General features: G+C 72.3%; 47 protein-coding genes, 1 tRNA gene and 1 pseudogene (1 of these 49 running past the window's edge). 22 read left to right on the forward strand and 27 right to left on the reverse strand.

Going from position 1 to position 57141, the window contains the following annotated elements:
- Positions 1-595 precede the first annotated feature (595 nt).
- Positions 596-2116, forward strand: a complete 1521-nt coding sequence (locus tag ACWCXH_RS02980) for a sensor histidine kinase (protein WP_449799549.1) — start codon at positions 596-598, stop codon at positions 2114-2116.
- Between the two features lie 405 nt (positions 2117-2521).
- Here ACWCXH_RS02980 and ACWCXH_RS02985 read toward each other — a convergent pair whose 3' ends face one another.
- Together ACWCXH_RS02985 and ACWCXH_RS02990 are read right to left on the reverse strand one after the other, a co-directional pair.
- Positions 2522-2773, reverse strand: a complete 252-nt coding sequence (locus ACWCXH_RS02985; RefSeq protein WP_014138019.1) for a WhiB family transcriptional regulator — start codon at positions 2771-2773, stop codon at positions 2522-2524.
- 370 nt (positions 2774-3143) lie between these two features.
- Entirely contained in the window at positions 3144-4115 is a 972-nt protein-coding gene (locus ACWCXH_RS02990) for a diacylglycerol/lipid kinase family protein (protein ID WP_449799550.1), read from the reverse strand.
- Between the two features lie 50 nt (positions 4116-4165).
- Between ACWCXH_RS02990 and ACWCXH_RS02995 the strand changes: the two genes are divergently transcribed.
- Positions 4166-4609 (forward strand): hypothetical protein, encoded by a 444-nt coding sequence (locus ACWCXH_RS02995; RefSeq protein ID WP_449799551.1) that lies wholly within the window; start codon positions 4166-4168, stop codon positions 4607-4609.
- Positions 4610-4658: 49 nt separating this feature from the next.
- Here ACWCXH_RS02995 and ACWCXH_RS03000 read toward each other — a convergent pair whose 3' ends face one another.
- The 6 genes and pseudogenes from ACWCXH_RS03000 to sodN form a co-directional block, all read right to left on the reverse strand.
- A complete protein-coding gene (locus tag ACWCXH_RS03000; protein ID WP_449799552.1) occupies positions 4659-5660 on the reverse strand; it encodes a SigB/SigF/SigG family RNA polymerase sigma factor in 1002 nt (333 codons plus the stop codon).
- Between the two features lie 172 nt (positions 5661-5832).
- Positions 5833-6243 carry an ATP-binding protein gene (locus ACWCXH_RS03005; RefSeq protein ID WP_270144190.1) on the reverse strand — a complete coding sequence of 137 codons (411 nt, stop codon included), beginning with the start codon at positions 6241-6243 and terminating at the stop codon, positions 5833-5835.
- Positions 6244-6435: 192 nt separating this feature from the next.
- Positions 6436-6912 carry an N-acetyltransferase family protein gene (locus ACWCXH_RS03010; protein WP_449799553.1) on the reverse strand — a complete coding sequence of 159 codons (477 nt, stop codon included), beginning with the start codon at positions 6910-6912 and terminating at the stop codon, positions 6436-6438.
- A 10-nt stretch (positions 6913-6922) separates the two neighbouring features.
- Positions 6923-7306, reverse strand: a complete 384-nt coding sequence (locus tag ACWCXH_RS03015) for a nuclear transport factor 2 family protein (RefSeq protein ID WP_449799554.1) — start codon at positions 7304-7306, stop codon at positions 6923-6925.
- 93 nt (positions 7307-7399) lie between these two features.
- Positions 7400-7609: pseudogene (locus ACWCXH_RS03020) on the reverse strand (ABC transporter substrate-binding protein); the annotation flags it as partial.
- A 241-nt stretch (positions 7610-7850) separates the two neighbouring features.
- On the reverse strand, positions 7851-8246 hold the full coding sequence (gene sodN / locus ACWCXH_RS03025; RefSeq protein ID WP_449799555.1) for a superoxide dismutase, Ni: 396 nt from the start codon (positions 8244-8246) through the stop codon (positions 7851-7853).
- Between the two features lie 186 nt (positions 8247-8432).
- On the opposite strand from sodN, the gene sodX reads away from it, so the two are divergent.
- Complete coding sequence (sodX, locus tag ACWCXH_RS03030; protein ID WP_449799556.1) at positions 8433-8870, forward strand: nickel-type superoxide dismutase maturation protease; 438 nt, start codon at positions 8433-8435, stop codon at positions 8868-8870.
- Positions 8871-8885: 15 nt separating this feature from the next.
- Here the strand turns inward: sodX and ACWCXH_RS03035 are convergent, their stop codons facing one another.
- The 5 genes from ACWCXH_RS03035 to ACWCXH_RS03055 form a co-directional block, all read right to left on the reverse strand.
- The gene (locus ACWCXH_RS03035) at positions 8886-9470 is read right to left on the reverse strand and encodes a CGNR zinc finger domain-containing protein (RefSeq protein ID WP_449799557.1); all 585 of its coding nucleotides are present in this window, start codon (positions 9468-9470) and stop codon (positions 8886-8888) included.
- A 124-nt stretch (positions 9471-9594) separates the two neighbouring features.
- Complete coding sequence (locus ACWCXH_RS03040; RefSeq protein ID WP_449799558.1) at positions 9595-10389, reverse strand: amino acid ABC transporter ATP-binding protein; 795 nt, start codon at positions 10387-10389, stop codon at positions 9595-9597.
- Complete coding sequence (locus ACWCXH_RS03045; RefSeq protein WP_449799559.1) at positions 10386-11360, reverse strand: amino acid ABC transporter permease; 975 nt, start codon at positions 11358-11360, stop codon at positions 10386-10388. Before ACWCXH_RS03045 ends, ACWCXH_RS03040 begins: the two co-directional genes overlap by 4 nt.
- A 36-nt stretch (positions 11361-11396) precedes the next feature.
- Positions 11397-12317 (reverse strand): transporter substrate-binding domain-containing protein, encoded by a 921-nt coding sequence (locus ACWCXH_RS03050; RefSeq protein ID WP_449799560.1) that lies wholly within the window; start codon positions 12315-12317, stop codon positions 11397-11399.
- A 412-nt stretch (positions 12318-12729) separates the two neighbouring features.
- On the reverse strand, positions 12730-13656 hold the full coding sequence (locus ACWCXH_RS03055) for an ABC transporter substrate-binding protein (protein ID WP_449799561.1): 927 nt from the start codon (positions 13654-13656) through the stop codon (positions 12730-12732).
- Positions 13657-14257: 601 nt separating this feature from the next.
- Between ACWCXH_RS03055 and ACWCXH_RS03060 the strand changes: the two genes are divergently transcribed.
- Positions 14258-15439, forward strand: coding sequence for an NAD(P)-dependent malic enzyme (locus ACWCXH_RS03060; protein ID WP_449799663.1), 1182 nt, complete (start codon positions 14258-14260; stop codon positions 15437-15439).
- A gap of 124 nt (positions 15440-15563) precedes the next feature.
- Positions 15564-16526 carry a zinc-binding dehydrogenase gene (locus ACWCXH_RS03065; RefSeq protein WP_449799562.1) on the forward strand — a complete coding sequence of 321 codons (963 nt, stop codon included), beginning with the start codon at positions 15564-15566 and terminating at the stop codon, positions 16524-16526.
- 83 nt (positions 16527-16609) lie between these two features.
- On the opposite strand, the gene ACWCXH_RS03070 is transcribed toward ACWCXH_RS03065, so the two are convergent.
- The 7 genes from ACWCXH_RS03070 to ACWCXH_RS03100 all read right to left on the reverse strand — a co-directional run bounded on the left by ACWCXH_RS03070 (position 16610) and on the right by ACWCXH_RS03100 (position 27272).
- Complete coding sequence (locus ACWCXH_RS03070; protein ID WP_449799563.1) at positions 16610-17644, reverse strand: helix-turn-helix transcriptional regulator; 1035 nt, start codon at positions 17642-17644, stop codon at positions 16610-16612.
- A gap of 1 nt (position 17645) precedes the next feature.
- On the reverse strand, positions 17646-18569 hold the full coding sequence (locus tag ACWCXH_RS03075) for a DUF4097 family beta strand repeat-containing protein (RefSeq protein WP_449799564.1): 924 nt from the start codon (positions 18567-18569) through the stop codon (positions 17646-17648).
- A 192-nt stretch (positions 18570-18761) separates the two neighbouring features.
- Positions 18762-18941 (reverse strand): DUF6104 family protein, encoded by a 180-nt coding sequence (locus ACWCXH_RS03080; RefSeq protein ID WP_030235677.1) that lies wholly within the window; start codon positions 18939-18941, stop codon positions 18762-18764.
- Between the two features lie 32 nt (positions 18942-18973).
- Positions 18974-20992 carry a protein kinase domain-containing protein gene (locus tag ACWCXH_RS03085; RefSeq protein WP_449799565.1) on the reverse strand — a complete coding sequence of 673 codons (2019 nt, stop codon included), beginning with the start codon at positions 20990-20992 and terminating at the stop codon, positions 18974-18976.
- 259 nt (positions 20993-21251) lie between these two features.
- Positions 21252-24992 (reverse strand): multifunctional oxoglutarate decarboxylase/oxoglutarate dehydrogenase thiamine pyrophosphate-binding subunit/dihydrolipoyllysine-residue succinyltransferase subunit, encoded by a 3741-nt coding sequence (locus tag ACWCXH_RS03090; RefSeq protein WP_449799566.1) that lies wholly within the window; start codon positions 24990-24992, stop codon positions 21252-21254.
- Between the two features lie 333 nt (positions 24993-25325).
- The gene (locus ACWCXH_RS03095) at positions 25326-26456 is read right to left on the reverse strand and encodes a sensor histidine kinase (RefSeq protein WP_449799567.1); all 1131 of its coding nucleotides are present in this window, start codon (positions 26454-26456) and stop codon (positions 25326-25328) included.
- A 78-nt stretch (positions 26457-26534) separates the two neighbouring features.
- Positions 26535-27272, reverse strand: a complete 738-nt coding sequence (locus ACWCXH_RS03100; protein WP_363653520.1) for a response regulator transcription factor — start codon at positions 27270-27272, stop codon at positions 26535-26537.
- A gap of 576 nt (positions 27273-27848) precedes the next feature.
- On the opposite strand from ACWCXH_RS03100, the gene ACWCXH_RS03105 reads away from it, so the two are divergent.
- From ACWCXH_RS03105 to ACWCXH_RS03120, 4 genes are all read left to right on the forward strand, one after another.
- The gene (locus ACWCXH_RS03105) at positions 27849-28658 is read left to right on the forward strand and encodes a rhomboid-like protein (protein ID WP_449799568.1); all 810 of its coding nucleotides are present in this window, start codon (positions 27849-27851) and stop codon (positions 28656-28658) included.
- A gap of 145 nt (positions 28659-28803) precedes the next feature.
- Positions 28804-31197 (forward strand): endopeptidase La, encoded by a 2394-nt coding sequence (lon, locus tag ACWCXH_RS03110; protein ID WP_449799569.1) that lies wholly within the window; start codon positions 28804-28806, stop codon positions 31195-31197.
- A 235-nt stretch (positions 31198-31432) separates the two neighbouring features.
- A complete protein-coding gene (locus ACWCXH_RS03115; RefSeq protein WP_449799570.1) occupies positions 31433-31996 on the forward strand; it encodes a GtrA family protein in 564 nt (187 codons plus the stop codon).
- A 15-nt stretch (positions 31997-32011) separates the two neighbouring features.
- Positions 32012-33229: an ROK family protein gene (locus ACWCXH_RS03120; protein ID WP_449799664.1), complete on the forward strand. Its 1218-nt coding sequence runs from the start codon at positions 32012-32014 to the stop codon at positions 33227-33229.
- 70 nt (positions 33230-33299) lie between these two features.
- Here ACWCXH_RS03120 and ACWCXH_RS03125 read toward each other — a convergent pair whose 3' ends face one another.
- On the reverse strand, positions 33300-34337 hold the full coding sequence (locus ACWCXH_RS03125) for an ABC transporter permease (protein ID WP_449799571.1): 1038 nt from the start codon (positions 34335-34337) through the stop codon (positions 33300-33302).
- A 165-nt stretch (positions 34338-34502) separates the two neighbouring features.
- Between ACWCXH_RS03125 and ACWCXH_RS03130 the strand changes: the two genes are divergently transcribed.
- Complete coding sequence (locus ACWCXH_RS03130; RefSeq protein WP_449799572.1) at positions 34503-34991, forward strand: MarR family winged helix-turn-helix transcriptional regulator; 489 nt, start codon at positions 34503-34505, stop codon at positions 34989-34991.
- Positions 34992-35091: 100 nt separating this feature from the next.
- Entirely contained in the window at positions 35092-36642 is a 1551-nt protein-coding gene (locus ACWCXH_RS03135) for an MDR family MFS transporter (RefSeq protein ID WP_449799573.1), read from the forward strand.
- A gap of 74 nt (positions 36643-36716) precedes the next feature.
- Here the strand turns inward: ACWCXH_RS03135 and ACWCXH_RS03140 are convergent, their stop codons facing one another.
- Both ACWCXH_RS03140 and ACWCXH_RS03145 read right to left on the reverse strand, forming a co-directional pair.
- Positions 36717-36962, reverse strand: coding sequence for a hypothetical protein (locus tag ACWCXH_RS03140; RefSeq protein WP_449799574.1), 246 nt, complete (start codon positions 36960-36962; stop codon positions 36717-36719).
- 26 nt (positions 36963-36988) lie between these two features.
- Positions 36989-38164, reverse strand: coding sequence for an anion permease (locus tag ACWCXH_RS03145; protein ID WP_449799575.1), 1176 nt, complete (start codon positions 38162-38164; stop codon positions 36989-36991).
- 347 nt (positions 38165-38511) lie between these two features.
- On the opposite strand from ACWCXH_RS03145, the gene ACWCXH_RS03150 reads away from it, so the two are divergent.
- Entirely contained in the window at positions 38512-40068 is a 1557-nt protein-coding gene (locus tag ACWCXH_RS03150; protein WP_449799576.1) for an NlpC/P60 family protein, read from the forward strand.
- 90 nt (positions 40069-40158) lie between these two features.
- On the opposite strand, the gene ACWCXH_RS03155 is transcribed toward ACWCXH_RS03150, so the two are convergent.
- Positions 40159-42444 carry an FdhF/YdeP family oxidoreductase gene (locus ACWCXH_RS03155; protein WP_449799577.1) on the reverse strand — a complete coding sequence of 762 codons (2286 nt, stop codon included), beginning with the start codon at positions 42442-42444 and terminating at the stop codon, positions 40159-40161.
- A gap of 313 nt (positions 42445-42757) precedes the next feature.
- Between ACWCXH_RS03155 and ACWCXH_RS03160 the strand changes: the two genes are divergently transcribed.
- Complete coding sequence (locus tag ACWCXH_RS03160) at positions 42758-43996, forward strand: protein kinase domain-containing protein (protein ID WP_449799578.1); 1239 nt, start codon at positions 42758-42760, stop codon at positions 43994-43996.
- Here ACWCXH_RS03160 and ACWCXH_RS03165 read toward each other — a convergent pair.
- Positions 43952-44650, reverse strand: a complete 699-nt coding sequence (locus ACWCXH_RS03165; RefSeq protein ID WP_449799579.1) for an MBL fold metallo-hydrolase — start codon at positions 44648-44650, stop codon at positions 43952-43954. The genes ACWCXH_RS03160 and ACWCXH_RS03165 overlap by 45 nt on opposite strands.
- 234 nt (positions 44651-44884) lie before the next feature.
- Positions 44885-45643, reverse strand: a complete 759-nt coding sequence (locus ACWCXH_RS03170) for a TetR/AcrR family transcriptional regulator (RefSeq protein WP_449799665.1) — start codon at positions 45641-45643, stop codon at positions 44885-44887.
- 192 nt (positions 45644-45835) lie between these two features.
- Between ACWCXH_RS03170 and ACWCXH_RS03175 the strand changes: the two genes are divergently transcribed.
- The 3 genes from ACWCXH_RS03175 (at position 45836) to ACWCXH_RS03185 (ending at position 49734) form a co-directional block, all read left to right on the forward strand.
- Positions 45836-47542 (forward strand): DUF885 domain-containing protein, encoded by a 1707-nt coding sequence (locus ACWCXH_RS03175; RefSeq protein ID WP_449799580.1) that lies wholly within the window; start codon positions 45836-45838, stop codon positions 47540-47542.
- A 189-nt stretch (positions 47543-47731) separates the two neighbouring features.
- A complete protein-coding gene (locus ACWCXH_RS03180) occupies positions 47732-48631 on the forward strand; it encodes a carbohydrate kinase family protein (protein WP_449799666.1) in 900 nt (299 codons plus the stop codon).
- 104 nt (positions 48632-48735) lie between these two features.
- A complete protein-coding gene (locus ACWCXH_RS03185) occupies positions 48736-49734 on the forward strand; it encodes a trypsin-like peptidase domain-containing protein (protein ID WP_449799581.1) in 999 nt (332 codons plus the stop codon).
- 132 nt (positions 49735-49866) lie between these two features.
- Here the strand turns inward: ACWCXH_RS03185 and ACWCXH_RS03190 are convergent.
- Positions 49867-49938, reverse strand: a tRNA-Arg gene (locus ACWCXH_RS03190).
- 158 nt (positions 49939-50096) lie between these two features.
- Between ACWCXH_RS03190 and ACWCXH_RS03195 the strand changes: the two genes are divergently transcribed.
- From ACWCXH_RS03195 to thrB, 6 genes are all read left to right on the forward strand, one after another.
- The gene (locus tag ACWCXH_RS03195) at positions 50097-50525 is read left to right on the forward strand and encodes a response regulator (RefSeq protein WP_449799582.1); all 429 of its coding nucleotides are present in this window, start codon (positions 50097-50099) and stop codon (positions 50523-50525) included.
- Between the two features lie 83 nt (positions 50526-50608).
- Positions 50609-52270, forward strand: a complete 1662-nt coding sequence (gene argS, locus ACWCXH_RS03200) for an arginine--tRNA ligase (protein ID WP_449799583.1) — start codon at positions 50609-50611, stop codon at positions 52268-52270.
- Between the two features lie 89 nt (positions 52271-52359).
- Complete coding sequence (gene lysA, locus ACWCXH_RS03205; RefSeq protein WP_449799584.1) at positions 52360-53751, forward strand: diaminopimelate decarboxylase; 1392 nt, start codon at positions 52360-52362, stop codon at positions 53749-53751.
- Between the two features lie 137 nt (positions 53752-53888).
- Positions 53889-55181, forward strand: coding sequence for a homoserine dehydrogenase (locus ACWCXH_RS03210; protein ID WP_449799585.1), 1293 nt, complete (start codon positions 53889-53891; stop codon positions 55179-55181).
- Positions 55182-55191: 10 nt separating this feature from the next.
- Positions 55192-56289, forward strand: coding sequence for a threonine synthase (gene thrC / locus ACWCXH_RS03215; protein ID WP_449799586.1), 1098 nt, complete (start codon positions 55192-55194; stop codon positions 56287-56289).
- 410 nt (positions 56290-56699) lie between these two features.
- Positions 56700-57141: the beginning of a homoserine kinase gene (gene thrB, locus ACWCXH_RS03220; protein ID WP_449799587.1), read on the forward strand. Its footprint extends 497 nt past the window's final position; only the first 442 of its 939 coding nucleotides appear in the window; it begins with the start codon at positions 56700-56702; the stop codon falls past the right edge of the window.

The following is a 57141-nucleotide window of genomic DNA, read 5'->3' on the forward strand; positions in this document are numbered from 1 at the left end:
AGCACTACGGGCCACGGCGCCGACACGGGACCCTCGACCCTCCCTCCTTGCCCGCCGGCGGGCAGGAGGGGCCCATGGCACCGCAGCCCGGAGCTGTCGTCGGGCCGCCTCCGTTTGCAGCGCACCTCGCCGGAGGCGGAAAGCACTACGGGCCACGGCGCCGACACGGGACCCTCGACCCTCCCTCCTTGCCCGCCGGCGGGCAGGAGGGGCCCATGGCACCGCAGCCCGGAGCTGCCGTCGGGCCGCCTCCGTTTGCAGCGCACCTCGCCGGAGGCGGAAAGCACTACGGGCCACGGCGCCGACACGGGACCCTCGACCCGTGCGGCACCGCAGCCCGGAGCTGTCGTCGGGCGCCGGGACCGACCGAGAACTGTGCGGGGTCCTCGCTCGGCGGCGTCCGACCGAGGAGCGGCCGCGCGCGGTCAGGGCGGTTGCGCGGTGGGCCTCTCCTGGGTGCCCTTCCATTGTGGACTAGACCAATCTTGGTTGTCCAGGCTGCTCGGCGAATTGGTCTAAACAACTTCGGGCGGCCGGCCCGTCCGCTCCGCGGTCCGCCGCGCCCCCGCCCGACCGGCGGCGATACCCTCGCCATGTGCCCTCGTTGAACGAACTCGTCCGCCGCCACACCACCCTGACCGGGGCCGACGTGGAATGGCTCCACAACCTGGTCTCGGAGTGGCAGCTGCTGTCCGACCTCTCCTTCGCCGACCTCGTGCTGTGGATCCCCACCTGGGACGGCATCCGGTACGTCTCGGTGGCCCAGATGCGGCCCAACACCGGTCCGACCTCGTACCAGGACGACATGGTCGGCCACCTCGTGCCGCGCGGCCGCCGCCCGCTGCTGGACGCCGCCTTCGACGAGGGCCGGATCGTGCGCGAGGGCGACCCGGAGTGGCGCGAGGAGGTGCCCGTCCGGGTCGAGTCCATCCCGGTGCGGCGCGAGGGCAAGGTCCTCGGCGTGATCGCCCGCAACACCAACCTGCTGACCGTCCGCACCCCCAGCCGGCTGGAGCTCACCTACCTGCAGAGCGCCTCCGACCTGGCCCAGATGATCGCCGCCGGCAGCTTCCCGTACCCGGGCGTCGAGCAGGTCGACATGGACGCCGCCCCCCGCGTCGGCGACGGCCTGATCCGCCTCGACGCGGACGGCATCGTCACCTACGCGAGTCCCAACGCACTCTCCGCCTACCACCGCCTCGGCCTCACCACCGACCTGGTCGGCAGCCACCTCGGCCGTGCCACCGCCGAGCTCGTGCCGCCCTCGCGCGCGGCCGTGCACGAGGCGCTGGTGAAGCTGGCGAGCGGCTGGGCGCCCCGGCAGACCGAGGTCGAGGCGCAGGGGGGAGTGGTGACCCTGCGGGCGATCCCGCTCAAGCCCAAGGGCACGCTGACCGGTTCGCTCGTGCTCTGCCGGGACGTCACCGAACTGCGGCGCCGCGACCGCGAGCTGATGACCAAGGACGCCACCATCCGGGAGATCCACCACCGGGTGAAGAACAACCTGCAGACCGTCGCGGCCCTGCTGCGGCTGCAGTCCCGCCGGATGGAGTCGGAGGCCGGCCGGGCCGCGCTGGACGAGGCGGTGCGCCGGGTCGGCTCGATCGCGATCGTGCACGAGACGCTCTCCCAGGCGCTCGACGAGCAGGTGGCGTTCGACGAGATCGCCGACCGGGTGCTCGCGATGGTGATGGAGCTGTCCCAGGACGGCCGGGTGGAGACCCGCCGCAGCGGCAGCTTCGGCATCCTGTCCGCCGAGGTGGCCACCCCGCTGTCGATGGTGCTGACCGAACTGCTGCAGAACGCGCTGGAGCACGCCTTCGGCCCGACCGCCTCCGGCCACCTGGAGGTCAGCGCGCTGCGCGGACGCGCGCCGGCCACCGGCAAGGGCTGGTCGGACAGCTGGAACGGCGGTGCCCGGCCGGAGGAGTACCTGCTGATCACGGTGCAGGACGACGGCCGCGGCATGCCGGAGGGCTTCGACCCGCAGACGGCCGGCAACCTCGGCCTGCAGATCGTGCGCACCCTGGCCACCGGCGAGCTGGGCGGCACCTTCGACATGGTGGCCGGGCCGAACGGCGGCACCAAGGTGGTCCTGGAGATCCCGGTGCGCTGAGTTCCCGGTGCATTGGGGTGTGCGGCGGGGCGCGCGTCCGGCGAAAGCGCCGGGTGCGCGTCCTGCGCGCCCTCGTCGGCAACCGGGCGCGGAAACAGAAACGAGGCCCTGTCGACCGGGGGGGGTGGGTCGACAGGGCCTCTCAACCCGTTCCGGCCGTCGGGGGGAGTCGGCCGGAACGGGGGCTCTGGATAGTGCGACACCGCGGCGTGCGTTGCACACGGTGAGCGCCTCAGCTCCACAGTATTGCTCTAAGTGAACAGTATCAAGTGGCTGGACGGGCCGGTGTCGCGGAACCTCGCCGGGCAAGGTCCTTTGTGCGGAAGGCTTCACCAGGAACTGCAGGGAAGCCTTTGATCATGTGTTGATCGGTACTGCGGTCACTACTGGTACTACGGCGTGTGATCAGGCGGTGCGGGCGCGGTTGCGGGCGGCACGGCGCTTCATCGCGCGACGCTCGTCCTCGCTCATGCCGCCCCAGACGCCGGCGTCCTGGCCGGTCTCAAGAGCCCACTGCAGGCACTGCTCCATGACCGGACAGCGGCGGCACACGGCCTTGGCTTCCTCGATCTGCAGCAGAGCAGGACCGGTGTTCCCGATCGGGAAGAACAGCTCCGGGTCCTCTTCGCGGCAGACAGCGCGGTGGCGCCAGTCCATGGTCGTCCAACTCCTCCTGCCGACGGGGGTGGCCCTGATCGGCATAATCGATGGCTTGTGAATGTGAACGCTTTCACGAATCCCGCAACAGCAAAAGAGACCAAAGGCCCGCCGGGCCCGGGTGGTCTGTGCTGGGGAGGGATTCGGCGATTCGAGGGACGCCCCGCGGTCGGCCTCCGTCAGGTGCTGAGGTTGCCGTCGCTGCGATGTGTCCCGATCGCCATGTAGAGGTTCGCAAACCTCGGGCTCGGATACAACCCCCTTCGGGGAGGAATTTTTGATTCTTCGGTGTCGCCTAGCTCACAGCCAGTACTTCTATGGAGTGAAGGGGGCTTGTGCGTTCGAGAAGAAGGGTGAACCCCACTTCCGGTCACACAATCACACGCAGTGCCCGCCGTACGCCTGTGAAACTGACGCGACTCCTGTCTCCAAGATGGTCCCCGTCGACCTGGAACGGCACGGGTTCCTGCGAAACCAAGGTGAAGTGCCTGACGTCGTGATAGGAGACGACGTGTTTCCCGGCCGGGCCGGCCGCTGGGGCGCCGCCGCTCGAAGGGGCGTACGACCGCAGGATCTGACGGACCGTTCGAGCGGTGCCGAACGCCGTCATCCGGGTGATGCCGAAGACGTCGAGATCAGTGTCGAAGGAGGCGAGCGGGGAGGGGTACACCGGGCGGTTGCCCAGGAAGGTCCACGGCGAGGTGTTGCTGACTATCGCCAGCACCAGGCCCGGGACGGCCTCGTGGCCCGGCAGGCGAAGGGCCACCGGGCCGGAGCGGCGCTGCTCACGCTGGGTGATGTAGTGCCGGATCGCCTGCCCGACGTAGAGAGCGTGGGTGGACTTGCGCCCGGCGCGGCGCTGCTCCTCGACCCGGCCGACCACGCCGGCGTCGAAGCCGAGGCCGGCGGTGAAGGTGAACCAGCGGTCCGGCAGCCCGTCGGTCATCGCCTTGCCCAGGCCGATCGGCCGCTCGCGCCCGTGTTCCAGCGCGTTCAGCAGCGCCCCGGTGGCCTCCACCGGATCGTTGGGCAGGCCCAGCGCGCGGGCGAACACGTTGGTCGAACCGCCCGGCACCACGGCCAGTCGCGGGACCTTCTCGCCCGGGCCGTGCGACAGCAGCCCGTTCACCACCTCGTTGACGGTGCCGTCGCCGCCCAGTGCCACCACCAGGTCGACCGTGCCGTCCTCCGCGGCCTCGCGGGCCAGGTCGCGCGCGTGGCCGCGGTAGCCGGTCTCGGCCACCTCCAGCTTGAGGTCGCTGCGCAGGGCGTGGATCAGCACGTCCCTGGTGCGGCCACTGGTGGTGGTGGCCTTGTGGTTCACGACCAGGAGAGCGCGCATGGGGAAAGCCTACGGGTCGGTACGGACCGACCGGCGGCTACCCTGCTGGAGTGACCGCAGAATCCTCCGCACCCGTACCCCCGGCGCCCGCGCCCGCGGCCGGCCGCGCCCGCCCGGTCGCCCTGACCGCCGGCGCCGCCATCACCGCCCTGGAGGGCGCCGCACTGGCCGTCGTCGGCGTCTCGGACATGGTGTCCGCGCTGTCCGGCCAGGCCAAGCAGCTCGCCCTGAACGAGTTCGGCGGCGCGGTCATCGTGCTGCTCGGCGTGCTGCCGGTGCTGGCCGCCCGGGCGCTGCTCAAGGGACGCCGCTGGGGTCGCAGCCCGGCGGTGCTGACCAACTCGATCTGCCTGCCGGTCGCCTACTACATGCTGAAGAGCGGCGGTGCGATGATCGGCGTCGGCGCGCTGGTCGGCCTGCTCGGGCTGGTGGGCATCGGTGCCCTGCTGAGCCCGAAGTCGACGGCGGTCCTGTACGCCGAGCACGAGGGCTGAGCGCGCAGGACCGCCGACCGGTGGGCCGCTCACTGAGCGGCCGTCAGTCCTACTCCTCCACCAGGAGCTTCTCCCGCAGCTGGGCCAGCGTCCGGGCCAGCAGCCGGGACACGTGCATCTGCGAGATCCCCACCTCGGCGGCGATCTGCGACTGGGTCATGTTCCGGAAGAACCGCAGCACCAGGATCTTCTGCTCCCGGGGCGGCAGTTGGGCGAGCAGCGGCTTGAGCGACTCGCGGTACTCGACGCCCTCCAGCGCCTCGTCGGTGGCGCCCAGGGTGTCCGCCACGGCCGGCGACTCGTCGTCGCTGTCCGGGACGTCCAGGGACAGCGTGGAGTACGCGTTGGCGGACTCCAGGCCCTCCAGGACGTCCTCCTCCGAGATGCCCAGGTGCTCGGCCAGCTCGTGCACCGTGGGGGAGCGGCCGTGCCGCTGGGAGAGCTCGCTGGTCGCCGTGGTGAGCGACAGCCGCAGCTCCTGGAGCCGCCGCGGCACCCGGACCGCCCAGCCCTTGTCGCGGAAGTGCCGCTTGATCTCGCCGACGATGGTCGGCGTCGCGTAGGTCGAGAACTCGACCCCGCGCTCGTGGTCGAAGCGGTCCACCGACTTGATCAGCCCGATGGTGGCGACCTGGGTCAGGTCGTCCAGCGGCTCGCCGCGGTTGCGGAAGCGCCTGGCCAGGTGCTCGACCAGCGGGATGTGCATGCGCACCAGCTGGTTGCGCAGCTCGACGCGCTCCGAGGAGCCCTCGGGCAGCGCGGCCAGCCGCACGAACAGGGCCCGGGCGGCCTCCCGGTCGGGCGCGCCGGAGCGGTGCGAGCTTTGGGCGGGCACGGCGCCGTGCAGGTCCGCGGCCTCGCCCGACGGGGCCGCCAGTTCCGGCAGGGGCGGGGAGGCGGGCGTCGGCTCAGACGTCGGCTCGGTCGGCTGGCTCATCCGGTGGGCGTCCTTCGGGTGCGCTTCGTCGTTGGCGGCGAGGCCGGGGACGCTCGCCTGATTCGGTACGGCAGGGCCCGCCGTCGCGAGGCCGGTACGGTCCAGATCACTCACGGCCATTCCCCCGTTCCGTTCCGGGAGCACCGGGGCCCTCGGCCCCGGATTCGTCTCTGTGGTCGTACCGCGTGGTGGGCGGTACCGGGCGCCGCCGGGCCGGCCCCGGGTCGGGGTGCCGGCCGGACGGCCCTTTGCGCGGTGCTGCCAGCGGCGCTGCCGGCGGGGCCGGCTAGTGCGCGGCCGATCCACCGCGCTTCTTGTGCAGGCTGATCGAGACGGTGTTGTCCTCACCCACCGAGGAGTCCACCTCTCCGGCCAGGGCGGAGAGCACCGTCCAGGCGAAGGTGTCCCGTTCGGGCGCCTTGCCGTCGGTGGTCGGCGCGGCGACGGTCACCTTCAACGAGTCGCCGACCAGGCGGAACTCGCAGGACAGAACGGAACCGGGCACCGCCTGCTGGAGCAGGATGGCGCAGGCCTCGTCCACCGCGATCCGCAGGTCCTCGATCTCGTCCAGGGTGAAGTCCAGCCGGGCGGCCAGCCCGGCCGTCGCGGTGCGCAACACGGAGAGGTAGGCCCCCGCCGCGGGCAGCCGGACCTCCACGAAGTCCTGAACTCCGAGATCGCTGTCGATCTGGGACACCCTTGCCTCCTGGGTGACGCGCTGTGCTTGCTTGGTACCTCTGGTGGTACCCCTGTACCCCTGTTCGCACCCCGTTTGCACCCCTCAGGGGAGCCTGCCGCGTAGCCGGTGCGGGAGTTACTCATGGTAAGGCATCGCGACGCAGGGTGGCAGGGGTTCGGGGCAGCTGATCAGCGCATTCTCAGCACTTTCTCAGCGGCTTCCGGCGGCCTTGAGGGCGTCGTCGGTGAGCCGGTAGACGGTCCAGCCGGCCATGGGCACGGCGCCGAGCGACTCGTAGAAGTCGATCGACGGCCGGTTCCAGTCGAGCACCGACCACTCCATCCGTGAGTAGCCGCGATCCACCGCGACCCGCGCCAGCTCCAGGAGCAGCGCCTTGCCGTGGCCGCCGCCGCGGGCCTGAGGGCGGACGTACAGGTCCTCCAGGTATATCCCGTGGGTGCCGCGCCAGGTGGAGAAGTTGAGGAACCAGACCGCGAAGCCGACCGGCTCGCCGGTGGTGTCGTCCTCGGCGATCAGGCCGAACAGCGCCGGGTCGGCGCCGAACAGCGCGTCGTGCAGCTGCTCCTCGGTGGCCACCGCCTCGTGCGGGGCCTTCTCGTACTCCGCGAGCTCGCGGATCATGGCGCGGATGACGGGGACGTCGGTGGCGACGGCGGTGCGGATCATGCGGTCGAGCCTACTGGCCGGGCCCGGTGTCGTCCCAGGCCTGGATCGAGGTCTGGTCGACGATCCGCCCGTCCCGCAGGTCGGCCATGGAGGTCATCAGCACCCGCACGCCGTCGGGGTAGCGGCAGGACTCCATGAAGGCGACGTGGTCGCCCTGGACGACCACCTGTTCCAGCTTGTGGGTCATCTCGCGGCCGTAGACGTCGCTCAGCATGGCGCCGATCTCGTCCCGCCCGTGCATCACCAGGGGATGGCTGGGCTGGGTCCGGTGGTCGACGACGCGCAGTTCCGCGTCCTCCGCGTACAGCGCGAGCAGGGTCCCGGCGTCGCTGCGCTCGATGCCCTCGCGCAGCGCGCGGGCGTCGAAGGCGGTCGGCGTCGCCATGGCGGTCATGATGTCGCTCCTCCGGTCGGGTTCCGTCGGTACCTCTGAGCGTACGCCCGGCCGCAGGAGCGCCGTCTTGACCGGTCGACGCTGCTGCGCGCGTCAGCCGCTCTGCCCGCCGCGCAGGTACGCGGCGAGCGCGGTGATCGCGGCCGGGTCGCGCGGGCTCTCCACGAGGTCGGCGCGGTCCAGGACGAGGATCCGGTCGTTCCTGATCGCGCAGACCCCGGCCGGCGGCGGGAAGGACGTCGGGAACGCCCGCTCGGCCTCGGCGCCGGTGTCGCCGTAGTCGTTGATGACGATCACCTCCGGCAGCACCCGGCGGGGCCCGGCGCCGACCGGCACCCGCGCCAGGTGCCGCACCATCAGTCCGACGAAGCCGATCGCCCGTCGGATCCGCACCGGACTTCCCCTCGGACGCCTTCGCGGCACATCAGCTGACAGGCCGTTGCGGTCCTGACGGGCATGTGTGCGGAGATGAACGGGCGTGAACGCGCGGCCGCCCCCGTCCGGCGGTCCGGACGGGGGCGGCCGGCGTGACGGCGCGTCAGGCTCAGGCCTGCTTGGTCTCCCAGAAGATCTTGTCGACCTCGGCGATCAGGTCCAGCAGGGCCTGGCCGGTGGCCGGGTCGGTGGACGCCTTGGCGGCCGAGGCGGCCTTCAGGGTGTCGTTGATCAGCTTGTGCAGCTGCGGGTACTTCTCGAAGTGCGGGGCCTTGAAGTAGTCGCTCCACAGCACCGAGATGTGGTGCTTGACGGTCTCGGCGCGCTGCTCCTTGATGATGATGGCGCGGGCGCGGAAGTGCGGGTCCTCGTTGGCCTGGTACTTCTCCTGGGTGGCCTTGACCGACTCGGCCTCGATCCGGGCCTGCGCCGGGTCGTACACGCCGCACGGCAGGTCGCAGTGGGCGTGAGCGGTGGCACGCGGTGCAAACAGACGAGAGAACATGGGAGTCCTTCCTTAGATCGTCTTCCCGCGCCCGAGACTACCCTTCCGGCCTCCCGGTTTCGCGATCGGGCGGTGGGCCTAGGGCAAAAGGCCGATCCGGAACCGGGGTAATCCGGACATCGGACAGGTGACGCTCTGTACGGCACACTGGGACGCGGAGGGCCGGGAGGAGGAGTCGTGGCGCGGATGACGCAACCGGGGGACGGCACACGGGCGGGCACGGTGCCGTTCGGGCTGATCGACGTGGCGGGGCCGTCGATGGTCCCGACCCTGCGCGAGGGCGACCAACTGCTGGTCCGGTACGGCGCGCGGATCCGCCCGGGTGCGGTGGTGCTCTTCCGGCACCCCTTCCAGCAGGACCTGCTGGTCGTCAAACGGGCCGCCGAGCGCCGGTCGAAGGGCTGGTGGCTGCTCTCGGACAACCGGCCGATCGACAGCGACAGCCGCAGCTACGGCCCCGTCCCGGACGACCTCGTGCTCGGCCGGGTGCTGCTGCGGCTGCGCCCGCGCCCGGCCTGGCTGGCGCCCGGCCGCCGGCTGGAGCGGCTGCTGCTGACCACCCGGCTGGCCCGGGTGCCCGGTCTGGCCCGCCGACTCGGCGTCTGGGTGGACGCCGAGCACTAGCGGGCACCGGGCGTCTCAACCCTGCGCGGCCGCCTCCTGGGCCTCCTGACGCTTGCGGGCCCGGTACGCCGCGACGTTGGCGCGCGTGGCGCAGCGGTCCGAGCAGTAGCGCCGGGAGCGGTTGGTCGAGGTGTCCAGGTAGGCGTTGCGGCAGGGCGCGGCCTGGCAGATGCCGAGCCGGTCGGCGCCGAGCTCGGTGAGGTGGACGGCCAGGCCCATGCACGCGACGGCGCTGAAATGTGCCGTGGCGGTGGGTGAGTTGTCGGCCAGGTGCAGGTGCCAGCGTGGCCGGCCGGCGTCGTCGGGGTAGTCGTGGCCGGAGACCAGCGGGCTGACGGGGTACTCCATGAGCAGGCTGTTCAGCAGGTCGACGCCGCGTACCTCGTCGCCCTCGGCGGCGGCCTCGAAGACCCCGCGCAGCCTGGTCCGCACCGCCCGCAGCCGGGGCAGGTCGGACTCGTCGGCCAGGGCGGCGGCGCGCGAGGACTCGGAGAACAGGGCGCGTAGTGCGTCAACCGAGGTCAGCGTGTCGGTGCCGCGCTCGGGTTCCTCGGTGTTCACCAGCCGAACGGCGAGATCGGCGTAGGAGGCGAGCTCCACGGAGGTCCTTCCAGTGATTCGGTAACGGGCTGACTGCTTCCAGCCTATTACCCGGGAGGGGAAAACGGCGGCGCCCGGCAGGACCGGCCTGCCGGGCGCCAAGGGTTCCGTGCTCAGCGCACGCTCAGAGGACCTTCGAGAGGAAGGACCGGGTGCGCTCGTGCTGCGGGTTGGAGAGGACGTCGCGGGGGTTGCCGGACTCGACGACCACGCCGCCGTCCATGAACACCAGCGCGTCGCCGACCTCGCGGGCGAAGCCCATCTCGTGGGTGACGACGATCATCGTCATCCCCTCCTCGGCGAGGCCGCGCATGACGTCCAGCACCTCGCCGACCAGCTCGGGGTCGAGCGCCGAGGTGGGCTCGTCGAAGAGCATCAGCTTGGGCTTCATGGCCAGCGCGCGGGCGATCGCGACGCGCTGCTGCTGGCCGCCGGAGAGCTGCGACGGGTAGTTCCTCGCCTTGTCGGCGAGGCCGACCCGCTCCAGCAGGGCCATGCCGCGCTCGCGGGCGGAGGCCTTGCTCTCGCCCTTGACCTGGACCGGGGCCTCGATGACGTTCTCGATCGCGGTCATGTGCGGGAACAGGTTGAAGTGCTGGAACACCATGCCGATGTCCCGGCGCTTCTGCGCGACCTCACGGTCCTTCAGCTCGTGGAGCCGGTCGCCCTTCATCCGGTAGCCGACCAGTTCGCCGTCGACCGAGAGGAAGCCGCCGTTGATCTTCTCCAGGTGGTTGATGCACCGCAGGAAGGTCGACTTGCCGGACCCGGAGGGGCCGACCAGGACGAACACCTCGCCCTTCCTGACCTCCAGGTCGATGCCCTTGAGCACCTCCACGAGGCCGTAGGACTTACGCACGCCCTGCGCCTCGACCATCGGCACGGGCCGGGAGTCCGTGGGCTTGGTCAGATCGGTCATACGTGACCGCCTCCCTCGAGGCCCGGGACCACGTCGCTCTTGGCCGACGGAACGGGCTCGCCGGCGAACAGCCGGCGCAGCCTCTGCAGCGGCGTCGGCGGGAGTGTCCGGCTGGCGCCGCGGGCGTAGTAGCGCTCGATGTAGTACTGGCCCACGGTGAGGATCGAGGTCATCAGCAGGTACCAGATGCTGACGACGATCAGCAGCGGAATGGTCTGGAAGGTGCGCGAGTAGATGTTCTGGCCAGCCCGGAGCAGTTCCTCCAGGGAGATCGCCGAGACCAGCGAGGTGGTCTTCAGCATCGAGATGGTCTCGTTGCCGGTCGGCGGGATGATCACGCGCATGGCCTGCGGCAGGATGATCCGCCGCATGGTGTTGAACTGGCTCATGCCGAGCGCGTGCGCGGCCTCGGTCTGGCCGATCGGCACGGACTGGATGCCGCCGCGGACGATCTCGGCCATGTACGCGGCCTCGTTGAGGCCGAGGCCCAGCAGCGCCGCGACGAACAGCGGGATCGCCTGGGTGGTCGGCTCGGACCAGAAGGCCGGGCCGAAGGGGATGCCGATCGAGATGTTGGGCCAGAGCGAGCCCAGGAAGTTCCAGAACAGCAGTTGGACCAGCACCGGGGTGCCGCGGAAGACCCAGATGTAGAACCAGGCCGTGCTGGAGAGCACCGGGTTCGGCGACAGCCGCATGATCGCCAGCGTGATACCGCCGGCGATGCCGATCGCCATCGACAGGAAGGTCAGTTCGAGGGTGACGCCGAGGCCGTGCACGATCGAGGAGTCGAAGAGGTACTTGCCGACGACGTCCCACTGGAACTGGCTGTTGGTGATGAGGGCGTGGATCAGCATCGCCGCGAGGACGGCGACGACGGCTGCTCCCACCCAGCGTCCGGGGTGGCGGACCGGGACGGCCTTGATGCTCTCAGGCCGTCCCGGGTGCACCGACCCCTGGTCGGAAGGGTTCACTGTGTGGCCTCAGGGGTTGTTTTCGCGGGAGCGGGTTCAGCTGGTGGCACCGTTGACGACAGGCTTGTCGATCGCGCCCGCCTGGACGCCCCACTTCTCCAGGATGCTCTTGTACGTGCCGTCGGCCATCAGGGACTGGACGGCGCCCTCGACGGCCTTGGTCAGGTCGGAGCCCTTGGCGAGCACGACGCCGTACGGGGCGGTGTCGGTGACGTCGCCGATCTTCTCCAGCTGCCCGTTGGTCTGCTTGACCGCGTAGTCGACGACCGGCGAGTCGGCCAGCATGACCTGGTCGCGGCCGGAGACCAGCGCCTGGGTGACGTCGGTCTGCAGGTCGAACTTGTCGCCGTCGTTCGGGATGGTCGGCTTGCCGGCCTTGGCGCACGCGGGGTTGATCGTGTCCTTGATCGAGGAGGCCTGGACGGTGCCGGTCTGGACGGCGACCTTCTTGCCGCAGAGGTCCTTGGGGTCGACCTTGTCCGGGTTGCCCTTCTTGACCGCGGTGCCCGTACCGGCGTTGAAGTAGGTGACCATGTCGACGCTGGCCTCGCGCTCCTTCGTGTCGGTGAAGGAGCTCATGCTGAGCGTGTACTTCTTGCTCGTGATGCCCGGGATGATCGAGTCGAACGTGGCGTTCTGGACATCGGCGGTCAGACCCAGCTTCTTGGCGATGGCGTCGGCCAGGTCGACGTCCATGCCGACGATGTCGCCCTTGTCGTCCTTGAACTCGTTTGGCGCGTAGGACGCGTCCGTCGCGACGACGATCTTGCCGGCGGACTTCACGTCGGCCGGCACCAGGGCGGCCAGCGACGGATCGGCGGACACGGCCGGGACCGAGGCGCTCGCGTTGGCGCCGGTCGAGGAGCCGCTGCTGCCGCAGGCGGTCAGACCGAGGGTCAGGGAGGCGGCAACGGCGCCGGCCGCGAGGAGGCGGGTGCGCTGGGTGCGGGCGGTCATGAGGGGATCTCCTCCTGAGGGAGACGTCGGGCGGAGCGCGCCGCGGGAGGCGGCGCACCGGTGCGGCAAGGCCGTACGGCGCTGTACGGGTGCGGGTGGCGCTGTACGTCGTCGTACGGGCAGGGCCGGTGGTGCGCCTGGACCGGGGGTGTCCAGGGTCTTGCGCGGGTACTGCTTCCGCCACCCTCCGCCGAGGTGGACGTTGACCGAACCGCCTCGACCAGTGGCCGGCTCGATCCGAGATGGGGGGAATCCTGCCATCTGATGACGGTCGGGAGGCCCTCATTCAGATCAAAATCGGATAACGAGGGGCCACGTTGTCCGCTATTCGGACGATTCCTTTGCCCCTGTCACCCTGCGTATAAGTATGCAGATCCCGCTGCGCTGCGCCCGGAGGCCCGCCGTCCCCGGTTCAGATGCCGCCGTTGACCACCGCGTTCTGGGCCGCGCCCGCCTGGACGCCCCACTTGGCGAGGATCTTGTCGTAGTCGCCGCTGCGGATGAGCTGGTCGACGGCCTTCGCCACGGTGTCCCGCAGCTCGGTGTCGCTCTTGCGCAGCGCGATCCCGTACGGGTTGGACGTCGACTGCGCGCCCGTCAGCTCGAAGCGGTTGCCGCCGTCGGTGGTCTTCGCCGCGTACGCGGCCACCGGGAAGTCGTTCACGCCGGCCACCGCGGCGCCGGAGGCGACCTCGGCCAGCGCCTTGGTGTCGCTGTCGAACTTGTGCGTCGTCAGGGCTCGGCCGGTACGGGCGCAGACGGCCACCTGGCGGGTGACGATCTGGTCCTGCGTGGTGCCCTGCTGGAGCGCCACCGTCCGGCCGCACAGGTCGTCCAGGGTCTTGATGCCCTTGGGGTTGCCCTTGGGGACGACGATCGAGGTGCCGGCGATGAAGTAGTCCACGAAGTCGACGCCGGGGTCGACCTGCTTGCCGTTGTCGTCCAGGCCGTCGCGGCGCTGGCGGACGTCGCTCAGTGCGGACATCGCGACGTCGAACTGCTTGGCCTGGAGGCCCGGCACCAGCTTGTCGAACGGGGTGTCGACCAGCTCGACCCGCACGTCGAGGATCTTGCCCAGCGCGGTGGCTATCTCCGGGTCCAGGCCGGCCGGCTTGCCGTCGGGGCCGCGGAACTCGACCGGTGCGTAGTTCACGTCCATCCCGATGCGCAGCACCCCCGCGGATCGCTGGGCCTTCGGGAGCTTGGCGCGGATCTCCTGGACCGGGTCCTTCTCGGCGGTCTGCCCGCCGTCGTTGCAGCCGGTCAGCAGCAGGGCTCCGGTGGCGGCCAGGGCGGCGGCGGTGACGGCGGACCGTCGGGAACGGGTTCGGTGGTGCATGAGGGTTGTTGCTCCTGTGGGAGGTACGTGCGGTCGCCACGGGGTCGCGGTGTGTACGACGAATGGCGGCCAAGCGATCCTGCCATCCCGCCCTGCCGGGCCCGTGAGCGGGTGTGTCAGAATTCGGTACCGGGTGACCCCCGAACGCTCGAACCAGACCGCCGAGCCCCGACAGGCTCGGGGTGTTCGGGAACGGAAGTCCTGACGTGGCTCCGTATCCGGAACGCCTGCTCCCCTCCGTGTCTGCGTTCACTCCTGCGGGTGTACGTGCGCCATCGCCGTTGCCGCCGCCGGAGTCCGGCGCTTCCGACGCCGGGCACCATGACGCGACAGCGCGGCGATGAACTGCTCGTGACGAGGACGAAAAGGCACAGGTGCAACGCCTTCGTCCGACCTACGCTCGGCCCGGTAGTACAACGTGGACTTTTACAAGACCCCATAAAACCCTCACCCGAGGGCGCCGCCCGACGCAGCGCCCCGACCCCGCCCCGGGTCCGCTTCGGCGTACCCGGGTTCCGGTTTCCGGACGGGGTCGCTCCGTCCGTCGGCCGCGCGTCCTCGCCAGATCAATGACGAAGAGGTCATCGTGGCAGCGGAGATCATGCACAGCAGCACCCAGGACACCGACGATCCGGTCGACGCCGTTTTCGCGCTCCACCGCGGCGGCAAGATGGAGATCCGCGCGACCGTCCCGGTGCGCGACGCCGACGACCTGTCCCTTGCCTACACCCCCGGTGTCGCACGGGTCTGCACGGCCATCGCCGAGCGGCCGGAGCTGGTGAACGACTACACCTGGAAGTCCAACACGGTCGCCGTCGTCACCGACGGCACCGCGGTGCTCGGCCTCGGCGACATCGGCCCGCAGGCCTCGCTGCCCGTGATGGAGGGCAAGGCCATCCTGTTCAAGCAGTTCGGCGGCGTCGACGCCGTGCCGATCGCGCTCGACTGCACCGGCGTGGACGAGATCGTCGAGACCGTGGTCCGGCTCGCGCCCTCCTTCGGCGGCGTCAACCTGGAGGACATCTCCGCCCCGCGCTGCTTCGAGATCGAGCGCAGGCTCCAGGAGGCCGTGGACATCCCGGTCTTCCACGACGACCAGCACGGCACCGCGATCGTCACCACCGCCGCCCTGTGGAACGCCGCCAAGGTGACCGGCCGTGAGGTCGACTCGCTGCGGGCCGTCATCTCCGGCGCCGGCGCGGCCGGCATCGCCATCGCCAAGATGCTGCTCGCGGCCGGCATCGGCGACGTGGCCGTCTGCGACCGCAAGGGCGTGGTGTACGACGGCCGCGGCGACCTGACGGACGTCAAGGCCGAGATCGCGGCGCTGACGAACCGTTCCGGCCTCAGGGGCTCGCTGGCCGAGGCGCTGTCCGGCGCCGACGTGTTCATCGGCGTCTCCGGCGGCACCGTGCCGGAGGAGGTCGTCGCGACGATGGCCGAGGGCGCGTTCGTCTTCGCGATGGCCAACCCCAACCCGGAGATCCACCCCGAGGTCGCGCACAAGTACGCGGCGGTCGTCGCCACCGGGCGCAGCGACTTCCCGAACCAGATCAACAACGTGCTGGCCTTCCCCGGCATCTTCGCCGGCGCCCTGCAGGTCCGGGCGAGCCGGATCACCGAGGGCATGAAGCTGGCCGCCGCCAAGGCACTGGCGGGTGTCGTCGCCGGCGAACTGACCCCGCAGAAGGTGATCCCCTCGCCGTTCGACGAGCGGGTCGCCCCGGCGGTCTCCAAGGCCGTTGCCGAGGCCGCGCGTGCCGAGGGCGTCGCGCGGATCTGAACCGGACCACGGGTCCTACCACCGGATGAGTCCGACAACCGAACAACCAGACGGCCGGGGCCGGGACACGCGTCACACCCACGTGTGGTTCCCGGCCCCGGCCGTCACGGCTATCGTCCCGACCATGTTTGCTGCCTACGCCGCCCGCATCGACCCCGACGACCCGCTCGCCGGACTGGAGTTGGGCGAACTCCCCGAGCCGCAGGCCCGCCCCGGGTGGAGCGTGGTCACCGTGAAGGCGGCCAGCCTCAACCACCACGACCTCTGGTCGCTGCGCGGGGTCGGCCTGCCCGCCGAGCGGCTGCCGATGATCCTCGGCTGCGACGCGGCCGGCATCGACGAGCACGGCAACGAGGTCGTCCTCCACTCGGTGATCGGCCAGTCCGGCCACGGAGTGGGGCCGGACGAGCCCCGGTCCATCCTCACCGAGCGCTACCAGGGCACCTTCGCGCAGCGGGTGGCCGTCCCGACCTGGAACCTGCTGCCCAAGCCCGCCGAGCTCAGCTTCGAGGAGGCCGCCTGCCTGCCCACGGCCTGGCTGACGGCCTACCGGATGCTGTTCACCAACGCCGGGGTGAAGCCCGGTGGCACCGTCCTGGTGCAGGGCGCGGGCGGCGGCGTGGCGACCGCGCTGATCGTCCTCGGCAAGGCGGCCGGCCTACGGGTCTGGGTCACCGGACGGGACGAGGCCAAGCGCGCGCGAGCCGTCGGGCTCGGCGCCGACGCGGCCTTCGAGAGCGGCGCCCGGCTCCCGGAGCGGGTGGACGCGGTGATGGAGACGGTCGGCGCGGCCACCTGGTCCCACTCGGTGAAGTCGCTGCGCCCGGGCGGCACCATCGTCATCTCCGGCGCCACCTCCGGCCCCAGCCCGAAGGCCGCCGAGCTGAACCGGATCTTCTTCCTGGAGCTCAGGGTGGTCGGCTCGACCATGGGCACCAAGGAGGAGCTGGCCGGGCTGCTCTCGCTCTGCGCGACCGCCGGCGTCCGGCCGGTGATCGACTCGGTGCTGCCGCTGGCCGAGGCCAGGGAAGGCTTCGCCCGGCTCGCCAAGGGCGACGTGTTCGGCAAGATCGTCCTCAACCCCTGAGGCCCTCTTGACGGCCCGCGGGCGCGCGGACGGGCCCGGCGCCCTCCCCCGAGAAGCGCCGGGCCCGCCCGGCCCGCCGGCCGTCAGCCGAGCAGCCGCTTGAGCCGCTCGCCCGCCGCGCCCAGCACCGAGCGCGCCTCGGCGAGCCGCTCGGGCGTCACCCCGCCGTCCCGGGCCGCGTCGCGGACCTGGTCGCGGAAGCGGTCGAGCAGCCGCTCCAGCTCCCGGGCCGGGTCGCCGGCCGGGTCGGTCGCGGCCCACGGCGGCAGGTCGGCCGGGGCGACGGCCGGCTCGTCCTCGTCCAGGTCGATCCTGGTCACCGTCACCTGGTCGGACGGCGCGGACGGCGCGTCCGCCGGGTGCCCCCAGCGGGCCGCGTCCGCCAGCCCGGCCAGACCCCTGGTCAGCTCCGAGAGGCCCTCGGCCAGCCCGGTCGGCCAGTCGCCCTTCGCCGCGTGCTCGCGCACCTGCTGCTCGACCCGGCGCTTGATCCGCAGCGCCTCCTGCTGCGCCGCCGTGCGGGCCGCCTTCGACTGCTCGCGCAGCCGGCGGGCCTCCTCCTCGGCGGCCTTCGCCTTGGCCTTGGCGGCCTTCTCCTGCTCCTTGGCCCGCTTGGCCTGTTCCTTGGCCTGCCGCTTGAACTGGGCGAACTCGTCCTTCGCGCGCTGCCAGGACTCCTTGTCCCCCCACGGCCCGGCCCACGGGTCCTTGTCCTCGGCGCGGTCCGGCCTGGGGGCCGCCTTGGCGGCGTTCCACAGCTCCTCGCGCAGGTCCTTGGCGCTGTCCCGGACGTCCTCGCGGATCGCCCCGGCGAGCTGCGTCACGGAGTCGTGGATCTCCACCTCAAGCTCGTCCAACTCGCCCTGGCGGCTCGCCAGTTCGGCGCGTCCGGCGTCGGTGAGCCGGTACACCTTGCGGCCGCCCTCGGTGCTGTGGGCGACCAGGCCCTCCTGCTCCAGCTTGGCGAGCCGCGGGTAGACCGTCCCGGCGGAGGGCGCGTAGAGGCCCTGGAAGCGCTCCTCCAGGAGGCGGATCACCTCGTAGCCGTGCCGCGGGGACTCGTCCAGCAGCTTCAGCAGGTAGAGCCGCAGCCGGCCGTGGCCGAAGACGGGGCTCATGTCACGCCTCCTTGGTGAGGTCGGGTCCGGCCGGCTTGTCGAGGCTCGGGCCGGCCGGCAGCTCGCGGACCACCACCGGCTCCTCGTCCTCGGCGTCCGGGCGGCGCAGCACCGTGACGGCACCGGAGACGGTGGTCACCGCGAGGCTGCCCTGGCCGTCGCCGAGCTGGCCGGACAGGCGCTTGGCGCCCCAGGTGCCGCCCAGCTTGAGCTGGTCGAAGGTGCTGGAGATGTCGCCGCTGGTGGAGCCGGCGTCGACCCGGGCGTCGGCGAGCGAGGGCAGCCGGACGGCGACCGGGCCGCTGACCGTGGTGACCTTGATGTCGGCCGGGGTGGCCACGTCGAGGTCCAGGGTGACCGCGCCGGTGACCGAGTTGGCCTGGATCCGGTCGGCGGTGCCGGCGACCACGGTGAGCTGGCCGGAGACGGTGTTCACCTTGAGCTGCCCGCCCACCGACTGGGCGTCCACGTCGCCGGAGACGGTGTTGGCGTCGGTGCGGCCCCTGAGGCCGACCAGGGTGGCATCGCCGTTGGCGCTCTGCACGGAGACGTGCCCGGCGAAGCCGGAGACGGTGGCACCGGCCGAGACGGTGCCGACCTTGACCTCGGTGTCGGCCGGGACGGTGACGGTGACCCCGGCGACCCGCTTGTCCTTGAGCGAGCCGAAGAAGCTCTTGATCGAGGCGACCGACTTGAGCGAGTCGCCGATCTCGCCCCAGCTGCTGATGTCCTTGTAGGTGACCGTCAGGACGCCGTCCACCAGCGTCACGTGCAGCGGCTCGCCGCGGAGCTCGGTGACCTCCAGGCGGGCGGGGCCGTCGGCCGCCACCACGTTCACGGTGCCGTCGATGACCCGCACGTTGACCGTGCGCACCGCCTCGTCGATGGTGATGCTGTCGGGCCCGTCGACCGTCCACTGGCTCATCTCTGCCGCCTCCCGTTGCGACTCGCGATGTATCGCGTTCTCTGCTAAAGACGATATATCGCGTGGCGGGAAAAGCAAGCGGTCCGGTCCCTGATCCCGGCCCGGATCCGACCCCGGGACCACCCCTACGGGGGCAAGCGAGAGGCCCGGAGGGCAACAGCCTTCCGGGCCTCTCACTGGCGGTTCACCGCGTCACTCGTCGTCCTCGTCGTCGAGCCGAGCCAGCCAGGTGGCCAGCCGCTCGACCGGGATCTCGAAGTCGGGGTTGAGGTCGACGAACTCGCGCAGGCGCTCGGCCAGCCACTCGAACGTGACCTCCTCGTCGCCGCGCCGGCTCTCCAGCTCCTCGATGCCTCGGTCGGTGAAGTACACGGTTCGCTCCGGTCGGATGGGGGTTGACCTGGTCAGGATAGACCCGGCTGGCCGTTGGCCCGCCAGGTGCTGACGGTCACCTTGGCGGCTCCGGTGCTGGCGTCGGCGACCTCCACGGCCGCGACGGCGATGTTCTGGGTCACCCGGTCGCGGATGCACAGCAGCCGGTCCGCCGGGACGTGGTTGAAGCTCAGGTCGGTGTCCGGGCGGGAGTCGATCGCGCTCGCGCACTGCTCCGGGGTGACGCTGGCCTCGCTGATCACCGCGAAGTCGGAGGCGTCGTCGCCGTAGCCGGAGAAGGCGTCCGCCCGGCCGCCGCAGCACTGCGCCTTGCCGACGCCGAAACCCCACTTCAGGTTGGTCTCCCGCGGCACCACCTTGCCGGCGTTCAGGTCGATCCGGTAGGCGTCGCTGGAGTAGTCGGCGGCGGGGATGGCGAGCGAGACCTTCTGGAGCGCCGGGGTGTAGCCGGCGGGGCGGGCGGGCGCCGAGACGGTGCCGCCGGGCGTGCCGGGCTTGGAGGTCGGGGCCGTCACCGGGGCGTTGCTGGAGGTCGCGGTCGGGGCGGGCCCGGCGCTCTGCGAGGGCACCGGGGCGGCGGTCTGGGTCACCGTGACCTGGGCGGACGGCGTGCTGCTGCTCGACTTGCCGTCGTTCAGCTTCTTCATCAGGAAGACGCCGCCGGCGGTGCCGCCGATCGCCATCACCAGGGCGACCACGAGCAGGGCCTTCCAGGACACCCCGCCCTTCTTCGCCTTGGGCTCGGGCCCGGGCTCCGGGGCGTTGGTGACCACCGGGCCGGGCGGCGGGGTGTCGAAGGACGGCGGCTCGGTGCGCAGCTGCACGGTGGGCGGTGAGGAGGGCACCGGGGCGGTCGGCGACTCGGTGGACGGCTGCGGGGCGCCGTACGCGCCGACCGGCGGCGGCACGAAGCCGGGCGGGGGCCCGGCGGGCGCCTGCGGGCCGGGCGGCTGCGCGGAGGCGGTGACGGCGGTGGCCGGGTGGGTGGGCCCTGCGGGCGATGGGAGGCCGGCCGGCGGCGGGGGAGTGGCCGGGACGGCCGGCATCGGGGTCGGCGGGGTGGCGGGGGCGGCCGGCAGCGGGGTGGGCGGAGTCCTGGGAAGGTCCGAGCGGCGGGTGATCTCGGTGTTGACCTGGCGCGGCAGCCAGTCGTCGCCGAACCGCAGCTGCCCGCCGACCTCCGGGTGGTTGCGGGCGACCTGGATGATCTCGGCGGGCGTCGGCCGGTCCTCCGGGGACTTCGCCAGGCAGCGCAGGATCAGCTCGCGCAGGTCGGCCGGGACGGCGTCCATGTCGGGCTGCTCGTGCACCACCCGGTAGAGCACGGCGGTGTCGGGGCCGTCGCCGAACGGCGCCGAGCCGCCGGCCACGTACGCGGCCAGCGCGCCGAGCGCGAAGACGTCGGTGGCCGGGGTGACCGCGCGGCCCTGGGCCTGCTCGGGGGACATGAAGGCGGGGGAGCCGATCCGGTAGCCGGTGCCGGTCAGCGCGGTGGCGTCGGCGGCCCGGGCGATGCCGAAATCGATCACCCGCGGGCCGTCCCCGGCGACCAGCACGTTGGCGGGCTTGAGGTCGCGGTGTACCACCTCGACGCTGTGGATGGCCTGGAGCGCCTCGGCGATGCCGCCCATCAGCAGCAGGACGGTGCGCACCGGCAGCGCGCCGTTCTCGCGCACGACCTGCTGGAGGGACGGGCCGGGCACGTACGCGGTGACCAGCCAGGGGGCGTCCGAGTCCAGGCCGCCGGAGTCGATCACCTGTGCGGTGTAGAGCCCGTGGATCCGCTGGGCGTTGCTGACCTCCTGGGCGAAGCGGCGGCGGAACTCGCCGTCCTCGGCGAACTCGGGGCGGACCACCTTGAGGGCGACCGGGCGCCCGCCCGGCGTGTACGAGAGGTAGACCCGGCCCATGCCGCCGGCCCCCAGCCGGGCGAAGATCCGGTAGCCGCCGACCTCCCGGGGGTCGTCGGGCTGCAGCGGCTGGAAGACCAGCGGGAGCTTGCTGGCGTCTTTCGGCGTGTCGGCGGTCATGCGGTGATCCCCCTGGGAGAACGGTGAGGTCGTCCGACCGGCCCCGGGGTGCGGTGACGGGCACCGGGGGCAGCGGTCCGGCGAGGCATAACCTATCGATCCGTCAGGTGGGACGGCACGGCGGTGCGCGTTTGGTTGCAGAGCTGCGACCTTGGCATGGCACCGCGGTGAAACGGTTCTGCGGCAAACGAAGCGGCCCCCGTCCTCCCGAGGGGGAGGACGGGGGCCGACAGCGTCATGTCGCTGGGGCGTCAGGGCGTCAGATCGAGAAGACCTCTTCGATCAGGGCCTGCTGCTCGGCGGCGTGGCGCTTGGCCGAGCCGACCGCCGGGGACGAGGCCGCCGGACGGGCGACGCGGCGCAGGCGCGAGTCGCCCGCGCTGCGGCCGATGACGACCTGCAGGTGGTCGACCAGGTTCATCGCGATGAACGGCCAGGAACCCTGGTTGGCCGGCTCCTCCTGCGCCCAGATGAACTGGACGTTGTCGCCGTAGCGGGCCAGCTCCTCCTGGAGCTCGGCCACCGGCAGCGGGTAGAGCCGCTCGACCCGGACGATCGCCGTGTCGGTGACGCCGCGCTCGGCGCGCGCCGCCTCCAGGTCGTAGTAGAACTTGCCGGCGGTGATGACCACCTTGCGGACCTGCGCCGGGTCGACGGTGGTGTCGCCGATGACCGGGCGGAACGAGCCGGACAGGAACTCCTCGGTCGCACTGGCCGCGGCCTTCAGACGCAGCATCGACTTCGGGGTGAAGACGACCAGCGGCTTGTGGTGCGGGTTGTGCGCCTGCCAGCGCAGCAGGTGGAAGTAGTTCGACGGCAGGGTCGGCATGGCGACCGTCATGTTGTTCTGCGCGCACAGCTGCAGGAAGCGCTCCGGGCGGGCGGACGAGTGGTCCGGGCCCTGGCCCTCGTAGCCGTGCGGCAGCAGCAGGGTGACGCCGGAGTGCTGGCCCCACTTCTGCTCGGCGGAGGCGATGTACTCGTCCACCATGGTCTGCGCGCCGTTGACGAAGTCGCCGAACTGCGCCTCCCACATGACCAGCGCGTTCGGGCGGGTCAGCGAGTAGCCGTACTCGAAGCCCATGGCCGCGTACTCCGACAGCAGGCTGTCGTAAACGGTGTAGCGGGCCTGGTCCTCGGTGAGGTACTGCAGCGGGGTGTAGTCCTCGCCGGTCTTGCGGTCGATCAGGACGGCGTGCCGCTGGCCGAAGGTGCCGCGGCGGCTGTCCTGGCCGGCCAGGCGGACCGGGTGGCCCTCCATGAGCAGCGAGCCGATGGCGAGGGTCTCGCCCATCGCCCAGTCGATGGTGTTGTCCTCGACCGAGGCGGCGCGGCGCTGCAGCTGCGGCAGCAGGCGCGGGTGGACGGTCAGCCAGTCCGGGTGGTTGATCTGGGAGGCGGCGATCCGCTTGACCATCTCCTGGGAGATGCCGGTCCGGATGGAGACCGGGAAGTCGGCGACCGGCTTGCCGGCGCCGGCCGCGGCGGGCGCCTGGGCGGCGTCGCGGACCTCGGCGAAGACCTTCTCCAGCTGGCCCTGGAAGTCCTGGAGCGCCTGCTCCGCCTCTTCCATGGTGATGTCGCCGCGACCGATCAGGCCCTCGGTGTACAGCTTGCGCACCGAGCGCTTCTTGTCGATCAGGTCGTACATCAGCGGCTGGGTGAACGACGGGTTGTCGGCCTCGTTGTGACCGCGGCGGCGGTAGCAGATGAGGTCGATCACCACGTCCTTGTGGAACTCCTGGCGGAACTCGAAGGCGAGCCGCGCGACGCGGACCACGGCCTCCGGGTCGTCGCCGTTCACGTGGAAGATCGGGGCCTCGATCATGCGGGCCACGTCGGTGCAGTACATCGAGGAGCGGCTGCTGGCCGGGGCGGCGGTGAAGCCGACCTGGTTGTTCACCACGATGTGCACGGTGCCGCCGGTGCGGTAGCCGCGCAGCTGCGACATGTTCAGGGTCTCCGCGACGACGCCCTGGCCGGCGAAGGCCGCGTCGCCGTGGATCTGGATCGGCAGCACCGGGAAGGTGGTGCCGCCCTGGTCCAGGATGTCCTGCTTGGCGCGGGCGATGCCCTCGACGACCGGGTCCACGGCCTCCAGGTGGGAGGGGTTCGCGGCGAGCGAGACCTTGATGGTCTCGCCGTCCAGGCCGGTGAAGGTGCCCTCGGCGCCCAGGTGGTACTTGACGTCGCCGGAGCCGTGCATCGACTTCGGGTCGAGGTTGCCCTCGAACTCGCCGAAGATCTTGCCGTACGGCTTGCCGACGATGTTGGCCAGCACGTTCAGGCGGCCGCGGTGGGCCATGCCGATGACGGCCTCGTCGAGGCGGTGCTCGGCGGCGGAGTCGATGGTCGCGTCCAGCAGCGCGATCAGCGACTCACCGCCCTCCAGCGAGAAGCGCTTCTGCCCGACGTACTTGGTCTGCAGGAAGGTCTCGAAGGCCTCGGCCGAGTTCAGGCGGCGCAGGATCCGCAGCTGCTCCTCGCGCTCGGGCTTCGCGTACGGCTTCTCCAGGCGCTCCTGCAGCCACTTGCGCTGCTTCGGGTCCTGGATGTGCATGTACTCGATGCCGACGGTGCGGCAGTAGGTGTTGCGCAGCAGGCCGAGGATGTCGCGGAGCTTCATCATCTTCTGGCCGCCGAAGCCGCCGACCGCGAACTCGCGCTCCAGGTCCCACAGGGTGAGGCCGTGCTGGACGACGTCCAGGTCGGGGTGCTTGCGCTGCTTGTACTCCAGCGGGTCGGTGTCGGCCATCAGGTGGCCGCGGACCCGGTAGGAGTGGATCAGCTCCATGACGCGGGCGGTCTTGTTGACCTCGTCGTCGTGGGTGGTGGCGACGTCGGTGGCCCAGCGGACCGGCTCGTACGGGATCCGCAGCGACTCGAAGATCTCGTCGTAGAAGCCGTTCTCGCCGAGCAGCAGGCGGTGGATCTCGCGCAGGAACTCGCCGGACGCCGCGCCCTGGATGACGCGGTGGTCGTAGGTCGAGGTCAGCGTCATGATCTTGGAGACGCCCAGGCGGGCCAGGGTCTCCGGGGCGGAGCCCTGGAACTCGGCCGGGTACTCCATGGCGCCGACGCCGACGATGGTGCCCTGGTTCTGCATCAGGCGCGGCACGGAGTGCACGGTGCCGATGCCACCGGGGTTGGTCAGCGAGATCGTGACGCCGGTGAAGTCGTCCATGGTCAGCTTGTTGGCGCGGGCCCGGCGGACGATGTCCTCGTAGGCCTGCCAGAAGCCGAAGAAGTCGAGGGTCTCGGCCTTCTTGATGGCCGCGACGACGAGCTGGCGGTCGCCGTTGGGCTTGACCAGGTCGATGGCCAGGCCGAGGTTGACGTGCTCGGGCTTGACCAGGAAGGCCTTGCCGTCCTCCACCTTGTAGCTGTGGTTCATGCCCGGGGCGGCCTTGATGGCCTGGACCAGGGCGTAGCCGATCAGGTGGGTGAAGGAGACCTTGCCGCCGCGGGCGCGCTGCAGGTGGTTGTTGATGACGATGCGGTTGTCGATCAACAGCTTCGCCGGGACGGCGCGGACCGAGGTCGCGGTCGGCACTTCCAGCGAGGCGTCCATGTTCGAGGCGACGGCCTTCGCCGGGCCGCGCAGCTGGACCAGCTCCGGGCCGGTGGCCTCGGGAGCGGCGGGAGCGGCCGGGGCGGCGGCCTTGGGGGCCGGCGGCGCGGCGGGCGCGGCGGCGAGCGGCGCGGGGGCCGCCGCCGGGGCCGGGGTGGCCGGCGCGGCGGGGGCGGGTGCGGCCGGAGCAGCAGCGGGCGCGGGGGCAGCGGCAGGGGTCGGCGTGGGGCCGGCCTGGGTCGCGGCCTGGGTCACTGGGGTCACCTCGGAACCGGGCTTGTAGTCGGCGAAAAAGTCCCACCAGGCTCGGTCGACCGAGTTCGGGTCCTGGAGGTACTGCTGGTAGATCTCATCGACGAGCCACTCATTGGGGCCGAAGCCAGTGGAGCTTGCCGAGCTGTTGGGGGTTTCTTGGGACTGTGGCGACACGGCGGCAACCGCCCTCTTCCGCTTCCTTTTGGGATGTTTGGACAGCGGGGATTAAGGCTACGCCCCTGACCAGTGATCGCGCAGTCCCCGGGGCTCAGGCGTCGCCCAGATCACAGTCCTGACCTGCGGATTGGCCGAAAATATGCGTTAGAAACGCGCATCTGAGGGGAAGCGGCCAGGAGCGATCGGCCCCCATATCAGGGCGAAAACGGACAAAGCCCCGCTCGAACCTTCGAGCGATCTTCGTGTACGTCTGTGTCGGATCTGTGACACAAGCCCCAGTGTGCACCCCTCTGCGCACTCCCGCCGGGATTCCTGGACGATCGCACGAGCTCAGGGCTGCCCGGGCAGCCGGACCTCGATCCGGCAGCCGCGCGGCGACTCCGCGACCGCGATCCGCCCGCCGTGCAGGTCCACCGCCCAGCGGGCGATGGCCAGGCCCAGGCCGGTGCCGCCGTCGGAGCCCGGCCCCTGGGCGGTGGCGGTGCCGCTGCGGCTGAACCGCTCGAAGACCCGGCTGCGGTCGGCCGGCGGGATGCCCGGGCCCTCGTCCTCGACCTCCAGCAGCAGACCGCCGGGCTCGCCGTCGGGCCGCGCGCGCACCGTCACGGTGCCGCCGGGAGGGGAGTGCTTGCAGGCGTTGTCGACCAGGTTGGCGACCACCTGGTGGAGCCGTTCCGGGTCCGCCACACCGGTCAGGCCGGCCGGACTGACCTCCAGCGCGAGCCGGACGTCCCCGCGCCGGGAGAACGCCCCGCCCGCCGTCGCGCCGTCCACGGTGACGCCGCGCAGCACGCCGTCCAGGAACTCGCGCACCTCGAAGGGGCGGGCGTCGAGGTCGACCACGCCGTCGTCGATCTTGGAGAGGTCGAGCAGGTGGGTGACCAGGCGGCCGAGCCGCTCGGTCTGTTCCAGGGCCGCCTCCAGGGTCGCCGGATTGGGCTGCACGACGCCGTCGACCACGTTCTCCAGCACGGCGCGCAGCGCGGCGATGGGCGTGCGCAGCTCGTGCGAGACGTTGGCGACCAGTTCGCGCCGGTGCCGGTCGGCGGCCTCCAGGTCGGAGGCCATCTGGTTGAACGTGGCGGCCAGCTCGCCGATCTCGTCGCGCGAGTTCACCTCGACCCTTCGGCTGTAGTCGCCGGAGGCCATCGCGCGGGCGGCCGCGGTCATCTCGCGCAGGGGGGCGGTCAGCCCGTGCGCGAGGAACTGCATGAAGAGCAGCGACGCGATCATCGAGAAGATCATGATGATGCGGATCTGGGTCTCGGACTTCATCGCCACGACGACCATGCCGCTCGCGAGGAAGACGGAGACGATCACGAGCAGCGCGAGCTTGCCCTTGATCGACCGGACGGGGTCGAGCGGCCGGATGTCGGCCCAGACCCGGCGGGCGGCGCGGGCGGCGAAGGTCTGCGACCGCGTGCCGTCGGCGTCCCCGTTGCGTTGCTGTGGAAAGGTCATTGGTTCCCTGTGGGTCCCCCGCGTGTGCACGGCGGTTCGGGACACGGGCCCCCCGGAGGCCCGATGCCCGAGGCGCCGCTAGGAGAGCGGGGCCTCCAGCGCGTAGCCGACGCCGTGGACGGTGCGGATCCAGCTGGCGCCGATCTTCCGGCGCAGTGCCTTGACGTGGCTGTCGACGGTGCGGGTGCCGGACGCGTCGGTCCAGTCCCACACCTCGGCCAGCAGCTGCTCGCGGGTGAGCACGGCGCGCGGCTGAGCGGCCAGGCAGGCGAGCAGGTCGAACTCGGTCGGCGTCAGGTGGACGTCGCCGGAGGCGAGGCGCACCCGGCGCTGCACGTGGTCGATCTCCAGCTCGCCGAAGCGCAGCGAGCCGAGCGCGGGCGTGCGGGCGGCCTGCTGGGCGCGCTCGACGCGGCGCAGCAGCACGTTGACCCGGGCGGCCAGTTCGCGCATGGAGAAGGGCTTGGTCATGTAGTCGTCGGCACCGACGCCGAGGCCGACCAGCAGGTCCGTCTCGTCGTCGCGCGCGGTCAGCATCAGCACCGGCACCGGTCGCTGGGCCTGGATCCGGCGGCACACTTCGAGGCCGTCGAACCCGGGCAGCATGATGTCGAGGACGACCAGGTCCGGCTGCCAGGTGTGGAAGCCGTCGACCGCGCCGGGGCCGTCGTGGGCCACGGCGACCTTGAAGCCCTCCGCGCCCAGCCGGGCCGCGATCGACTCCGCGATCGTGGGCTCGTCCTCCACCACCAGCACTCTGCGCTGGCTGCTCACCGTGCCGCCGCTGTTGCTGCTGTCCTGCTGAATTTCTGTCACGGTCACGCCACCGCCCCCAGGGCTGCGGGCCGGCCACCTGTGGGGATGGCGGGGCTCCGCTTCGTAGTCTTGTTCCGTCGTGGATTGTGCCGGGTCCGCCGTCCCGTAGCCGTGCGCGGATCGGAGGGCGGAGGTCGGACACCCGCTTCTCCCGCGCACTTCGCAGCGTACGGACAGCGGCTGCCTCCCGGCAGGTGGACCGGACGTTTCCGGCCCGTTGGGCCGGTTGTCGGCCCGCTCTCGGACCCACTCACGAGTGGGCACGGGCCGATACCTTACCCGGCGTTTTTTCACTGCGTAACGGTACGTATGCAGTCGAGTTGATGCCAAGTCGCCGGTCAGGGCCGCTACTGACGGGTCAAGTGGAAGTAGGTCTGGACCAATAGCGGAATCCGACCGGACGGCCGGTCCGCCGGTCTTCACGGGCTTTTCTCAGCTGGCTCTCAGGACCGCGACGTAACGTGATCACGACAACGCCCTGCAGGAGGGATTCCGGGCGCGCGCCGGTACGTTGGTCCCCCCGGACGGGAGTCGCGGGCCGGGGTCGGTGGCTGCGGGGCGTGGAGCGGAGGCGGCATGGCTGGACTGCGGCGCGGTGGCGGGCCGGTGGAGCCGCGCCCAGGGTCGCGCGCGCCGTCGGCCGGGCCCCCGTACGGGATGCTCCGGCTCGGGCTGCGCGCCGGGGTGGCCGAGTGGCTGCTGGCCCGGGTGCCGACGCCCCGGCGCAACCCTTTCGCGCTCGGATATCTGGCCGTGGTGGGTGCCACCACGGCCTTTGCCAAACTCGCGGATCCGGATCTCGTCCTGCGGCTGCAGCAGGCCTCCAGTTCGGACGGCCACAATCTTTTGCACCACCCGATGCGAGCCCTGCTGCTCAGCGGTTTCTGGGTGGCCGGCGAGGTGTGGATGCCGTACCTGTGGGGATTCGCCTTCACCGTCGCGCCGCTGGAACGCCGGGTCGGCTCCCGGCGGGCGGCGGCGGTCTTCGCGATCGGGCACGTCACGGCCACGCTGCTGTCCCAGGTGGTGGTGATCACCGCCGTGGAGACCGGGCAGCTGGAGCCCGCGGCGATGGACTACCTCGACATCGGCGTCAGCTACGGCGTGCTGGTCAGTCTCGGCGCGCTCGCCGGACTGCTCTCCTGGCGCGGGCGGCTGCTGGCGCTGGGGGGTGCCGCGGTGCTGATCGCCGAGCAGATCGCCACCGAGAGCGACCTGGTCACCGCGGTGGGCCACCCGGCGGCGGTGCTCACCGGCGTGGCGCTGTGGCGCTGGCTGCGCCGCAGGCCCGGAGGCCGGCTGCACCTGCTGCGCGCGGAGGTGCCGGAGGCCGGTCCCGCGCCCGCGTCCGCGTCCGGCGGGGCCCCGGTCTTGGATGTCCGTTAACTCGTTCGGGGGTTTTTGACGACCTTCCGGCGACCCCCGCCGGCACCCCTTTTCCGTTCGCTCACGGCGAACACGGATCGGGGAACACGCGGCGCCCCGGAAGCCTTAGTCAGGTCGACTCAAGTTCACTGACTGGGGAGAGATCATGGCATCGACGTCCACACCGCTCACCCTGCCCGTGCTGCCGCTCGACGACGAGGTCGTCCTGCCGGGCATGGTGGTCCCGCTGGACCTGAAGGACACCGAGGTGCGCGCCGCGGTGGAGGCCGCCCGCGCGGCGGCCGGCGGCGGCAAGCCGCAGGTCCTGCTGGTCCCGCGGGTGGACGGCTCGTACGCGGCGGTCGGCACGCTCGCCACCGTCGAGCAGGTCGGCCGACTGGCGGACGGGGAGCCGGCCGCGCTGGTGCGCGCCGTGCGCCGGGTCCGGATCGGCGTCGGCACCACCGGGCCGGGCGCCGCCCTCTGGGTCGAGACCACGCCGTTCCGGGAGTCCTCGGTGGGCGTGCCGGTGGCCGGCCGGGCCGCCGAGCTGGTCAAGGAGTACAAGGCGCTGTCCACCCAGTGGCTGCGCAAGCGCGGCGCCTGGCAGATCGTCGACCGGGTGGCCCAGATCGAGGGCGTCGGCGAGCTCGCCGACAACATCGGCTACGCGCCCTTCGCCACCGCCGAGCAGAAGCTCAAGGTGCTGCTGGAGGCCGACCAGGTCGCCCGCCTGGAGTACGCGCTGACGCTGCTGCGCGACCACCTCGCCGAGGAGGAGGTCAACGACTCGATCCGCAAGGACGTCGAGGAGGGCGTGGCCAAGCAGCAGAAGGAGTTCCTGCTGCGCCGCCAGCTGGAGGCCGTCCGCAAGGAGCTGGCCGAGCTGAACGGCGACCCGGCCGACGAGGAGGGCGACTACCGCGCCCGGGTCGAGGCCGCCGACCTGCCGACGACGGTCCGCGAGGCGGCCCTGAAGGAGGTCGACAAGCTGGAGCGTTCATCCGACCAGTCCCCCGAGGGCTCGTGGATCCGCACCTGGCTGGACACCGTCCTGGAGCTGCCGTGGAACGAGCGCACCGAGGACGCGTACGACATCGCCGGCGCCCGTGCGGTGCTGGACGCGGACCACGCCGGTCTCGCCGACGTCAAGGACCGCATCGTCGAGTACCTCGCCGTGCGCAAGCGCCGGGCCGATCAGGGGCTCGGGCTGGTCGGCGGGCGCCGGGGAGGAGCGGTGCTGGCGCTGGTCGGCCCGCCCGGGGTCGGCAAGACCTCGCTCGGCGAGAGCGTGGCCCGCGCGATGGGCCGCACGTTCGTCCGGGTCGCGCTCGGCGGAGTCCGGGACGAGGCCGAGATCCGCGGCCACCGGCGCACCTACGTCGGCGCGCTGCCCGGCCGCCTCGTGCGGGCGATCAAGGAAGCCGGCTCGATGAACCCGGTCGTCCTGCTCGACGAGATCGACAAGGTCGGCTCCGACTACCGGGGCGACCCGGCCGCCGCCCTGCTGGAGGTGCTGGACCCGGCGCAGAACCACACCTTCCGGGACCACTACCTGGAGGTCGAGCTCGACCTGTCCGACGTCGTCTTCCTCGCCACCGCCAACGTGCTGGAGGCCATCCCCGAGCCGCTGCTCGACCGGATGGAGCTCGTCCGCCTCGACGGCTACACCGAGGACGAGAAGGTCGTCATCGCCCGCGACCACCTGCTCCCGCGCCAGCTGGAGCGGGCCGGGCTCGGCGGCGAGCAGGTCGGCGTCGACGAGTCGGCGCTGCGCAGGCTCGCCGGGGAGTACACCCGCGAGGCCGGCGTGCGGAACCTGGAACGCTCGATCGCCCGGGTGCTGCGCAAGATCGCCGCGCAGGCCGAGCTCGGCGAGCGCGACCTGCCCGCCACGATCGGCGCGGACGACCTGCGCGCCCTGATCGGCCGCCCGCACCACGTGCCGGAGGCCGCCCAGGAGCCGGCCGAGCGGCGCACCGCCGTCCCCGGCGTGGCCACCGGCCTCGCGGTGACCGGGGCCGGCGGCGACGTCCTCTACATCGAGGCCTCGCTCGCCGACGCCGAGACCGGCGGCACCGGGCTGACCCTGACCGGACAGCTGGGCGACGTCATGAAGGAGTCCGCGCACATCGCGCTCTCCTTCCTGCGCTCGCGCGGCGCCGAGCTGGAGCTGCCGGTCACCTCGCTGCGCGACCGCGGCGTGCACCTGCACGTCCCGGCCGGGGCCGTCCCCAAGGACGGGCCGAGCGCCGGCATCACCATGACCACCGCGCTCGCCTCGCTGCTCTCCGGCCGCAAGGTGCGCACGGACGTGGCGATGACGGGCGAGGTGTCGCTGACCGGGCGGGTGCTGCCGATCGGCGGGGTGAAGCAGAAGCTGCTCGCCGCCGACCGGGCCGGGGTCACCACGGTGATCATCCCCAAGCGCAACGAGGCCGACCTGGACGACGTCCCGGCCGAGGTGCTGGAGCGGCTCACCGTGCACCCGGTGTCGGACGTCCGGGAGGTGCTCACGCTGGCCCTCGAACCGGCCGAGGTGCTCGTCGCCGCCGCCTGACGCGGGTCCACGGCCCGGGCGGAGCAGTACGGCTGCTCCGCCCGGCGCCCATCGCAACCTCCGCCGGGTGGACCGCCCCGCCGGGTTCCTCGGCGGGGCTTCCGCTTCGGCGCGCTCCGGACGGTCGGCTCGATCGCACCCGGCGGAGTGGTCCACCAGGGCGCGACCGCCGGCGTCCTGAGGACTTCCGCCGAGTGATCCGGGGGGACGGCACGCCGCGTGCGAGACTGCCAAGATGCCGTCCCCCACTCAGCGCGTTCTGGCCCGGGTGCCGGCGAGGCTGCGCCCGTTCCTGGTGCGGCACCGCAGGCTGGTGAAGTTCCTGCTGGTGGGCGGCACCTGCTTCGTGCTCACCACGGTGATCAACTTCGAACTGAAGTTCACCGTCCTGGAGCACAAGCCGGTGGTCGCACTGACCATCGCGACCGTGATCGCCACCGTCGTCTCCTACGTGCTGAACCGCCGCTGGGCCTTCCGGGCCCAGGGGCAGCGGCGTGAGGCGGCGCTGTTCTTCCTGGTCAGCGCGGTGGCGATCGCCGTCAACGACGTGCCGCTGGCGATCTCGCGGTACGTCCTCGACCTGCGCGAGCCGTACGTCGGCTCCCTCACCCAGGAGGTCGCGGACTTCCTCAGCGGCATGATCGTCGGCACCTTCGTGGCGATGTTCTTCCGCTTCTGGGCGATGCAGCGCTGGGTGTTCACCCGCCTCGCCGAGCCCGTCGGCACGAGAGCGCAGCCGTCCCTCGAACCCGGTTACGCTGCACACGAGACGCCCCGGGAGACACCCAGGGCGAGGTGAGGCCGGGTGACCGCGATGCATGAGCCGGACGGTGTCCGGACCGGACCCGCCAGCCAGCAGGGCATGCGCCGGGCCAACCTGGCGCTGGTGATCGGCGTGATCGCGCGCGCCCCGCGCTCCCGCGCCGAGGTGGCCGCCGAGACCGGACTGACCAGGGCGGCGGTCTCCTCGCTCGCCGAGGAGCTGATCGCCGGCGGACTCGTGGTCGAGGAGGGCCCGGCCGCGCCGAGCGGCAAGGTCGGCCGGCCCGGCACCGCGCTCGGCCTCAACCCGCGCGGGCCCGGCGGCCTCGGCGCGGAGATCGGCGTCGAGCACCTCGGCGCCTGCGTGGTCGACCTGCGCGGCGAGGTCCGCGCCTGGCGCCGCCAGGAGATCCGCAACCGGGGCCGCTCGCCCGCCGCCGTCATGGCCGACCTCGCCGAACTGTTGCGCCGGGCCGTCGCCGACGCGGGCCTGCGCCCGGCCGCGCTCGAGCTCGCCGTGCCCGGGCTGGTCGGCACCTCCGGCGGGGTGCTCCAGAGGGCCGCCAACCTCGGCTGGCAGAACGTGCCGCTCGCCGCCGAGCTGCGCCTCGCGCTGCGCGCGGCCGGCTCGGAGGAGCTGGCGGAGCTCGCGATCGACGCGGACAACGAGGCCAACCTGGGCGGGCTCGCCGAACTCTGGCTGGGCGGCGGCCCGGACCACTTCCTGCACGTCTCCGCCGAGGCCGGCGTCGGCGCGGCGATCGTGATCGGCGGCCGGCTGCTGCGCGGTGCGCGCGGCTACGCGGGCGAGCTCGGCCATGTGCCGGTCCGCCCGGACGGGCCGCGCTGCGCATGCGGCGCGCACGGCTGCCTGGAGCAGTACGCGGGGGAGGCGGCCGTGCTGCGCGCGGCCGGGCTGGAGAGCATCCGCGGGGACTGGGTGGGGCTGCTCGCCGAGCGCGCCGAGGCCGGGGGCGAGGAGGTGCGCAAGGCGCTGGCCGGGGCCGGGTCGGCGCTCGGCATCGCGGCGTCGGGCGCGGTCAACCTGCTGGACCCGGCCGAGGTGGTGCTGGGCGGCGGCTACGCCCAGCTGGCTCCCTGGCTGCTGCCGGAGATGCGGGCCGAGCTGCGGGCCCGGGTGACCGTCCGCCCCTGGTCGGACGACCGGCTGACGGTCTCCCGGCTCGGGCGGCGCGGACCGCTGCTGGGTGCCGCCGTCGGGGTGGTGCGCGCCGTCCTGGCCGATCCGGGCCGGCTGGCGGGCGCCTGAGACGACCGTGCCCCCGGCACGGGGCCGGGGGCACGGGTTCCTGCCGACCGGGGCTCGGCCAGGCGGGGGCTCAGGCCTCCGCGACCAGCTCCCGGCCGCCGGAGCGCGGGCCGCGCACGACGGCGAGCAGGGCGACCGCCACGCCGATCACCGCCCACACGACGAGCACCAGGAGCGGCATCGCCAGGTTGGCCGACCCGAAGTAGGCGATCGACTTGGTCGCGGCGGTGCCGGCGCCGTTCGGGATCCACGAGCCGATCGCGCGCCAGAACGGCGGCATCATCGGCGCCGGGTAGACCCCGCCCGCGCTCGGGTTGCCGAGCACGACGAAGACCAGCACCGCGATGCCGATGCCGATGATGTCGAACAGGCACTGCAGCGCCATGGTGAACGCGCCGACCGTGAACACCACCAGGGCTCCCACCGCCGACAGGCTCGGGATCGAGCCGGGCAGCGCGTCCAGGACCGGACCGGCGATCAGGGTGCCGAAGACGCCGGCCGCGATCGAGTACAGCGCCATCGCGCCGAGCCGGATCAGCAGACGGTGGGTGTTGGCCGGCTTGGAGCCGGCGCTGATGCCGAGGATCGAGGCGACCAGGTAGCCGCCGACGCACCAGCCGATGACCAGGTAGAAGGCGGAAAGGCCGTTGGTGTCGCCCTTGGCGAGCGGAACGACGTCCTCGACCTTGAGGGTGCGGCCCTGGGCCTTCTCCAGTGCGGTCGTGATGGTCTCGGCGGCCTTGGCGGCGGACGTGCCGCGGGCGCCGCCGGTCAGCAGGGTGTCCTCGGTGCCGGCCGTGTTGAAGACCAGCGCGGCGTAGATCTTCTGGTCCTTGATCCGCTGGGTGGCGGTCTCGGCGTCCGGCGCCGTGACCGGCTTCACGGCGTCGTTCGGCACCGACTCCAGCGCGCCGACCAGCTTGGGGGCGACCTGCGGCGGGGCGACCACCGCGATCGACAGGTTGTGCGGGGCCGGCTTGTGCAGCGCCCCGACGTACGAGGTGATGAAGCCGAGCTGGAGCAGCAGTACGGCGATCACCATCAGCGCGGCGCGCGGCGTGACCGCTCCCTTCAGTTCGGCGACGAAACCCTGCCCCGGGGCGGCCATCCACATCTCCTTGGGTGTCGGGGGAAACCCCCGGTTTCGGGGGGAATCCTGCGGTTCGGGGGGAAACTGATACTTCGAGAGCCGATACTTCATACCATGAAGTAGTTGGCTTGTCGCACCTCGCGTGCCGCGTTCCGGCCAGGGCGGCTGCGGGATACTGGCGCGGTGAGTGCGGAGAGCGACGGGCAGGTGCCGGGCGGGCGAACACTGGACGAGGACGCGCTGTTGGCGGTCGACCGGGAGGTCGCGCTGATGTTCCGGCGCGGCCGGGCCAGAGTCGCCGAGCTGTCCCGCCGGGTGCACCCCGAGCTGGAGGGCATGGCCTACAGCATGCTCGGCTACATCGAGCAGGCGGGGCGGGTGCGGGTGACGGACGTCGGCGTGTACTTCGCGGTGGGCAAGGCCACGGTGAGCCGGCAGATCCGGGCGCTGGAGGAGCTGGGCCTGGTCGCCCGGGAGGCGGACCCGCTGGACCGGCGGGCCTCGTTCGTCTCGCTGACCGAGGACGGACGGCGGCGCTACCTCGCGGCCAGGGACGTCCGGATGCGGCGGGTGCGGGAGGTGCTGGGTGGTTGGTCCCAGGGGGACGTGGTCCGGTTCGCCGAGCTGCTGCACCGCTTCAACGACGTGATCGGGGAGCCCGCGGGGCAGTGAGCGCCGGGCCGGGGCCGGGCTTCGCTCCACCCGGAAGAAAGTTGCCTAAGTCAACCATCGGTCGTATGGTTGCTTAAGGCAACGAATTTTAAGGACCCGGATGACCGTGACCACCGAGGCCGCGACCGGCGCAGCCGCCGTCGACGACCGACCCATGACCCACCGGCAGGTGATGGAGGCGCTGTCCGGCCTGCTGCTCGGCCTCTTCGTGGCCGTGCTCTCGTCGACCGTCGTCTCCAACGCCCTGCCGCACATCCTCACCGACCTCCACGGCGGCCAGTCCGCCTACACCTGGGTGATCACCGCCGCGCTGCTCACCCTCACCGCCTCCACCCCGATCTGGGGCAAGCTGTCCGACCTCGCCAGCAAGAAGGTGCTGCTGCAGATCGCCCTGCTGATCTACATCGCCACCTCCGCCCTGGCCGGCCTCTCCCGGAACACCGGCGAGCTCATCGCCTGCCGCGCCCTGCAGGGCATCGGCGCCGGCGGTGTCGTCGCGCTCGGCCAGATATGCCTGGCCGCGATGGTCCCGCCGCGCGAACGCGGCCGGTACAGCGGCTACTTCGGTGCCGTGTTCGCCCTCGCCACGATCGGCGGCCCGCTCATCGGCGGCGTCATCGTCGACACCTCGTGGCTCGGCTGGCGCTGGTGCTTCTACGTCGGCATCCCGTTCGCGATCGCCGCGATCCTGGTGGTGCAGCGCACCCTCAAGCTGCCGGTGGTCAAGCGCAAGCCGAAGATCGACTACCTCGGCGCGCTGGCCATCACCGGTGCCGTCAGCCTGCTGATGGTCTGGATCACCCTGGCCGGCAAGAACTACGACTGGCTGTCCTGGCAGACCGCGGCCATGGTCGGCGGCGGCCTGCTGCTGGGCGCGCTCGCCGTCGTGATCGAGCGCCGCGCCGCCGAACCGATCATCCCGCCGGACCTCTTCCGCTTCCGCACCGTCACCCTGGCCGCGCTCGCCAGCGTGCTGGTCGGCGTCGGGATGTACGGCGCGACCACCTTCCTCAGCCAGTACTTCCAGCTGGCCCGTGCCAAGTCCCCGACCGTGGCGGGCCTGATGACCCTGCCGATGATCCTCGGCCTGGCGCTCTCCTCGACCGTCGCCGGCCGGCTGATCACCAAGTACGGCCGCTGGAAGGCCTACCTGGTCTCCGGTACGGCGCTGCTCGCGATCGGCTTCGGCCTGCTCGGCACCATGCGGGTCGACACCGACTACGGCCTGCTCTCGGTCTACATGGCGATCACCGGCATCGGGCTCGGCCTGACCATGCAGAACCTGGTGCTCGCGGTGCAGAACACGGTGCCCCGGGGCGAACTGGGCGCCGCCAGCTCGGTGGTCACGTTCTTCCGCACCATGGGCGGCGCGATGGGCGTCTCCGCGCTCGGCGCGCTGATGACCGACAAAGTCGGCCGCTACCTCGCCGAGAACCTGGCCGCCGCGCACATCCCGGCCGGGCACGCGGCGTCCGGCGGCGGCATCCCGGACCTGCACAAGCTGCCGGCCCCGATCGTCCCGCTGGTGACGGACGCGTTCGGGCACGGCGTCGGCACGGTGTTCCTGTGGGCCGCGCCGTTCGCGCTGGCGTCCTTCGTCACGGTGCTGTTCATCCGGGAGACGGCGCTGCGGACCACCCAGCAGAACTGACGCCTTTGGCACGGGGAAACCGAACGGGCCGGGAAGTGGGGATCCACTTCCCGGCCCGTTCGTGTGAGCGGCGGTTACTTCCCGGCGATCAGCACCAGGCCGTAGACGACGGCCGACGCGCAGACGGCGAAGCAGGCGTACGCGCCGGCCAGCGCCAGCCGGCCACCGCCGGCCTGGGCGGCCGCGCCCTCGCGGGCGCTCAGCGCGGCCTCGCGGCGGGACAGGGCCAGGATGCCGAGCGCGAAGACGGTGACCACGGCGACGGTGACGCCGAAGCTGACTCCGGCGGTCTGGGCCAGGGCGTTCCACTTGATGTGCATGGTGTGTGCTCCTCAGCCGGCGGCGCTCAGGCCGCGACCGTGGTCGAGGCGGTGGTGGGGGCGGCGTTCGCCGGGGTGACGTCGATCGGGGTGACGTCCTCGACGTCGTTGACGTTGTCCGCGCTGACCGGCTGGCGGCGGGAGATCAGCCACATGCCGCCCGAGCCGGCGACCAGCGCGGCGCCGACCAGCACGACGCCCCAGGTGCCCTGCCGGGCCAGCAGCGCGGCGCCGCCGGCGACCAGGGCGGCGGCCGGCAGGGTCAGGCCCCAGGTGTAGACCATGCGGCGGACCATGCTCCAGCGCAGCTCCGGCTTCGGGCCGCCGAGGCCGGCGCCCATGATGCCGCCGGTGCAGACCTGGGTGGTGGAGAGGCCGAAGCCCATGTGCGACGAGGTGAGGATGACGGTCGAGACAGCCGACTCGGAGGCGAAGCCCTGCCGCGGCTGGATGTCCGCCAGGCCCTTGCCCATCGAGCGGATGATCCGCCAGCCGCCCATGTAGGTGCCGAGCGCGATCGCGGCGCCCGCCGAGACGATCACCCAGGTGGGGGGCAGCGCACCCTTCGGCAGGGCGCCGACCGAGACCAGGGTCAGGGTGATGATGCCCATCGTCTTCTGGGCGTCGTTGGTGCCGTGCGCGAGCGAGATCAGCGAGGACGAGAAGATCTGGCCGGTCTTGAAGCCCTTGGCGGTGGCCGCCTCGTTGCTCTTGCGGGTGATCGCGTACGCCAGCTTGGTGGCGCCCCAGGAGGCCAGGCCCGCGACGAGCGGGGAGGCGACCGCCGGGATGATGATCTTGGAGAGCACGGTGTCGAAGTTGACGCCGTTCATGCCGACGCCCACGATCGTGGCGCCGATCAGGCCGCCGTACAGGGCGTGCGAGGAGCTGGACGGCAGACCGCGCAGCCAGGTCAGCAGGTTCCACAGGATCGCGCCGGCCAGCGCGGCGAAGATGACCTCGGGGTGGATGCCGGCCTTCTCGTTGACGATGCCGCCGGAGATGGTGGTGGCGACCTTCACGGACAGGAACGCGCCCGCGAAGTTGAGGGCGGCCGCGATGGTGACCGCGACCTTCGGCCGGAGGGCTCCTGTCGCGATCGCGGTGGCGGACGCGTTCGCGGTGTCGTGGAACCCGTTGGTGAAGTCGAAGGCGAGCGCCGTGATGATCACAACGGCTACCAGGAACGAGATGTGTTCCATACCCAAACAATCGTCGTAGTTGTCGCACGGACGTTGGTGTCGAACGTGACCGTAAGCAGGTTTGGTAAACGGAAGGTGAACTGAGCCGGGAATCGTGGTTCCGATGGTGTCCTGACGATGTCCGGAAACTTTCGGCGGGGTGGCGTCGGTCGCGCTGAGCTGGACCTTAGCGAAGAACGCCCCGGTTCGCTCCGTTTTGCTGAGACCTGTCTCACAGCCGAACGGCGCCGTGAACGGAGAATTCACCTCCCGGTCCTGGCGCGCTCTGTTTCCGCCGGGTAACCCATGGGAGGATCGCCCAGGATCCGGGGAACCCGGGGGACGGGCAGGGCAGGGGAGGAACACCCATGGGCGGGGAATCGCGGCGCGGCGAGACGGCAGGCGGACGACCCTGGGTGCGGGCCGCCCTGCGCTGCGGAGCCGTCCTGGCCGCCGCCGCGCTGGCGCTCCCGCTCGCGACCGGTGCGGCGTACGCCGCCCCTGACCCCGGCACGCCCGGCGTGACGGCGCCCACCGCGAGCCCCGGGGACGACCCGCTCGCCGCCGCCAAGGCCACCCTCGGGCCGCTGCTCGACCAGCTGCACGCGCTCTACCAGAGCGCCGAGGCCGCCACCGAGCAGTACAACGGCGCGGTCGCCAAGGTCGCCGAGCAGCAGACCGCCCTCACCGACCTGCAGAACCGCCTCGACCGCCAGCAGAAGCAGGTCGACGCCGGCACCGACATCGCCGCGCAGCTCGCCGCCGCCCAGTACCGCAACGGCGCCACCTCGGCCTACGCCGAGCTCCTGCTCTCCAAGGACCCGTACGAGGCCGTCACCATCGCCGAGCTGCTCGCCACCGCCAGCCGCTCGCAGTCCGAGTTCCTCGACCGGCTCAAGGCCGACCGCGACGAGCTCGCCGGGCTGACGAAGCAGACCGAGGACGCCCTCAGGACCTCCCAGACGCTCGTCGCCCAGCAGGAGGCGGCCAAGGCCAAGGTCGCCACCGACCTCGCCGCCGTCGAGCAGCTGGTCTCCTCGCTCACCGGCGCCCAGCGCGCCGAGCTGGAGAAGCTGGAGAAGGCCAAGGCCGACGAGGCCCAGCTCGCCTTCCTCGCCACCGGAGCCCTCGGCCAGGGCGAGCGCACGCCCTCGCTGGCCGGGCGCGGGGCGGTCGCGTTCGCGCTGGCCCAGCTGGGCAGGCCGTACCTGTGGGGCGGCATCGGCCCGGACTCGTACGACTGCTCCGGCCTCACCTCGCAGGCCTGGCTGCACGCCGGCAAGCCGATCCCGCGCACCAGCCAGGAGCAGTGGGCCCAGCTCCCGCACATCCCGCTGAACCAGATCCGGCCGGGCGACCTCGTCGTGTACTTCGAGGGCGCCACGCACGTCGCGATGTACATCGGCGGCGGGCTGATCGTGCAGGCGCCGCGGCCGGGCGCGGTGATCAAGGTCTCGCCGATCGGCTCGATGCCGATCCTCGGCGCCGTCCGGCCCGACCCGTCCGGCGCGGCCGACGACGCCGGCGGCGCCTGGAAGGTGCCCGGCCTCCCGGCCGGCTGGGACACCGTCACGCCGATCGCCCCGACCCCGGCCGAGCAGCGGCCGCCGGTCCAGGCCCCGGTCCCGGCCCCGGTCCCGGGCACGCCCGCCCCGGCCCCGGGCACCCCCTCGACCACACCCGGCACGCCGTCGACCACCTCGGGCACGCCCACCGGTACGGGAACGGGCACTCCGGGCGGGACGCCGTCGGGGACGGGCACGCCGACCGGCACGCCCACACCCACGGGGACGCCGACGGGCACGGGCACGCCGACTCCCACCGGCACCGGGACTCCGGCGCCGACGGGCACGGGCACGCCGACCGCCTCGGCGCCGGGCAGCGCCACGGCGACGCTGCCGATCATCGGCGGTCTGCTGCCCTGACCCTGGCCCTGACGCCGCGCGCTGCGCGCCTCGCGACGAAGGCCGCCCGACGTCCGGTGACGTGGGGCGGCCTTCGCGGTGGTGGGCGCGTCAGTCCGCCGAGCCGCTGTCCGGCTCGAAGCGGATGACGACCGCCTTCGACGTGGGGGTGTTGCTGATGTCGGCGGTGGAGTCGAGCGGGACCAGCACGTTCGTCTCGGGGTAGTAGGCCGCCGCCCCGCCGCGGGCCACCGGGTAGTGGACCACCCTGAAGTGCGGGGCCCGGCGTTTGACGCCGTCCTCCCACTCGCTCACCAGATCGACGAACGCGCCCTCGGCCAGGCCGAGTTCGGCGGCGTCGGCCGGGTTCACCAGTACCACCCGGCGGCCGCCCTTGATGCCGCGGTAGCGGTCGTCGAGGCCGTAGACCGTGGTGTTGTACTGGTCGTGCGAGCGCAGCGTCTGCAGCAGCAGGCGACCCGCCGGGACCTCGGGGGCGGTCAGCGGGTTGACGGTGAAGTTGGCCTTGCCGGTGGCGGTGGGGAAGGTGCGGGAGTCGCGCGGGCCGTGCGGGAGGGTGAAACCGCCGGGGCGGCGCACCTTCTCGTTGTAGTCCTCGAAACCGGGGACGACCCGGGCGATCCGGGCCCGCAGGGTGTCGTAGTCGCCGGCGAAGTCCTCCCACGGCACGGTGTCCTCGGGGCCGAGGACGGTCCGGGCGAGGCGGCAGATGATGGCCGTCTCGGAGAGCAGGCCGGGCGCCGGCGGCCGCAGGCCGCCGCGGGAGGCGTGCACCTGGCCCATCGAGTCCTCGACGCTGACGAACTGGGCGCCGTACGCGGTGACGTCCCGGTCGGTGCGGCCGAGCGTCGGCAGGATCAGCGCGCGGGCGCCGGTGACCACGTGCGAGCGGTTGAGCTTGGTCGAGACGTGCACCGTCAGCCGGCAGCGCCGCATCGCGGCCTCGGTGACCTCGGTGTCGGGGGAGGCCGCGACGAAGTTGCCGCCCATCGCGAAGAACACCCCGACCCTGCCGTCCCGCATCGCGCGGATCGTGTCCACCGAGTCGAGGCCGTGCTCGCGCGGCGGCTCGAAGGCGAACTCCTTGCCCAGCGCGTCGAGGAAGGCCTTGCCGGGCCGCTCGAAGATGCCCATCGTCCGGTCGCCCTGCACGTTGCTGTGCCCGCGCACCGGGCAGACGCCGGCGCCCGGGCGGCCGACGTTGCCGCGCAGGAGGAGGAAGTTGACCACCTCGCGGATGGTGGGGACGGCGTGCTTGTGCTGGGTGAGGCCCATCGCCCAGCAGACGATGATCTTCTCGGACGCCAGCGCCAGGCGGGCCAGCTCCTCGATCTGCTCCCACGGCAGGCCGGTCGCGGCCAGCACCTCGTCCCGGTCCGTCCCGCGGGCCTGGGCCTCGAACTCCTCGAAGCCGTGGCAGTGCTCGGCGACGAAGGCGTGGTCGACGCCGTCCCGCTCCAGGACGATCCGGTTGAGCGCGCGGAACAGCGCGAGGTCGCCGCCGGGGCGGATCTGCAGGAACAGGTCGGTCAGCTTGGTGCCGTGGCCGACCAGGCCGCGGGCGTGCTGCGGGTTCTTGAACCGCTCCAGGCCGGCCTCCGGCAGCGGGTTGACGCTGACGATCGTGGCGCCGGCCCGCTTGGCGCGCTCCAGGGCGGAGAGCATCCGGGGGTGGTTGGTGCCCGGGTTCTGACCGGCCACGATGATCAGGTCGGCCTGGTAGAGGTCCTTGAGGCTCACACTGCCCTTGCCGACACCGAGCGTCTCGGTGAGCGCCGAACCGGACGACTCGTGGCACATGTTGGAGCAGTCCGGCAGATTGTTGGTGCCGAGCCGGCGGGCGAACAGCTGGTAGGCGAAGGCGGCCTCGTTGCTGGTGCGGCCGGAGGTGTAGAAGGCGGCACCGTTCGGGGTCTCCAGGGCCCGCAGCTCCTCGGCGATCAGCGCGAAGGCGTCGTCCCAGGAGACCGGGGTGTAGTGGGTCGCCCCCTCGTTCAGCAGCATCGGCTGGGTGAGGCGGCCCTGCTGGCCGAGCCAGTAGCCGGAGCGCTCGGCGAGGTCGGCGACCGGGTGCGCGGCGAAGAACTCGGCGCGGATCCGGCGCTCGGTGGCCTCCTCGGCGACGGCCTTGGCGCCGTTCTCGCAGAACTCGGCGGTGTGGGTCTTGTCCGGCTCGGGCCAGGCGCAGCCCGGGCAGTCGAAGCCGTTCGGCTGGTTCACCTTGAGGAGGGTGGCGAGGGTGCGGCGGGCGCCCATCTGCTCGGCGGCCATGCGCAGGCTGTGGCCGACGGCGGGCAGACCGGCGGCCGCGTGCTGCGGCGCGGACACCTCGGGGGCGTCCTGCCCGGGGTCGCTCTGCGGGGCCTGCTTGGGCATGACTGCGCTCCTCGGCTCTGCTCGTTCGAGCCGCCGCACCGTCGCGGAGCTCGGGCCCATCCTTCCACCTGGGGGAAGGGGGTGGGGAGGGGAGCCGCGTGGGAAGGCGACCGCGCGGAGGCTCGTGCGGGGGCCGGGGGCGGTGCGGCGCGGGTGCGGGGCGCCGCCCAGCCTCGCGAACGAGGCCGTGCCGAGATTCGGGATCAACCCGCCCGGGCCGCCGAAGACCCCGTCCCGATCCGTTCACCCGCTGGTCCTCCCCCGCCGCTATGGTGGTCCGCCCGGCGGCGAACGCCGGGCGGAGGAAGCGGACTTGGGGGAACGCATGCGGGCGGGGGACCTGATCGGCGGCCGCTACCGGCTGAAGGCGCTGCTCGGCAGGGGCGGCTTCGGCTCGGTCTGGCTGGCCGCCGACGAGCTGCTGGGCCGCGACGTCGCGCTCAAGGTGCTGCTCGAGGAGCACGCGGCCGACCAGGAGACCGTCAGGCGGTTCATCCGCGAGGCCCGGACGGTCGGCGGGCTCGCCAGCCCGCACATCGTGACGGTGCACGACTTCGGCCGGGTGCCGACCGGCTCCGGGGAGACCCACTACATCGTCATGGAGCTGGTCCGGGGCCGCTCGCTGGCCGAGATCCTCAAGGACGGCGTGCCGGACCCGGTCGACGCCCTGCGCTGGACGCGCCACGTGTGCCGGGCGCTCGACGCCGCGCACCGCGAGGGCGTCGTCCACCGGGACATCAAGCCCGAGAACGTCATGATCGCGAGCAACACCGGCAAGGCCAAGGTGCTCGACTTCGGCATCGCCCGCCTGCTCACCCAGAGCGCCGTGCTCACCTCCACCGGCAACATCGTCGGCACCGTGCCCTACCTGGCCCCCGAGTGCTGGTCCGGCGCCGGGGCGGACAGCCGGGCCGACCTCTACGCGCTCGGCGTCATGCTGTACGAACTGTGCACCGGCCGAAGGCCGTTCCGCGCCGCCTCGGCCGCCGAGTACATGTACAAGCACCTGGAGGAGACCCCGGCCAGGGTCCGCACCACCGACCCGGCGCTCGGCGAGCTCATCGCCCGGCTGCTCGCCAAGGACCCCGCCGACCGGCCCGCCGACGCCGCCGAGGTGCACCGCCGGCTGCGCGAGGTGCGGCCCGGCGTGCTCGGCCACGACGACCCCGGCCCCGAGGAGCTGCGCCGGCGCGCCGACCAGGCCTGGCGGCTCGGGGCGGACGGTGCGCCCGGGGAGGCCGTCGCCGTGCTGCCCGGGATCATCCGCGACCTCGCCCGGATCTGCGGCCCGGCCGACCCCCGCACTCTGCGCACCTGCCACGACCTGGCGATCTGGCTGGCGCGCGACGGCAGCCGGGGCACCGCCGTCGCACTGCTGCGCGAGCTCGCCCCGGCCCTCGCGGACGCCCCGGACGCCCGGGCCGACGCGCTGCGCGACCTCGACCGCTGGCAAAGCGAGATCGCCGTCGAGGGCCCGGGCGCGGCGGCGGCCGTCGAAGGCCGGCCGCTAACCCTCGGCGGTCTGCTCGGCGGCGGCCCGCAGCGCGGCTGAGGCGCCCTCGGCGATCGGGTCGCCGTGCCCGAACACGGCCGTGGTGACGGGAAGTCCGGTGATCCGGAGGAAGGAGGTCCGGGCCCGGGCGGGGTCGGTGTGGAACACCCCGAGCCTGGTGTGCCCCTCGACGTTGGAGGCGATGTCCCCGGTGAACAGCACCCCGGGACCGGGCAGGTGCAGCGCGATGCTGCCGTCGGTGTGCCCGGGTGTGTGGACGACCACCGCGCCGCCGCCGAGGTCCAGCACGTCGCCGTCCTCGACCTCGCGGTGCACCGGGCACGGCTCGGCGGGCGGTATCGGCGGCAGCCCGGCCCACAACTGCTCCTCGAACGGGCTGAGCACCGGTGGCTCCGGCGCCCGCTCGCCGCGGATCACGGGTGCGTCCAGCCGGTGCGCGACCACCTCGGCGCCCCAGCGCCGGGCCAGCTCGGCGGCGGAGCCGACGTGGTCGGGGTGGTGGTGGGTCAGGACGATGAACCGCAGGCCCGCCGGGTCCAGCCCGGCCGCCCCGATCCCCGCCTCGATCGCGTCCGCCGACCCGCCGACCCCGGTGTCGACCAGCGTCAGCCCGTCGTCGTCCCGCCACAGGTAGGCGGTCCCGAAGTCCAGGGCGATCATGTGCAACTCGGCTCGTACGCGCGTGATCTGCATGCCCGGATCCTGCGCGCCCCCGACCCCTGCCATGCCCCCGTTCGCCCACAGCGTGCCCTCGTTCGCCCACGGCGGAGACACCGCGCCCCGCAGCACCTCGTCGTACGGGCCGACCACGGTGGAGCATCGAGATCGAGGGTCTCGGCCGCCAGCGCCAGGTGCTCGGCAAGGCCTGAGCACCCGCTGCCCGACCCCAGGCACGGGGGTCGGGAGGCCGCGCGGCGCCGGGCGCGTCTACCGCGCCACCGCCAGCACCGCCCGCAGCCGCTCCGCCCGCGGCGCGTCCGGCCCCTCCAGCGCGAGCAGCGCCGCCAGTACCTCCGCCGTCTGCGGGTCGTGCAGCGCCGTCGCCGCCGCCATCGCCGTGAACTGGTCCACCAGCCAGTCGCGCAGCTCGGCCACCGGCAGCGCGCGCCCCTCGTCCAGCCAGCTGAGCGAGGCCCCCTCGACCACCGCGATCCACGACCGCACCAGCAGCGTCAGCCGCGGGCCCGCCTCCCGGACGCCGAGGTGCCGCAGCGTGCGCCGCAGCGCGGCCCGCCGGACGTCGTCGACAATCGCCGAGGTGCGGGCCGTCTCCACCACCGATCCGCCGCGCAGCAGCGCCGAGTAGCCGGCGTCGTGCTCGGCGACGAACGCGAAGTAGCCGTCCAGGACGGCCGACAGCTGGTCGGACGGCGTGCCGGTGAGCGGGACGGCGAACCGGCTGGTCAGCTCGTCCGCGGCGGTGCGCAGCGCGGCCTCGTAGAGCTGCTGCTTGCCGCCCGCGAAGTAGCGGTAGACGAGCGGCCGGGAGGCTCCGGCGGCCTCGGCGACGTCGTCCAGGCTGACCTCCTCGGGTGCCCTGGAGGCGAACAACTCCAGGGCCACCGCGATCAGTTGATCGCGCCGCTGCTGCACCGGCAGCCGTCGGTAGCCGGCTCGGCGCGGCCGGGGGTCGGGGGCGGCCGGGGGGTTCGCCGGGCCGGATGCGGGGGCGGGGCGGGCATCCATGGCGGTCATGGCGGCCAGCGTAATGGGCGTCGGGCCGATCGGATGCTGTCGCGCGGCAATGTTCTCGAACGGCTGTTTGCTGCCGGCCCCGAACGTTTGTAGGGCGCGCGGCGGATCGGCGCCCACCCACGGCCCACCCGTACTGCGGGGCAAGGGGGTTGCATTCGGCCCGTGCCGCGAAATGATGTCCGAATGGTTGAAGAACTGATCACCTCCGACGGCTCCACCCCGCGCCGCATCGCCGACGACTACGTCCGCGACCTCGCCGAGCTCGACCCGCTGACCGCGGTCTACCTGGGGCTGAACCCCGAGGACGACCGGTTGCCCGACCTGTCGCCGGCCGGCGCGGAGGCGATCGCCGACCTCGCCCGCCGCACCCTGGACCGGCTCGCCGGCGCCGAGCGGGCCGGGGCCGCCGAGGCCGAGGCCGAGCGCCGCTGCGCCCGGCTGCTGCGCGAGCGGCTGACCGCCGAACTCGCCGTCCACGACGCGGGGGAGGGCTACCGTGCGGTCCGCAACCTGGGCTCGCCGGTGCACAACGTGCGTGACGTCTTCACCCTGATGGCCACCGGGACCGAGGAGCAGTGGGCGGTCGTCGGCCGCCGCCTGGCCCGGGTGCCGGCCGCGCTGACGCAGTACCGGTCGACGCTGGCCGGCGGCATCGAGCGGGGTCTGCTCTCCGGCCCCCGTCAGGTCGCCACCGTGGTGGGGCAGTTCGGCGAGTGGCTGGGGGGCGACGTCCCCGGGGGATGGTTCGGCCAGTTCGTCGCGGACGCGCCCGAGCGCCTGCGCGAGGAGCTGTCGGCGCACGCCGTCGCCGCCGCCGGGGCGCTGGCCGACCTGCGCGACTGGCTGCGCGACGTCTACGGCCCGGCGGCCGCCGACGCCCCGGACACCGCCGGCCGTGAGCGCTACGGCCGCTGGGTCCGCTACTGGACCGGCTCCGACCTGGACCTGGACGAGGCCTACGCGTGGGCCTGGGGCGAGTTCCACGACCTGCTGGCCCAGATGGAGGCCGAGGCCGAGAAGGTCCGCCCGGGCGCCGGCCCGATGGAGGCGATGAAGTGGCTGGAGGCGGACGGCCCGGGCATCGAGGGCGCCGAGGCCACCCGTGAGTACCTCCAGGGCCTGATGGACCAGGCGATCCGCGACCTCCAGGGCACCCACTTCGACCTGGCCGAGCCGGTCACCCGGGTCGAGTCGATGATCGCCCCGCCCGGCAGCGCCGCCGCGCCGTACTACACGGCCCCCTCGCTGGACTTCACCCGCCCCGGGCGGACCTGGCTGCCGCTGCTCGGCCGCGAGCGCTTCCCGGTGTGGGACCTGGTCTCGACCTGGTACCACGAGGGCGTCCCGGGCCACCACCTCCAGCTCGCGCAGTGGAACTACGTCGCCGACCGCCTCTCCACCTACCAGGTCAGCCTCGGCGGCGTGAGCGCCAACCTGGAGGGCTGGGCGCTGTACGCCGAGCGCCTGATGGACGAGCTCGGCTACCTCACCGACCCGGGCCACCGCCTGGGCTACCTCAACGCGCAGATGATGCGGGCGCTGCGGGTCATCGTCGACATCGGCATGCACGCCGGCTTCGACTTCCCCGCCGAGTCCCCGTACCGGCCGGGCGAGCCGGTGAGCCCGGAGGCCGCCCGCGAGTTCTTCGGCCGGTACTGCGGCCTGTCCTCCGACTTCCTGGACAGCGAGCTGGTCCGCTACCTGGGCATGCCGGGCCAGGCGATCGGCTACAAGCTGGGTGAGCGCGCCTGGCTGCGCGGCCGGGCGGCGGCGAAGGCGGCGCACGAGGCCCGCGGCGAGGAGTTCGACCTCAAGGCCTGGCACATGGCGGCGCTGTCGCAGGGCTCGCTTGGCCTGGACGACCTGGTCGAGGAGCTGTCGGCGCTGTAGCGGCCGGCTCGGACCAGGGCCCCGGGATCTCGTTCGCGAGTCCCGGGGGCCCTCCTCCTCCGGTCCGGCGAAGGCCGATCCGATGAGCGGCAACGGGCCGCCTGAAGGTTTCCGCAAGGCCTTGCAGTCAACCTCCGGCGCCTGCTTGACTCCTGGTCACCGTCCTGGGACCAAGGAGGCGCCGCCGTGCTGCCCGAGTTCGACCTGCTCGTCGTCGGCGGCGCCGGCGTGGACACCGTCGTCCGCGTCGACCGGCTGGAGATCCCGCCCGGGGACTCGCAGCCGGTCGGGCCGGTGCGCGACCACGCCGGCCACACCGGCACCGGCGTCGCCCTCGGCGCCCACCACCTCGGCCTGCGCACCGCCTTCCTCGACTTCCTCGGCGACGACCCGCAGGGCGAGCTGCTCCGGGCCGCCTTCGCGCGCCACGGCCTGCACTTCGCGCACCTGGTGAGCCCGCACGGCACCCCGCGCGGGGTCAACCTGGTGGACGCGGACGGCCGCCGGTTCTCCTTCTTCGACGCCCGCCACCCCGCCGACCTGCGGCTGCCGCGCGCCTTCTACCTCCCGTACGCCGAGCGCAGCCGGCACGTCCACCTGTCCATCACGGGCGTCAACCGCGACATGTACGGAGACCTGCGCCGGCTCGGCCGCACGACCTCCACCGACCTGCACGACTGGGACGGCCGCAACCCGCACCACCGCGACTACGCGGTCGAGTCCGACCTGGTCTTCCTCTCCGTGGCCGGGTGCCGCGGCCGCCACGAGGAGGTGATGCGCGCGATCCTCACCGAGGGCCGGGCCGCCGTCGTGGTCGCCACCGCCGGTGCGGACGGCTGCTTCCTGCTCACCCGGGACGACCCCGCGCCGCTGCACCTTCCGGCCGTCGACCCGGGCCGTCCGGTGGTCGACACCAACGGCGCGGGGGACGCCTTCGTGTCCGGCTTCCTGTACGCGTGGTTCCGGGGCCGTCCGCCGCTGGACTGCGCCCGGGCGGGCTCCGTGGCCGGTGCGTTCGCGTGCACCGCGGCCGGGACGCACACGGCGTTCATCGGTGCCGAGGAGCTCGCGTCGATCACCGCCGGGTAGCGGCTTTTCTCATGGAGCTCCAAGTCGCGGGTAATAACTTTTCCAGCCGGAGGCGTCATAGTCAGTGACCGGACAACGCCGCCTCCCAGGCAGGAGAGACTCGCATGGGCCAGCATCGCCGCACGACCCCGCGACGCAGGTTCCTGGCTCCGACCCTGTTCACCGCGCTGTCGGCCCTCACGGTGGCCGCCGTGGCGACGGGCATGCACTCGCTGAGCCCGTCCGAGGCGACGGCCGCCAGCAGCCCCGCCCGCACCTCCCGGACGGCGACGGCGTCCGGGCCCGCGTCGCCGTCCGCCGCATCCCCCTCGCCCACGGCCGCGCCCGCATCGACGTCGCCGGTCGCGGAGCCCACGCAGTCGAGCAGCCCGACGCCGTCCGACACCCCGACGCCCGCCGCGACACCCACCCGGAGCGCCTCCGCCACCGCGACCCCGGACACCCGCTCGGTGACCATGGGCACCACCACGGCCGCCCCCGCGACCTCCGAATCGTCCACCGTCGGCGCGCTGTTCAGCGGTTCCGTCGCGGCCGGCAACCACTTCTGCACCGCCAGCGTGGTGCACAGCGCCACCGGCAACCTGCTGCTGACCGCCGCGCACTGCCTCACGAGCACCGACGGCGTCACCTTCGTACCGGGTTACCGCAACGGCACCGCCCCGTTCGGCACGTGGCAGGTGACCGCGATCCACACCACCACCGGCTGGTCCCAGAAGGGCGACGTGGACGAGGACTTCGCGATCCTGGAGACGGCGCCCAGCAACGGCCGCAAGATCGAGGACGTGGTCGGCGCCAACCGCCTCGGCACCGACGAGCCCTTCGGCGCCACCGTCCGCCTCTACGGCTACCCGGCCGACTCCGAGTCCCCGAGCCTGTGCACCAACACCACGGACAAGGAGGGCACGTACGAGCGCGTCATCGACTGCCCGAGCTACCCGACCGGCACCAGCGGCGGCCCGTGGATCAACACCGCGACCGGTGACGTGGTCGGCGCGATCGGCGGCTTCCAGCAGGGCGGCGACACCGACGACGTGTCCTACAGCGCCTACTTCGACCACACGATCGCGACGCTCTACTCCGAGGCCGAGGCGGCCGCCTCCTGAAGGCCCGCCGCCCGGCCGCCCACCCCGCGGCCGGGCGGCGTCTCCCGCGAGCGGTGTCCGGCCGTGACGCCCGGACATGACCGAGGCCCAGATCTGTGGATCAACTCCACTGACCTGGGCCTCGGTTGCAAGTGCCCCCGGTAGGATTCGAACCTACGCACCCGCCTCCGGAGGGCGGTGCTCTATCCCCTGAGCTACGGGGGCCGGCACTTGCTGTCGTCGCTCTCGCTCCGACGTGGAGAACACTACCAGGCTCGGGCCGCGGTCCGTGCACGGGTTTGCGCCGGGCGTCACCGGCGGCCGGCGGGCGGAAGTCGGGAAAGGCCGGACGGGGCGGCGGCCCCGCCGATACCCTCGGTGAGGTGTCGGGAGTGTCCGGGCGGGTCCTCGTGGTGGACGACAGCGAGGCGATCCGCCAGCTGATCAGGGTCAACCTGGAACTCGAGGGCTTCGAGGTGGTGACCGCCGCCGACGGCGCCGAGTGCCTGGAGGTGGTCCGCCGGGTGCGGCCGGACGTGGTGACGCTGGACGTGGTGATGCCGCGCCTGGACGGCCTGCGGACGGCGGCCCGGCTGCGCGCGACGCCCGGCACCAGTCGGCTGCCGATCGCGATCGTGAGCGCCTGCACCCCGGCCGATCTGGATCTGGGGGAGACGGTCGGGGTGGACGGGTACCTCGGCAAACCCTTCGATCCGGCCGACCTGGTGGCGCTGGTCCGTCAGCTGATGGCCCTGGGCGGGCGGCCCGGCGGGTTTCGCCCTGAGCGAACAGACCGGACGGATCGCGGCTGACACCGCCGCCGGGGCCCCGCGGGGCGTCTCAACCGGCAAACCGAGTGGCGGGCGGGCACCCCGTCTCGCCTACGCTTGGCGTCGTGACCCCCGCAGAACTTTCCCAGGCAGTCCAGGCCGCAGTGAGCGCCGCCGTCGAGGCGGGCGAGCTGGCCGTCGCCGTGCCCGAGCACGTGACGGTCGAGCGGCCCAAGAACAGGGACCACGGCGACTACGCGACCAACGTGGCCCTCCAGCTCGCCAAGGCGGCCGGCAAGCCGCCGCGAGCCGTCGCCGAGACGCTGGCCGACCGCCTGCGAGGGATCACCGGCGTCGCCAAGGTCGACATCGCCGGTCCGGGCTTCCTGAACATCACCCTGGACACCGCCACCGCCGGTGCGCTCGCCCGCACCGTCGTCGAGGCCGGCGCGGCCTACGGGCGCAACGAGGCCCTCAAGGGCCTGAAGATCAACCTGGAGTTCGTCTCCGCCAACCCGACCGGCCCGATCCACATCGGCGGCGTCCGCTGGGCCGCCGTCGGCGACTCGCTCGCGCGCGTCCTGCGGGCCTCCGGCGCCGACGTCACCACCGAGTACTACCTCAACGACGCCGGCGTGCAGATCACCAAGTTCGCCGCCTCGCTGCAGGCCGCCGCGAACGGCCACGAGGTGCCCGAGGGCGGGTACGTCGGCGAGTACATCGTCGACATCGCCAAGGCGATCACCGACGCCGCTCCGGGCCTGCTCGACCTTCCCGAGGCCGAGCAGCTGCAGGTCTTCCGCACCGAGGGCCTCAAGCTCATGGTGGCCGAGATCAAGCGCTCGATGGACGAGTTCGGCACCCACTTCGACGTCTGGTTCTCGGAGAAGTCGCTGCACGACTCCGGCGCCGTCGGGAAGGCGATCTCCCGGCTGCGCGAGCAGGGCCACGTCTTCGACCAGGACGGCGCCGTCTTCCTGCGCACCACCGACTTCGGCGACGACAAGGACCGCGTCCTGATCAAGGCCGACGGCGACACCACCTACTTCGCCGCCGACGCCGCCTACTACCTGTCCAAGCGCGACCGCGGCACCGACGTCGCGCTCTACATGCTGGGCGCCGACCACCACGGGTACGTCAACCGCCTCAAGGCCATCGCGGCCTGCGCGGGCGACGACATGAACCACAACATCGAGGTGAAGATCGGCCAGTTCGTGAAGATGCTTCGCGACGGCGAAGAGGTCCGCATGTCCAAGCGGGCCGGCAACATCATCACGATCGACGACGTCGTCGAGTGGATCGGCGTGGACGCCGCCCGCTACACCCTGGCGCGCTCCTCCACGGACTCGACGATCACGCTCGACATCAACATCCTGACGAGCCAGACCAACGAGAACCCGGTCTTCTACGTCCAGTACGCGCACACCCGGATGTGCGGCGTGGCGCGCAAGGCCGCCGAGCTGGGCGTGGACAAGGGCACGGCCGAGCAGTTCAAACCCGAACTGCTCGCCACCGAGTGGGAGTCCGACGTGCTCGGCCACCTCGCCGACTTCCCGCGCGTGCTGGCCACGGCCGGCGAGCTGCGCGAGCCGCACCGGGTCGCCGTGTACCTGGAGAAGCTCGCCGGCAAGTACCACCGCCTGTACGAGAACTGCATGTTCCTGCCCAAGGGCGACGAGGAGCTCAACGACACGCACCGGGCCCGCCTCTGGCTGGTCGAGGCGACGCGCACGGTGCTCGCCAACGGCCTCACGCTCCTGGGCGTCACGGCGCCCGAGCGGATGTAGACACCACCCCCAAGCGCGCAGCGGGGGCGGCGGACGGTCAACGGGGACCGTCGCCGCCCCTCGCCATAGGCCTCGAAGGACTTTCCACCATGAGTCGTTCCGCACACCCCGCAGGCCCCCGGCACGGGGACGTGCTGCCCGAGGGCCACTACCAGGCCCCGCCGGCCGACCTGAACGCGCTCGACCCCAAGGTCTGGTCACGCACCGTCGCCCGCGACGCCGAGGGTGTGGCCACCGTCGGCGGGATCGACGTCAAGGCGCTGGCGGCCGAGTTCGGCACGCCGGCCTACGTGCTCGACGAGGAGGACTTCCGGACCCGGGCGCGCGCCTGGCGGGAGGCCTTCGGCGCCGACGCGGACGTCTACTACGCCGGCAAGGCGTTCCTCTCCAAGGCGGTCGTGCGCTGGCTGCACGAGGAGGGCCTGAACCTCGACGTGTGCAGCGCCGGCGAGCTGGTGGTGGCGCTGGCCGCCGGGATGCCGCCGGAGAAGATCGCGCTGCACGGCAACAACAAGTCGGTGGACGAGCTGGAGCAGGCCGTGAAGGCCGGCGTCGGCCACGTCGTCGTCGACTCCTACGAGGAGATCGAGCGGCTGGCCGCGATCGCCGCCCGCCACGGCGTGCGCCAGCCGGTGCTGATCCGGGTCACCGTCGGCGTCGAGGCGCACACCCACGAGTTCATCGCGACGGCGCACGAGGACCAGAAGTTCGGCCTGTCGCTGACCGGGGGAGCGGCCGCCGAGGCGGTGCGCCGGGTGCTCGGCCAGGGGAGCCTGGAGCTGCGCGGCATCCACTCGCACATCGGCTCGCAGATCTTCGACATGGCCGGTTTCGAGGTGGCCGCCCGCCGGGTGGTCGGCCTGCTCGCGCAGATCCGCGACGAGCACGGCGTCGAGCTGCCCGAGATCGACCTGGGCGGCGGCCTCGGCATCGCCTACACCAGCGAGGACGACCCGCGTGAGCCGGCCGAGATCGCGGTCGCGCTGGCCGACATCGTGCGCCGCGAGTGCCGGGCCGCCGACCTGGACGTCCCCCGGCTGAGCGTGGAGCCGGGCCGGGCGATCGTCGGCCCGACGGCGTTCACACTGTACGAGGTGGGCACCGTCAAGCCGTTGGAGGGCCTGCGCACCTACGTCAGCGTGGACGGCGGAATGTCCGACAACATCCGCACCGCGCTGTACGACGCCGACTACTCGGTGGCGCTGGTGTCGCGCACCAGTGACGCCGAGCCGATGCTGGCCCGGGTGGTCGGCAAGCACTGCGAGTCCGGCGACATCGTCGTCCGGGACGCCTTCCTGCCGGCCGACCTCGTCCCGGGCGACCTGCTCGCGGTGCCCGCCACCGGCGCGTACTGCCGCTCGATGGCGAGCAACTACAACCACGCCCTGAAGCCCCCCGTGGTGGCCGTCAGGGACGGTGCGGCACGGGTGATCGTCCGGCGCGAGACGGAGGAGGATCTCCTGCGCCTGGATATCGGATGACGAAATTCTTGTCTCAGATCATGGAACGACCGTAGATCCGTGTGGAAAGTCCCCGAGACTGGTACGGACCGAAGTTCCCGGCGGGCCGAGAAAACCGCCGGAATTACCGAAGCACGATGAATGCAGAGCGGAGTCGGATGATGCGTACGCGCCCGCTGAAGGTGGCGTTGCTGGGTTGTGGTGTGGTGGGCTCCGAGGTGGCGCGCATCATGACGACGACGGCCGACGACCTCGCCGCGCGCATCGGTGCCCCGGTCGAGCTCGTCGGCATCGCGGTCCGCCGGGCGGGCAGGGCCCGCCCCGGCGTGCCCGAGCACCTGATCACCACCGATGCCGAGGCCCTGGTCAACCGCGGCGACATCGACGTGGTGATCGAGGTCGTGGGCGGCATCGAGCCGTCCAAACACCACATCCTGTCGGCGTTCGAGCAGGGTGCCTCGGTGGTCAGCGCCAACAAGGCGCTGCTCGCCCAGGACGGTACCGAGCTGCACGCCGCCGCCGCGGCGGCCGGGGTGGACCTGTACTACGAGGCCGCGGTGGCGGGCGCGATCCCGCTGCTGCGCCCGCTGCGCGAGTCCCTCGCCGGCGACAAGGTGAACCGGGTGCTCGGCATCGTCAACGGCACCACCAACTTCATCCTCGACAAGATGGACACCACCGGCGCCGGCTACTCGGAGGCGCTGGAGGAGGCCACCGCGCTCGGCTACGCCGAGGCGGACCCGACGGCCGACGTCGAGGGCTTCGACGCCGCCGCGAAGGCCGCGATCCTGGCCGGGATCGCCTTCCACACCAAGGTGACCGCGGCGGACGTCTACCGCGAGGGCATCACCGAGGTGACCGCGGCCGACATCGCCTCGGCCAAGGCGATGGGCTGCGTCGTCAAGCTGCTCGCCATCTGCGAGCGGGCGGCGGACGGCGAGTCCGTCACCGCGCGCGTGCACCCGGCGATGATCCCGCTGTCGCACCCGCTGGCCTCCGTCCGCGAGGCGTACAACGCGGTGTTCGTCGAGGCCGAGGCGGCCGGGCGGCTGATGTTCTACGGTCCGGGCGCCGGCGGCTCGCCGACCGCCTCGGCGGTGCTCGGCGACCTGGTCGCGGTGTGCCGCAACAAGCTCAACGAGGCCACCGGCCCCGGTGACTCGGTGTACACCCGACTGCCGGCCAAGCCGATGGACGAGGTGGTCACCCGCTACCACGTCAGCCTGGACGTGGACGACCGCGCCGGTGTGCTCGCCCAGGTGGCCTCCGTGTTCGCCGAGCACGGCGTCTCCATCGACACCGTGCGCCAGCAGGGCCGCGACGGCGACGCCTCGCTCGTCGTGGTCACCCACCGTGCCACCGACGCCGCCCTGTCGGCGACGGTAGACAAGCTCCGCGCGCTGGACAGCGTGCGGGACGTGGCCAGCATCATGCGGGTCGAAGGGGAGTAAGGAACCAGCCATGAACGCCGTTGCCGAGAACGTCGTCCGAGGCGCGCACACCCACCAGTGGCGCGGCCTGATCGAGGAGTACCGCGACCGCCTGCCGGTCACCTCGGCCACCCCGGTGGTCACCCTGCTCGAAGGCGGCACCCCGCTGGTCCCCGCCCAGGTGCTGTCCGAGCGCACGGGCTGCGAGGTCTACCTGAAGGTCGAGGGCGCCAACCCGACCGGGTCCTTCAAGGACCGCGGGATGACGATGGCCATCTCCAAGGCCAAGGAGGAGGGCGCGCAGGCCGTCATCTGCGCCTCCACCGGCAACACTTCGGCCTCCGCCGCCGCGTACGCGGTGCGGGCCAGGATGGTGTCGGCGGTGCTGGTCCCGCAGGGCAAGATCGCCCTGGGCAAGATGGGCCAGGCGCTGGTGCACGGCGCCAGGATCCTGCAGGTGGACGGGAACTTCGACGACTGCCTGACGCTCGCGCGTGAACTGTCCGAGAAGTACCCGGTCGCGCTGGTGAACTCGGTGAACCCGGTGCGCATCGAGGGCCAGAAGACCGCCGCGTTCGAGATCGTCGACATGCTCGGCGACGCCCCGGACATCCACGTCCTCCCGGTCGGCAACGCGGGCAACATCACCGCGTACTGGAAGGGTTACCGCGAATACGCCACCGACGGCCTGGCCTCCCGCACCCCGCGGATGTGGGGCTTCCAGGCCGCCGGCTCGGCCCCGATCGTGGACGGTGCGCCGGTGCTCAAGCCGCAGACCATCGCCACCGCGATCCGGATCGGCAACCCGGCCTCGTGGGACTTCGCGCTCGCCGCGCGGGACGAGTCGGGCGGCCTCATCGACAAGGTGACCGACCGTCAGATCCTGTCCGCCTACCGGCTGTTGGCCGCACAGGAGGGCGTCTTCGTGGAGCCCGCCTCGGCCGCCTCGGTGGCCGGTCTGCTGGCCAAGGCGGAGGCCGGCCTGGTCGACCCGGGCCAGCGGATCGTCTGCACCGTGACCGGCAACGGTCTCAAGGACCCGGACTGGGCGGTGGCCGGCGCGCCGCAGCCGCAGATCGTCCCGGTCGACCCGCAGGCGGCGGCCCGGCACCTCGGCCTGCTCGACTGAGCCACCCGGTTCGACGCCGCCCGCTCGACCGGGCAAAAGGCCTGACGCCCCAACGGGCCGAGACGGGCCGACCCTTTCGGGGGTCGGCCCGTCAAGTTCTCCACTGACACTTTTGTGTCAATTCGACTTCGCATTCCGATCCGATTCCACCCCACTCTTTGACAGAGAGGGGTGTGCATTCCGGCCAGAAGCGGCAACACACCAGATCGAAGGCCCACGGGGTGTACCACTGGGGAACCTCTCTTCGATACTCTGGGTCCGGCCGTGTGGCACATGCCCCGGGTCCGGCCCCCTCGCGGGCCGCACCAACGACCGTGACCGCCCGCCCCGGTACGGGGCCCGCGGCCCGCCTCCCCACCCTCGCACCGACGCGCTTCGCGCCGCCCGATTTCCCCAGGAGAGTCCACCGCATGGCCGGTCCCGCGTTCCGTGCCGCCGCCGTCCGGGTCCGGGTTCCCGCGACCAGCGCCAACCTCGGCCCAGGCTTCGACGCCTTCGGACTCGCGCTGGGCCTGTACGACGACGTGGTCGTCCGGGTCTGCGACTCCGGGCTCTCCGTCGACATCGCCGGGGAGGGCGCCGACTCGCTGGCCCGCGACGAGCGCCACCTCGTGGTCCGCTCGATGCGCGCCGCCTTCGACCGGCTCGGCGGCCAGCCGCGCGGCCTCGAAGTCGTCTGCGCCAACCGGATACCGCACGGCCGGGGCCTCGGCTCCTCGTCGGCGGCCATCTGCGCGGGCCTGGTGGCCGCCCGCGCCGTCACCATCGGCGGTCCGTCCGCGCTGGACGACGACGCGCTGCTGGACCTCGCCTCCGAGCTGGAGGGCCACCCCGACAACGTCGCGGCCTGCC

The organism is Kitasatospora sp. NPDC001660, from assembly GCF_053596725.1.

Excerpts from the sequence above, each read along its gene's own strand:
- ACWCXH_RS03040 (WP_449799558.1), bottom strand. The coding sequence starts at position 10,389 with ATGACCGATCTGACCAAGCCCACGGACTCCCGGCCCGTGCCGATGGTC.
- ACWCXH_RS03120 (WP_449799664.1), top strand. The coding sequence starts at position 32,012 with ATGCATGAGCCGGACGGTGTCCGGACCGGACCCGCCAGCCAGCAGGGC.
- ACWCXH_RS03070 (WP_449799563.1), bottom strand. The coding sequence starts at position 17,644 with ATGAGCCCCGTCTTCGGCCACGGCCGGCTGCGGCTCTACCTGCTGAAG.
- ACWCXH_RS03150 (WP_449799576.1), top strand. The coding sequence starts at position 38,512 with ATGGGCGGGGAATCGCGGCGCGGCGAGACGGCAGGCGGACGACCCTGG.
- ACWCXH_RS03140 (WP_449799574.1), bottom strand. The coding sequence starts at position 36,962 with ATGCACATCAAGTGGAACGCCCTGGCCCAGACCGCCGGAGTCAGCTTC.
- ACWCXH_RS03055 (WP_449799561.1), bottom strand. The coding sequence starts at position 13,656 with ATGCACCACCGAACCCGTTCCCGACGGTCCGCCGTCACCGCCGCCGCC.
- sodX (WP_449799556.1), top strand. The coding sequence starts at position 8,433 with ATGACGCAACCGGGGGACGGCACACGGGCGGGCACGGTGCCGTTCGGG.
- ACWCXH_RS03060 (WP_449799663.1), top strand. The coding sequence starts at position 14,258 with ATGCACAGCAGCACCCAGGACACCGACGATCCGGTCGACGCCGTTTTC.
- ACWCXH_RS03105 (WP_449799568.1), top strand. The coding sequence starts at position 27,849 with ATGGCTGGACTGCGGCGCGGTGGCGGGCCGGTGGAGCCGCGCCCAGGG.
- ACWCXH_RS03095 (WP_449799567.1), bottom strand. The coding sequence starts at position 26,456 with ATGACCTTTCCACAGCAACGCAACGGGGACGCCGACGGCACGCGGTCG.
- ACWCXH_RS03145 (WP_449799575.1), bottom strand. The coding sequence starts at position 38,164 with ATGGAACACATCTCGTTCCTGGTAGCCGTTGTGATCATCACGGCGCTC.
- ACWCXH_RS03065 (WP_449799562.1), top strand. The coding sequence starts at position 15,564 with ATGTTTGCTGCCTACGCCGCCCGCATCGACCCCGACGACCCGCTCGCC.
- ACWCXH_RS03125 (WP_449799571.1), bottom strand. The coding sequence starts at position 34,337 with ATGGCCGCCCCGGGGCAGGGTTTCGTCGCCGAACTGAAGGGAGCGGTC.
- ACWCXH_RS03010 (WP_449799553.1), bottom strand. The coding sequence starts at position 6,912 with ATGATCCGCACCGCCGTCGCCACCGACGTCCCCGTCATCCGCGCCATG.
- ACWCXH_RS03155 (WP_449799577.1), bottom strand. The coding sequence starts at position 42,444 with ATGCCCAAGCAGGCCCCGCAGAGCGACCCCGGGCAGGACGCCCCCGAG.
- ACWCXH_RS03185 (WP_449799581.1), top strand. The coding sequence starts at position 48,736 with ATGGGCCAGCATCGCCGCACGACCCCGCGACGCAGGTTCCTGGCTCCG.
- ACWCXH_RS02990 (WP_449799550.1), bottom strand. The coding sequence starts at position 4,115 with ATGCGCGCTCTCCTGGTCGTGAACCACAAGGCCACCACCACCAGTGGC.
- ACWCXH_RS03170 (WP_449799665.1), bottom strand. The coding sequence starts at position 45,643 with ATGGATGCCCGCCCCGCCCCCGCATCCGGCCCGGCGAACCCCCCGGCC.
- ACWCXH_RS03075 (WP_449799564.1), bottom strand. The coding sequence starts at position 18,569 with ATGAGCCAGTGGACGGTCGACGGGCCCGACAGCATCACCATCGACGAG.
- ACWCXH_RS03175 (WP_449799580.1), top strand. The coding sequence starts at position 45,836 with ATGGTTGAAGAACTGATCACCTCCGACGGCTCCACCCCGCGCCGCATC.
- ACWCXH_RS03115 (WP_449799570.1), top strand. The coding sequence starts at position 31,433 with ATGCCGTCCCCCACTCAGCGCGTTCTGGCCCGGGTGCCGGCGAGGCTG.
- ACWCXH_RS03135 (WP_449799573.1), top strand. The coding sequence starts at position 35,092 with ATGACCGTGACCACCGAGGCCGCGACCGGCGCAGCCGCCGTCGACGAC.
- ACWCXH_RS03015 (WP_449799554.1), bottom strand. The coding sequence starts at position 7,306 with ATGACCGCCATGGCGACGCCGACCGCCTTCGACGCCCGCGCGCTGCGC.
- lysA (WP_449799584.1), top strand. The coding sequence starts at position 52,360 with ATGAGTCGTTCCGCACACCCCGCAGGCCCCCGGCACGGGGACGTGCTG.
- sodN (WP_449799555.1), bottom strand. The coding sequence starts at position 8,246 with ATGTTCTCTCGTCTGTTTGCACCGCGTGCCACCGCTCACGCCCACTGC.
- ACWCXH_RS03165 (WP_449799579.1), bottom strand. The coding sequence starts at position 44,650 with ATGCAGATCACGCGCGTACGAGCCGAGTTGCACATGATCGCCCTGGAC.
- ACWCXH_RS02985 (WP_014138019.1), bottom strand. The coding sequence starts at position 2,773 with ATGGACTGGCGCCACCGCGCTGTCTGCCGCGAAGAGGACCCGGAGCTG.
- ACWCXH_RS03050 (WP_449799560.1), bottom strand. The coding sequence starts at position 12,317 with ATGACCGCCCGCACCCAGCGCACCCGCCTCCTCGCGGCCGGCGCCGTT.
- thrC (WP_449799586.1), top strand. The coding sequence starts at position 55,192 with ATGAACGCCGTTGCCGAGAACGTCGTCCGAGGCGCGCACACCCACCAG.
- ACWCXH_RS03210 (WP_449799585.1), top strand. The coding sequence starts at position 53,889 with ATGATGCGTACGCGCCCGCTGAAGGTGGCGTTGCTGGGTTGTGGTGTG.
- ACWCXH_RS03085 (WP_449799565.1), bottom strand. The coding sequence starts at position 20,992 with ATGACCGCCGACACGCCGAAAGACGCCAGCAAGCTCCCGCTGGTCTTC.
- lon (WP_449799569.1), top strand. The coding sequence starts at position 28,804 with ATGGCATCGACGTCCACACCGCTCACCCTGCCCGTGCTGCCGCTCGAC.